We start from the raw sequence: 55115 nt of genomic DNA, 5'->3' as shown, positions 1-55115 counted from the left end.
GCGCGACCTGTCCGACGCGCTCAAGAAACTGCGCTCGCCGGGACTGGTGCTGGTCGTGGTCGAGCACGACATGGACCTGATCATGGAGGTGTGCGACAGCATCCACGTGCTCAACGTCGGCACCTTGCTGGCCTCGGGCACGCCGGCGCAGATCCGCGGCAATGCCGACGTGGTGCGGGTCTACCTGGGGGACGAGGATGAGTGAACTGCTGCATGTCGAGGCCCTGAGCGTGAGCTACGGCGCGGGACCGGTGGTGCACGGCGTCTCGCTCGCCATGGGTGCGGGCAGCGTCGCGGCACTGCTGGGTGCGAATGGCGCGGGCAAGTCGAGCACGCTGCGGGCGATCGCCGGGCTCGAGCCTGCGCAGGGCCGCATCGTCTTCGACGGGCAGGACATCACGCGCCTCGATGCGGCGCAGCGCTTCCGCGCGGGCATCGTCTACGTGCCAGAGGGCCGCGCGATCGTGACCGACCTGAGCGTGGCGGAGAACCTCACGCTCGGTTCCTACTTCGTCGACAGCCGCACCCGCGCGCAGCGCCAGCAGATGGTGCTCGACTTCTTCCCCGAGATCGCCAACCGCCTGAAGGCGCCTGCGGGGCTGCTCAGCGGCGGCGAGCAGCAGATGCTGGCCATCGGCCGCGGGCTCATGTCGGCGCCGCGCCTGCTCCTGCTCGACGAGCCGTCGCTGGGCCTGGCGCCCTTGCTCGTGGCGCGCGTCTACGAGCGGCTCGCGCGCATCCAGCGCGAACAGAGGCTCAGCGCGCTGCTGGTCGAGCAGAGCTTTCACGCGGCGGCCAAGCTGGCTTCGCGGGCCTGGGTGATGCGCCATGGGCACATCGTGGGTGAACTGGATTCGGCCGCACTGGGCAGCCGCGAAGGTCGCCAGCGCGCGATCGACGCCTACCTGGGTGCGCGCGCAGAAGCGGCGCAGGCCGCACATGCATGAGCGGAGACAACAAGCCATGAAGCAATTCAAGCTGCAGGGTCGCGTGATGGCCGAAGGCCTGCGCTTTCCCGAAGGACCGATCGCCATGCCCGACGGCAGCGTGCTGGTGGTGGAGATCGAAGGCGCGCGCCTGATGCGCGTGCAGACCGACGGACAGTTGCAGGTCGTGGCGACGCTCGGCGGCGGCCCCAACGGCGCGGCGATCGGGCCCGATGGGCACTGCTACGTCTGCAACAACGGGGGCTTCAGCTGGCGCACCGATGCCGGCTTCACGCGGCCCACCGGCCCCGCCGTGGACTACGAGGGCGGCGCGATCCAGCGCGTGGACCTGAAGACGGGCGCGGTGGAGATGCTCTACACGCACTGCGACGGCATTGCGCTGCACGGGCCCAACGACATCGTCTTCGACGGCGAGGGCGGCTTCTGGTTCACCGACTTCGGCAAGACCTTCGAGGACCGCATGCTGCGCGGCGCGGTGTACTACGCGCGCACCGACCGGCGCTTCATCCGCCGTGCGGCGCATCCGGTGCTCACGCCGAACGGCGTGGGGCTGTCGCCCGATGGACGCACGCTCTACGTGTCCGAGACGGAAACGAGCCGCCTGTGGTCCTACCCTGTGAAGGGGCCCGGCGAACTGGGCCTTGCGCCCTGGCCGTCACCCAATGGCGGCACGCTCGTGCATGGCCTCGCGGGCTACCAGCGCTTCGATTCGCTGGCGGTGGAGGAGAGCGGCAACATCTGCGTGGCCACGCTGGTGCACGGCGGCATCAGCGTGTTCTCGCCGGGGGGCGAGCTGCTCGAGTTCCACGAGGCGCCGGAAGGCTACTGCACCAACATCTGCTTCGGCGGGCCTGATCGGCGCACCGCCTTCATCACCCTGTCGGGCTATGGGCAGCTGCTTGCGGCCCCGTGGCCCCGGCCCGGCCTGGCGCTGGCGGCCTGACCGCGATGGAGAACCGCATGAATGCCATGAAGGCCCTCCTGCAACCGATCCGCCGCAGCGTGCTGCGCATCAGCTTGGCCGCGGCGCTGGCCGTCTTGCCGCAATTCTCGATGGCGCAGTCGGGCTGGCCCGAGCGGCCGGTGCGCATCATCGTGCCCTATGCCGCCGGGCAGGGCGCGGACGTGCTCACGCGCCTGCTCACGCAGGAGCTCCAGAAGACGCTCGGCCAGAGCTTCGTGATCGACAACCGCGCAGGGGCCGGCGGCAACATCGGCGCGGCGGCCGCGGCCAAGGCGGCGCCGGACGGGTACACCTTCCTGCTCGGCACCAACGCCACGAACGCGGCCAACGAGTTCCTGTTCGCGAGCCCCGGCTTCAGCCCGGCCACCGACCTGGAAGCCGTCGGCATGATCGGCCTGCTGCCGATGGTGTTCTGCACCTCGTCGCCGGACTTTCCCACCAACGGCATCGCCGAGCTCATCGCCGGCGCACGCGCCAAACCCAGCACCCTCAACGTCGGCCTGCCCAGCACGACCGCGCAAGTGGTGTTCGCGCAGTTCGTCAAGGAAGCGCAGGCGCCGCTCTTCGCGGTCAATTACAAGTCGTCGGGCCAGTCGATGACCGACGTGCTCGGCGGTCAGATCCCGCTGGTCATCGACACGATCACGGCAGCGCGCACGCACATCGCCAGCGGCAGGCTGCGCGCGCTCGGCATCACTTCGCTGCATGCCAGCGAGATGCTGCCGGGCGTCAAGCCGGTCTCGGAGCAAGGCGTCCCGGGATTCGACGTGGTCGCCTGGGATGCCCTGTTCGCGCCCCGCGGAACGCCGCCCGACATCGTCCGCAAGCTGAGCGAACACATGCAGGGCGCGCTGCAGCAGCCCGAGACGCGCCGCCGAATGATGGAGATCGGCGTCGAGCCCAAGTCCATGTCCGCCCCCGAGCTCGACGCCTTCGTGAAGGCCGAGCGCAAGAAATGGGGCGCAGTCATCCAGGCCGCCGGCATCCGCAGCGAGTGAACCCCACGCGCGCACAAGTACAGAGACACAGAGACACCGCTTCCCCCAACCGAATGCATTTCGCATCTGACTTCAACCTGCCCCAAGGAGCATCAACGTGAGCACTGCCATTGCAACCCCCCCTCAATCCGACGTCGGCAATCGACCCGCCGAGGGCCTCATCACCGACGAGGCCATCGCCGCGGCGAAGGCGATGATCGGCCTGCACCTGCGCCCCGAGGGCCCGTATCTGCAGGACGCGACCGCGGACACCCTGCGCAACTGGTGCAACGGCATCGGCGACCTGAACCCGCTCTACCGCGAAGCTGGCTACGGCCCCGCGACGCGCTACGGCTCGATGGTCGCGCACCCGATGTTCCCGATGACCTTCGGCTGGCTCGGCCGCACCCGCTGGGGCCTGCCGGGCGTGCACGGCTTCTATGCCGGCAACGACTGGGAGCTGTTCCGCCACGTTCGCCCGGGCGATCGCATCTCGGCGATCGAGCGCGTGGTCGGCGTCGAGGAAAAGGAAAGCAAGTTCTCCGGTCGCCTGGTGCTGCAGTACGTCGAGGCCTGCTACTACAACCAGCGCAGCGAACTGGTGGCCCGCGCGCTCGGCACCTGCACGCGCCATGAACGCAAGGCCGCGCGCGACACCGGCAAGTACAAGGACATCGAGCAGCACGAGTACTCGGAGGAAGAGCGCGACCGCATCGACGAGATCGTGCTCGACGAAGTCAAGCGGATCCGCGGCGCCAACGTCCGCTATTGGGAAGAGGTGCGCGAAGGAGAAGAGCTGCCGACCATCGCGCGCGGTCCGCTCTCGCTGATGGACACGATGGGCTTCCTCGTCGGCTGCGGCCGCGGCCACACCCACGGCGTGGTGCTGCAGGCGGCGGTGAAGCACCCGGGCCACTTCTTCCGCAACCCGGAAGCCGGCGGCGGTGTCGAGTACACGGGCATCGGCCACCACCGCGAATCGGTGGCCAAGGAAGTCGGCGTGCCCGGCACCTACGACTACGGTCCGCAGCGTTCGGCATGGATGTGCTCGCTCGTGACCAACTGGATGGGCGATGCCGGCGTGCTCAAGCGCGTCCGCACCGAGATGCGCCGCTTCAACATCGTCGGCGACACCACGTTCTGCAAGGGCAAGGTCCTGCGCAAGTACGTCAAGGACAAGATCGGCCTCGTGGACATCGAGATCGCTGCCGTCAACCAGCGCGGCGAAGTCACGACGCCGGGGCTTGCCACCGTGGCCCTGCCTTCGCGCGACGTGAAGCTGCCGGCCTTCATCGACGGTTCGGCCGTGGACCTCGAACTGCCCGTGGTCCGCTGAAGCCACCGGCCATCCGTACGCAAGGGGGAGTGCGCATGCAATCGAAGGACGATTCGCCACAGGCCGATCAACCCCTGGCCGGGTGCCGCGTGGTCGAGCGCTCGCGCTCGGTGGCGGCGGCCTACGCCGGGCGGCTGCTGGCGGCCATGGGTGCGGAGGTCGTGATGCTGGAGCCCGCGCAGGGGTCGCCCCTGCGCAACGCCCCGCCGCTGCTTGCGGGCAGCGGCGACAGCGCACTCTTCGCGTATCTGTCGGTGGGCAAGCGCAGCCTCGTGTGCAACCCGCACACGGCCGCCGGGCAGGCGCTGCTGCAGCGGGAGCTCGCGCAGGCGGACATCCTCATCGACGACACGCCGCTGGAGGAGCGATCGGCCGTGAACCTCGATCCTCACGCAGTCGCCGAGCGGCATCCGCAGCTGGTGCATGTGAGCGTGCTGCCCTTCGGCGCCAGCGGGCCCAAGGCGCGCTGGTGCGCCGAGGAGGTCAACCTGCTGCATGCCGGCGGCGAGGGCTACCTGCTGCCCAACGGGCTGTCGAACGAGCTCTTTCCGGATCGTCCGCCGCTGAAGATCTACGGACACTTCGCGGGCTACCAGGGCGGCAGCACCGCCGCGATGTGCGCACTGGCCGCATGGTGGGCCGTGCCCCTGCAGGGTGGGCAGTACGTGGATGTGTCGGTGCAGGACGCGACGCTGTCCGTGGGCGCGTTCGCGCTGCAGCGCCTGGGCGACGGCTCGCTGGAGCACCGGACCACGCGGCGCTTTCGCTACGGGGGCGTGTTCGAGACGCTCAATGGCTACCTGGAGCTGCTGACGCTGGAGGACCGCCAATGGAGCGGCCTCGTCGAACTCATGGGGCGGCCCGCATGGGCGCTCGACGAGGCGCTGCACGACCCGCTCGAGCGCAGTCGCCGCGGCGACGAGCTCAACCGGCACATCCGCGAGTGGATGGCCCGGCATCGGGTGGAGGACATCGTCCGGCGCGCGCAGGAACTCGGCGTGCCCGCGGCGAAGTACCGCACGCCGGCGGAGGTGGTTGGCGGCGAGCACGAAGCCGCGCGCGGGCTGTTCGGCCCGGCCACGCTGGAAGACGGCGAGGAAGTCGACGTGCTGGTGGCGCCGTTCCAGTTCCGCTGCACGCCGCTCCAGCGGGGCGGCGCGGTGCCCGCTTTGGGTGAGATGAACGAGGAGGCGATCGAGGTATGAAGCAGCTCCGAGCTCCACTGGCCGGTGTGCGCATCGCCGACTTCACGATCCACGCCGCCGGCCCTTTCTGCACGCACCTGCTGTCGCAACTGGGCGCCGAGTGCATCAAGATCGAAAGCCGCACGCGGCCCGATGCCTTCCGCAAGCCGCATGCGGTCTACGGGCGCATGCAGGCGGCGACCTTCGATCAGGTCTCGGCCAACAAGCTGTCGGTGCGGCTCAATCTCAAGCAGCCCGAGGCCGTGGCGCTGGCCAAACGCATCGTGACCCTGTCCGACGTGGCGGCGGAGAGTTTCCGGCCCGGCGTGATGAAGCGGCTGGGGCTCGACTTCGAATCGCTGCGCGAGGCGAAGCCGGACATCGTGCTGCTCTCGCTCTCGTCCTGCGGGCAGAGCGGGCCCGATTCCCACTTCGCAGGCTATGCGCCGCTCTTCGGCGCGTGGGGCGGGCTGGGCTGGATGACCGGCTACGCCGACGGACCGCCGGTGGAGATGCGGCATGTGATGGACCACTCGGCCGGCGTCCACGCGGCGCTGGCGACGATCGCGGCCCTGCATCAGCGCCGCCGCACCGGGCGTGCGCAGCACGTCGACCTCGCCGCGCGCGAAGTCGCCTCGGCCATGATCGGCGACGCACTCGTGCAGGCCAGCGCGGGTCACGAGCCGGTCCGTACGGGCAACGCCGATGGATCCATGGCGCCGCACGGCATCTACGCCACCGCGGAGCCCGATCGCTGGCTGACCCTGGCGGTACGGAACGACGGCGACTGGAACGCACTGCAGCGCGTGCTGGGCCAGGCGGCCGACGATCCGCGCTTCGACACCCCCGAGGGGCGCCGGCACCACCGGCAGGACCTCGACGCGCTGGTCGCCCGCTGGCTGTCGCGCTGCGATGCGGACGAGACGGCCTCGCGCCTGCAGCAGGCCGGCGTCTGCGCGCACGTGTCGTGGAACATGCAGGACATCGCCGAGGACGCGCACCTGCGAAGCCGGGGTGCGCTGACCGAGGTGAGCGCACCGGACATCCCGGCGCGGCTGGCAGTGGGCGCGCCGGCGCGTTTCAGCCGCTCCGGCGATGTCGGCATCCGCCGGCTCACGCCGGCCCTCGGACAGGACGAAGATTACGTCTACGGCGAACTGCTGGGCCTGTCCCGTGCACAGCGCGCCGAACTCGAAGGGCGCGAGGTCATCCTCTGACCGGCAGCCGCTTCGCATGACTAGAAGGAGTTTCAATGAAAGATTCGATCTACCTCGTCCTCGACATGGAGAACGACCTCGTCCATGCCGACGGCCCGAACGGCAAGGCCGCCTACGGTGAACAGGTGAACGGGCGCCGCATCATCGAGAACACGCGCGAGGCGCTGCGCAAGGCGCGTGCGGCGGGCCTGCACATCGGCTTCGTGCGCGTGGGCTTTTCGCCCGACTACCGTGAATGTCCGCCCGAGTCGCCGATCTTCTCGGGCGCGCGCAAGAACGGCATCTTCAAGCTCGGCACCTGGGGCACCGAGGTCCACCCCGACCTGGGCATGCAGCCGGGCGACTTCGACATCGTCAAGCACCGCGTGAGCCCGTTCTACAGCACCAGCCTCGAAGCCATCCTGCGCGCCAAGGGCATCCGCCGGATCTATTGCTCGGGCATGTCCACCAACGCGGTGGTGCAGGCCACGGTGCGCGACGGACATGATCGCGACTACGAGATGGTCGTGCTGGAGGACTGCTGCTGCGCGCTGTCGGCCGAGGAGCACGAGCAGTCCATCGCCGGGCTCAAGCGCTTCTGCCGGCTGACCAGCTCGCAGGACGTGGTCTTCGAGTGACGGGCGCAGCGACCATGCCGCGTGCCGCCCGCAGCCTCCTGTTCGTGCCGGGACACCGGCCAGACCGCTTCGACAAGGCCGCGGCCTGCGGCGCGCACCAGGTGGTGCTGGACCTCGAGGACGCGGTGGCGCCCGAAGCCAAGGCCGAGGCGCGCGAAGCGGTCGCCGGTTGGCTCAAGCGCGGCGGTCGCGCGCTGGTGCGCATCAACGCAGCGGACACCGCGTGGCACGAGGCGGATCTCGACATGCTGAAGCCCTTTTCGCATGCCGGCGCGATGCTGGCCAAGGCCGACCGGCCATCGCTCGCGCACACCGTGGCCGCACTGCCCGGGCGGCCCGTGGTTGCGCTGGTGGAGACCGTCGCCGGCTACCTCGACCTGCCGGCGCTGTGCGCCGTGCGCGGGTTATCGCGCATCGCCTTCGGCAGCGTGGACTTCGGGATCGACAGCGGCATCGCGGACGAGGGCGAGGCGATGACGCCGGTGCGCGTGCAGATCGTCCTGCAGTCGCGCCTCGCGGGCCTCGCGGCGCCAGTGGACGGCGTCAGCGTGAATTTCAGCGATGCCGGCCGCATGCGCGCGGACGCGCTTCGATCGCGGCAGCTCGGTTTCGGCGGCAAGCTGTGCATTCACCCCGCGCAGGTTCCGGCGGTGAACCAGGCATTCGAGCCGACGGAAGAAGAGCGCGCCTGGGCCGGGCGCGTGCTGGCCGCCTTCGAAGCCAGCGCAGGCGCCGCGACAGCGCTTGACGGCAAGATGATCGACCGGCCCGTCGTCGAGCGCGCACGCAGGATCGCGGCCGAACTTGCGCTCCGGACGGCCGCTTAGAATCGTGCGCACAAGGGCGTGCGACTCGAGATGGAATACAGAACCAAAGAAGAACAGGTCGCGGACTACCTCCGGGAAAGGATCATTTCCGGGGTCTACCAGCGCGGCTCGCGCCTCAAGCAGGCCGAGATCGCCGAGCAGCTCAACCTGAGCATCACGCCCGTGCGCGAGGCGCTCAAGCTGCTGGAGGCCGAGGGCTACGTCAGCGGCGATTCGTATCGCGGCGCGCGGGTGGTGCCTTTCGACGCGTCGGCGTCCGGCGAAATCCTGAGCCTGCGCCTGATGCTCGAAGCGCAACTGGTCCGCGGTGCGGCCGAGCGCGCCACCTCCGAGGACCTCGCCGAGCTGCGCACGCTGGCGGATGAGTTCGCCAAGGCCTTCGAGACCGGCAACCGTGCCATCGCCCGCGGTGTCAACTACCGCTTCCACCGCCGCATGTACGACATCGCGGCCATGCCGCAGACGCTGCATTTCGTGCAGATCCTGTGGGCGCGCTATCCCTTCGACCTGATCAATGCCGCCGAGGGGCGCGGGGCTGACGCGGCGAAGGAGCACGACGAGATCCTCGATGCGCTCGCCAGCGGCGACGCGTCGGCGGCCGTGCTGTCGATGCGCAAGCACATCGAGTCCGGCTGGACGGTGCTCAAGGAAACGCAGTAGGAGCCGGGCTTCACGCAGGCGTCATCGCGCGCGGCGACCATCGGCGCCCATGGATCAAGACATCGCGCGCTGCCGCACACGCTGAATGCCGCGGGGCTTCTACTTGCTGATCGCCGGCCAGGCGATTTCTTCGCTGGCGGACAACGCGCTGCTGATCGTCGCCATCGCACTGCTGCAGGAGCGCGCCTCGCCGTTGTGGTGGGCGCCGCTGCTCAAGTTTGCGTTCACGCTGTCCTATGTGGTGCTCGCGCCCATGATCGGGCCGCTGGCCGACGCGATGCCCAAGGCCCGGTTGATGACCGCGATGAACGGGGTCAAGCTGGCCGGTGTCATCTTGCTCATCGCCGGCGTCAATCCCCTCGTGGCCTTCGCGGTGGTGGGCTTCGGCGCCGCCGCGTACGCGCCGGCCAAGTACGGGCTGGTCACCGAGATGGTGGGCCCGCGCCGCCTGGTCGCGGCCAATGGATGGATCGAGGTCTCTGTGGTCTGCGCAGCGCTGCTGGGCACGGTGCTGGGCGGCCTGCTGGTGGCCGATGTGCTGCGGGGCTCGTCGGCCAGCCTCGCGATGCGTGACTGGCTCGGGTCGTGGGCCGACAGCAGCCTGCAACTGTCGATGGCCGTGCTGCTGGCCGCGTACGGGGTCGCCGCACTGATGAATGCGGGCGTGCCCGACAGCGGTGCGCGCTATGCCCCGCCGACACGCCTGCACCTGCTGGTGCTGATACGCGAATTCCGCGTCGCGAACCGCACGCTGTGGGGTGATCGCGATGGCGGGCTCTCGCTCGCCGTGACCAGCATCTTCTGGGGCGTGGGGGCCACGTTGCAGTTCGCGGTTCTCAAATGGGCCACCGAAGTCCTCGGCCTCACGCTGGAGCGCGCCGCCTACCTGCAGGTGGCGGTGGCTGTCGGCGTGATCGCGGGCGCCGGGCTGGCGGGGCGCCATGTGGCGCTGGGCCGCGCCAAGCGGGTGCTGCCTGCCGGCGTGCTGCTCGGCCTGTGCATGCCGCTGGTGGCTTCCACCGACGCGCTGTGGCTGGCGGTGCTGCTGCTGGTGGTCGTTGGCGCGGTGGGCGGCATCCTGGTGGTGCCGCTCAACGCGCTGCTCCAGCACCGCGGCTACAACCTGCTGAGCGCCGGGCGCTCGATCGCGGTGCAGGGCTTCAACGAGAACCTCAACGTCCTGATGATGCTGGCCGGCTATGCGGCCCTGATCGCGATCGATGTGCCGATCGTGCCGCTGATGTGGCTCCTCGGGTTGCTGGTGGCCGCGGTGATCGCGCTGCTGATCTGGCGCGAGCATGGCACCGAACGCCGGATCGGCCCGAGCGCCGACAGCCAGTTCACGTCCTTGCGCTGACCGCGTCCCGCCCTTGTTGCTTCAGGCGGCGCCGGCAATGGTGCGGCCGCGCGCATCGGCCACGTGCGGCGTCTCGCCTGCGGCGATGGTGGCGTACAGCACTTCCTCCACCTGCGCGACGATGCGGTCCCAGCCGGCTTCGCCTGCGCTCTGGCGCGCACGCAGGCCCATCTGCCGCGCGGCATCGCGCCCGCCGGCCACCAGCTCGCGCGCCAGCCGGACGAAGGTCTGCTCGTCGCCGAGCGGCGCGAGCAGGCCGTTGGTGCCGCTTCGGATCATCTGGCCCGCGCTCGCATGGTCGTAGGCCAGCACCGCGAGGCCGCTGGCCATGGCCTCGAGCGTCACGTTGCCGAAGGTCTCCGTCATGCTCGGGAAGACGAACAGGTCGCTGGAGGCGTAGTGCGCGCCGAGGTCCTCGCCACGGCGCGTGCCCGCGAAGATCGCATCCGGCACCGCGGCGGCGAGTTGCGGCGCGGCAGGGCCTTCGCCGACCACCACGAGGCGCGTGGCTGCGTCCTGCGCCTGCATGGCGCGGAAGGCGTTGGCCAGCGCGTCGAGGTTCTTTTCGGTGGCCAGGCGTCCCACGTACAGCGTCACCGGCGTGTCGGGGGCGACGCCCCATTGCGCGCGCAGCGCCTCGCTGCGCCGCGCGGGCGTGAACTGCCCGGTGTCGACCCCGCGCGTGACCAGCATCAGGCGCTCGAAACCGTGGCCGCGCAACTGCTGGCGCAGGCTTTCGCTGGGCACCATGGTGAAGGCGGTGCGGTTATGGAACTTGCGCAGGTAGCTCATGATCGGCCGATAGAGCCACCCGATGCCGTAGTGCCTGCTGTAGACGTGGAAGTTGGTGCGGAAGTCCGAGCACACCGGCAGCTTGAGCTTGCGCGCGATCTGCAGCGCCGACCAGCCCAGTGGCCCTTCGGTCGCGATGTAGACCAGGTCCGGCCGCTGGCGGCTCCAGAGCTGCACCAGCGCCTTGTTGGCGGGCATGCCCATCTTCATTTCGGGATAGCGCGGGATCGGCACGCCGCGCACGAGCACCTCGTCGAGCCGGTCCAGGCGCCGGGCGAGATCGCCGTCCGTCTGGCGCGGGCGGACGAGCTGGATGTCGTGCTGCAGCGCGCGCAGCCCCTCCACCACCCGCTGCAGCGTGAGGGCCACGCCGTTGACTTCGGGCGGGTAGGTCTCGGTGACCACCGCGATGCGCATCGAGCGCCGGGCGGGCGGCATGTGCTCGACGACGATCGGACCCAGCGATGAACTCATGTCGCGGATGCTGGCGGCCGTTGGCGACAGGGCGATGACGGTCGGCACGTCGTCACCAAGAATTCACGCACGCCCGTCACGATGCCGTCACGCGCTGCGCAGTTGCGGCGCCGTTCCAATCCACCACCAGGAGAGCCCGTGAACGACTTCTTGCGCAACCTTCAGATCCAGCGCTGGGACGATCATCGCTACTACCACCACAGCCGCATCAACCAGTCGCTGCATCTTGTCAGCGCGATCAGCTTCGTGATCGCCTACGTGCTGCTGTTCATCGACCCGGTGATCGCCGCGCTGCTCGGCTGGGGCGTGTCGATGACCAGCCGCCAGGCGGGCCACTTCTTCTTCGAGCCCAAGGGCTACGATGAGGTGAACCGCGCCACGCACGACTACAAGGAAGAGATCAAGGTCGGCTACAACCTGCGTCGCAAGGTGGTGCTGATGGCGCTATGGGCCGCGGTGCCCGTCGTGCTGTGGTGGGACCGCACGCTGTTCGGCCTCATGGACCCGACCACCGGCCTCGAAGGCTACGTGCGCCAGGTCGGCCTCGCGTGGCTGGTGCTGGGCGTGGGCGGCCTGCTGTTCCGCACCGTGCACCTCTTCCTGCTGAAGGACGTGAAGACCGGGCTGGTGTGGATGACGAAGATCCTCACCGACCCGTTCCATGACATCAAGCTCTACCACCGCGCGCCCCTCTACCTGCTGCGCGGCGAGCTGATCGACCCCGCGCACGGGGCCGAGCACCGCGCCTGAGTGCGATCAGATTCCGAATCGCTGCGCGAGCATCTCGCGCAGGATGCCGCGCTTGATCGCCTTGTTGGTCAGCGCGGCATCGTGCCACCACCAGCCGTCCTCCTGCATCTGCCGGGCTGCCGCCACGAAGCGGACGGCCACCTGCTCGAAATCTGCGTCGGTGTAGTTGAGGCTGAAGATCAGCCGGCCGCTGCCCACCCAGCTCAGCGCCAGCCGCTGTGCGCGCAGGTAGTACTGCAGCAGCCAGTTGTAGCGGCCGGGCGAGGTATAGAGCACGGTCCAGATCGACGACAGGTTGGCCACGCGCACCGGCAGGCCGGCCTGCGCGAGCCTTTCGTTGAGATCACGTGCTCGGCGATTCCATCGCTCGTCGAGGTCGTCGTAGAGCGCTTTCACCTCCGGTGCCTCGATGCGCTTCAGGAAGGCATTCATCGCGCCCATCACGTAGGGGTGGGCGTTGAAGGTGCCGCGCGCAAAGCAGATGTCGGCCGGGCGCTCCTCGCGGTAGCGCTTCATCAGGTCGGCGCGGCCGCACACCACGCCGATCGGCAGTCCGCCGCCGAGCGTCTTGCCGTAGGTGACCATGTCGGCCTTCACCCCGAAGTATTCCTGTGCCCCGCCGGGCGCGAGGCGGAAGCCGACGAAGATCTCGTCGAGGATCAGCACGATGCCACGCTCGGTGCAGACCTTGCGAAGCGCCTGCAGCCATTCGGTGTACGCGACGCGATCGAAGCCCGCGCGCCGGCTGCTGTCCACCAGCGAGGAATCGCCCGGCGCGCCACTGTTGGGATGCAGCGCCTGCAGCGGATTGACCAGCACGCAGGCGATGTCCCGGCGCTTGCGCAGCACGCGCAAGGTGCGCTTGTCCATCTCGCGCAGGGTGTAGGTCTCGTGCGGCTGCAGCGGGTTGCCGACGCCCGGCTGCACATCCTCCCACCAGCCGTGGTAAGCGCCGCAAAAGCGCACGAGATGCGTGCGCCGCGTGTGGTAGCGCGCCAGCCGCACCGCCTGCATCACGGCCTCGGTGCCGGACATGTGGAACGACACCTCGTCCTGCCCGGAGATCTCGCGCAGCCGGTGCACGTTCTCCAGCACGCAGGGGTGGTAGGCGCCGAGCACCGGCCCGAGCGGCTCGGCGATCCGGCTGCCCTCGGCGATGCATTCCTTGTAGACGTCCACGCCCAGCAGGTTGACGCCGTACGAGCCGGTGAGGTCGTAGAAATCCTGGCCGTCGAGGTCCTGCACCATGACGCCGCTCGCGGCCTGCATGAAGGCGCCCACCGGCAGGTGCTCGCGCACATGCGGGCTGTACTGGAAGGGCACGCGGTAGCTGCTGGTGAACTGCAGGTCGGACACCGAAGCGCGTGCCGCGCGCGTGGCCGCGATCGACTGCGCATGGCGCGTCTTCAGGAGCCGCGACAGCGCTTCGAAGCCGGCCCGGCGCCGCGCCACCACGTCGACCGGCGCGCCGTCGGAATCGTAGAAGCGCTGGTCGTCGTAGGCGTAGCCCGGAAGCTGCGCCGCGACCCGCTTGGCCATGCGCGAATGGCCGGTCAGCGAAGGATGCTTGGCGCGCGACAACTCGAGGCGGCGCCAGGCCGGAACCGCGGAAACGGCGAGCGCGGCAAGCGCGACGGAAGAGAGGAGGAAGGTCTGGCTCATGAACTCTTTATTGCAATGAACGGCGAACACCCACGGTCTATCTCAGCTTCTTGACGCGCTCATGAAAACACTTCGACAAACACGTGATGCCCTGTTGCAGCAGGAAGACGTCAACTTCCTTCTCACCAACCGGGTGCCCCGCATCGCGCTGACCCGCTTCATGGGCTGGTTCAGCAAGATCCGCAACCCGCTGGTGCGCGATCTCTCGATCGGCGTGTGGCGCCTGTTCACCGAGCTCGACCTCGGCGAGGCGAAGAAGACGCGATTCGACAGCATGCACGACTGCTTCACGCGCGAACTGAAGGAGGGCGCGCGCGTCGTCGATGCGCGCGACGATGTGCTCGCGAGTCCCTGCGATGCCATCGTCGGCGCCTGCGGCCCGGTGAACGGGATCGAGGTCTTCCAGGCCAAGGGCTTTCCGTACTCGATCGTCGACCTGTTCGGCGATGGGTGCTCGGCCGAACCGTTTCGCGACGGCAGCTTTGTCACGCTGCGGCTGACGTCGAGCATGTACCACCGCTTCCATGCGCCCCACGACTGCACGGTGGAGCGGGTGAACTACATGTCGGGCGACACCTGGAACGTGAACCCGATCGCGCTCAAGCGCGTGGAGCGCCTGTTCTGCCGCAACGTGCGCGCTGTGCTGCATGCGCGCCTGCACGCAGGCGGGCACCGCATCGCGCTGGTGCCGGTGGCCGCGATCCTGGTCGCGAGCCTGCGCCTGCATTGCCTCGATGCGTTGCTGAACCTGGGCTGGCGCGGCCCGACGCGCGTGGAGTGCGACGCGCCCTACCGCAAGGGCCAGGAGATGGGCTGGTTCGAGCACGGCTCGACCATCATCGTCTTCGCGCCCCTGGGCTTCGCGCTGGCCGAGGGCATCGAGTCCGGCGTGCGCATCCGCATGGGGCAGGCGTTGATGCGGCTGCCCCGCGCGATGCAGGGGCCGGTCAGTCCAGCGTCGCGCCCGACTGCTTCACCAGCTTCTGGTGCTTGATCAATTCCGTCTGGAAGAAGGCGGGCGCCGCATCCGGCCCCACGTTCAGCACCGCGAGGCCCTGCCCGGCGATCGCAGTCCGCGCCTCGGTCGATGCCATCGCCTGCCGGACCGCATCGGCGTAGTTGTCGACCAGCGGCTTCGGCAAGCCGGCGGGACCGATCAGCGCAATCCAGGCGTCGAAGCTGTATCTGGGCACGCCCGATTCGGCGAGCGTCGGCACATCGGGCAGGACCTCCGATCGCTTCAGCGTGCTCACCGCCAGCGCACGCAGGCTGCCGGCCTTCACCTGCTGCGCGACCTGCGAGATCGACACGAAGCCGAGTTGCACCTGGCCGCCGATCAGGTCGGTGATCAGCGGGCCGGTGCCGCGATAGGGCACATGCTTCATGTCGATGCCGGTCTCGCTCACCAGCAGCTCGCCGGCCAGGTGCAGCGTGCTCCCGTTGCCCGCGGAGCCGTAGTTGAGCTGGCCCGGCCTGGCCTTCGCGTACGCGAGCAGTTCCGCCACGTTCTTCACCGGCAGCGCGGGGTTCACCACCAGTACCAGCGGCACCGTGGCCAGCACCGCGATCGGCGTGACGTCCTTGAGGCTGTCATACGGCACGGACTTGTAGATGCCCGGATTGATCACGTGGTTCGACGAGATCATGCCGAGCACCGAGCCGTCCTTCGGCGCCTTCACCACCTGCGAGGTACCGGGGATGCCGCCGGCGCCCACCACGTTCTCCACGACGATCGGATGTCCGGTGACGCGGCCGAAGCCGGGCGCGATCGCGCGCGCGACCGCATCGACCGTCGATCCCGCCGCGAGCGGCACGACCATGCGGATCGGCTTGTCCGAAGGCGGCGCGGCCTGTGCGAATGTGGCCAGCGGCAACATCGCGAGAAAAGCCGTGCCGGTGAGGCGCACGAGCGTCCTGCGCCCTGCGGAAATCGTCTTCATCGTGTTTGTCTCCTGCTGTTCTTCAGTCATGAAAGGGTTCGCCGTCCGTGCCGCGCCTGGAGCGCCTCGAACGACATCAGCTCGCCCGCGATCGCGCTCGCGGCCACGGTCGGCGGGCTGGCGAGCCACACGCTGCCCGGACCGCCTCGCCCCGGAAAGTTGCGGTTGATCGCGCTCACCGTGACCTGCCGCGCGTCGCTCGACCCACCCGGCCCGCAGTTGCCGCACGCGCCGCACGAGGGCTGCAGGATGCGTGCGCCCACGCGCTCGAAGGCATCGAGATAGCCGGCCGCCACGCAGTGGTCGCGCACGGCGGTGGTGCCGAACTGCAGGAAGAGCTGCACGCCGGGCGCGACGCGCAACCCGCGGTCGGCGGCCCATCGCAGCACCGCGTGGTAGTGGTCGAAGTCCTCGCGCTTGCCCGCGGTGCACGAGCCGCCGTAGGCGATGTCGATGCGCACCGGCTGTGCGACGCCGGTGATCGGCAGGCCGTTGCCGGGATCGCCGGGCGCGGCCACCATGGGTTCGACGGCGGAGCAGTCGATGCGCAGTTCGTGCGCATAGGCAGCGCCCTCGTCGCTGCGCATCCACGGCTCAAGCTCGAAGTCGATGCCGCGCCGCTCTCGCAGGAAGCGCACCGTTTCCGCGTCGGGCGCGACGATGCCGGTGAAGCCGCCGAGCTCGGCGGTCATGTTGGTCAGCGTCGCGCGCTCGTCGGTCGAGAGCAGCGCAATGCCCTCGCCGGTGAACTCGAACACCTTGCCGACCCCACCGCCGCCGCGAATGAACGGCAGCGCGAGCATGTGCAGCACCAGGTCCTTCGCAGTGACACCGGGCCCGAGCCGTCGGTCGAGCCGCACGTGGATCGACGGCGGTACGGTGAGCCGCACGGCGCCGGTGACGAAGGCGTTGGCCATGTCGGTCGTGCCGACGCCGAAGGCCACGCAGCCCAGCGCGCCGCTGTGCGGCGTGTGCGAATCGGTGCCCACCACCAGTTGGCCCGGCAATGCATAGCGCTCGGCGACCATCGCGTGCGAGATGCCCGCCACGTTGCTGCCGTCGTCCTGCGCGGCCTCTTCCTCGGTCAGCGTGCGGTGCGAACGAAGTCGATAGGCCGCGACGAATTCGCGCTGGGCATCGACCATGCGCCACACGTTCGGCACCAGGCCGCCGCGCAGATGCGCGGGGCTTTCCTCGACGTAGGACGTGTGGTCCTCGAACACCACGATCGAATCCGGCGCGTGCAGCGGCAGCGGCCGGCCGAAGGTCGCGTGCAGCATGTGCGCGGCCATCCCCGTGTAGTACTCGTGGATGAAGCGCCAGTCGGCACGCACGAAGGCGCCGTCGCCCGGCGACGGGCGCGCGGAGGTGAGCGGGGTGCGCAGGGCATGTCGCGCCACGATCTTCTCGAACAGCGTGCGCGGCCGCGCGTCCGGCACGGTGTCGGCCGGCGCGATGTCCTGCATGAACTCGCGGCCGAAGCGGAGCAGCCCGCCGGTCTTCAGGATCGTGGCGGCCAGCGCATCGCGGCCGGCGACGAGCTCATCGACCGGGATCGGCTCGCCCGCGGCGATCCGCGCGACCAGGCCGAAATCCGTCGAGGTGAAGAGCCCGATGTTGTCGGCGTTCTGCCGGTAGATGCGCTCGAAGCTCTCGGCGATGACGAGTCGCACGCCCGCGAGCTTCTCCGCCGCCGGGCTGTGCTCGCGCGACGAGCCCTTGCCGTAGCGCCTGCCGGCCACGACCACCTCGATGCCCGAGGCGGCGATGGCACCGGCACCGATCGGCATGCGGTCGCCGGACTTGAAGCCGGTGTAGGGAAAGCGGCCGAGCTTCTCGTCGTAGTGGGTGAGGATCGCGATCGGCGTGATCTCGTCGGTCGAGATGTCGTCCCGCAGCGGCGTTGCGTCCGTCAGCGAAATCTGCCGTCCGCCCAGCACGGCTTCGACCTGCTCGGGCGACTGGCAGAGGAAAAGGATGCGCGGCGCAAAGCGCAGCGGCGCGGCTTGAGGGGGGTGACTGACTCTCGACGTTTCGGCCATGCTGCATGGTCACGGGCCGCCGGCTCGCGGGAAAGCGCCGATCCGGCGCAGGGGCTCTCGCGAAATGCGAGATGGGTGCTTACCCGCGCAGGCTGTCGAGCAGCGCCTGCACCGCGAGCGGCTGCGGGTTGCGATGCAGCGCATAGAGGTGCAGGTTGCGCGCGGCCCATGGCGCGTCGAGTGCGCGCCGCGCAAAGCGCTGCGTTCCTGCGTAGGCCGCCGCTGCGCTCTGCGGAACGATCGCAATGCCCAGGCCGGCCTCGACCATGCGGCAGACCGCATCGAAGCTGCTGACCGTGACCTTCGGCGCGAACGTGCGACCGAGGGCCTCTGCACGCTCGTGCAGCGACCGGTCGAGCGCGCCGCCGTGATGGATGCCGATCAGGGGATGCGCGAGCGCCTGCGAGAAAGTCACTTCGTGCAGCGCGGCGAGTTCGTGGCTCGCAGGCATGACCACCTGCAGCGGATCGCTGGCGAAGTGCCATGCGTCGAGCCCGGCAGGCACCGGCATTTCGACGCCGATGCCGACATCCGCCCGGTCGTCCAGGCAGGCGCGGATCACGTCGGGCGTGTCCTCCTCGTGCAGCGAGACGGTGACGCCCGCATGCGCCGCCATGAAGCGCTGCAGGCGCTCAGGCAGGAAGCCGATCACCGCCGACATGTTGGCGTACAGCCGCACCGTGCCGCGCGCCTCGGCGCCTTCGGCCTGCACCTCGCGCACCAGGGCCTGGAGGTCTTCGTCGATCTTCAGGCCGCGTTCGAACACGAGGCGCCCCGCGTCGGTCAAGGCGATGCCGCGCGGCGAGCGCACCAGCAGCGCGGTGCCGAAGGAATGCTCCAGGTCTGCCAGGCGCCGGCTCAGCGCCGATGCGGCAATGTGCTCCTGCTCCGCGGCACGCACGATCGAGCCGGCCTGTGCGGCGGCGACGAAGAGGCGGACGCTGTAGGGATCGATGCGGCGAGCCAAGGCGTGGGGCGACGACGGGACGACGGGACGACGGGACGGATTGTCGCCGGGGTCAGGGGGCCTCGGTGCGCGGGTTGTAGTATTCGCGCCAACATCATGTTCGAGGCCTTCGTCATCGTCGCTCGCGAAGCGGGCGAGCTGCTCCTGATCCTTCTTGCCCTGTCGCATGCTGCGCGCCGCGGAGGTCGGCCCGGACTGATGCGGTGGGCCTTCGCCGGCGCAGCCGCCGGATTCGCAGCCGGCTGGGCGCTCGTCGCCGCGCTTCCACCCTCGGGGATGAACGAATGGCTCGACATCGGCCTGACCTTCGGTTTCGGGCTCTTGCTGGCGCTGGTGTCGAGCGGGACGATGGCTTCGCTGGCTGGCGTCGATGCGCAGGCGGGCGACTGGCTCGACGACTGGGTATCGCATCGCGCGGCCAGCCTGGCCGTGTTCCTGTTCGCCACCTTCAGCGCCTTGCGGGAGACGCTCGAGGCACTGGTGCTGATCCGCTTCATTTCCGCGCAGGAGCCCGCGTCGGACGTGGCCCTGGGCATCGTGCTCGGGCTCGTCGCGATCGTGCTGCTGGCCATCGCCTGGCGCGCGATCGCTTTGCGCCGCGGCACGCGCTGGTCGTTCAGGCTGTCGGCGGTGATCCTCTTCGTGCTGGGCGCGCAGATGATGGTCGAGGCGGTGGCCGAGACACTGATGCGCGGCGCCGGCGGTGCGATGTTCAGCCGCGTGGGCTACGCGCTGCTGCCCTACCTGGAGAACGGCGATCGCTACTGGATGCTTTGCGTGGCGCTTGCGCTCATACCGCTGACGCTATGGACACGGGACTGGCTGCGCAAGGTGGGCCGTTGAGCTGATGCGGCGTCGGTGCCGCCGACGGTGCGTCAGCCGTGCAGCGGAACGCCGCAGAACCGGCACACGCCGGCATCGTGATCGTGCCCGGACTGGCGCGCCCGTCCGGCCACGCCATACACGCTGCGCGGACGCCCTTCATGCGGCGCCCAGTGACGCTCGATGGCGCGGGCCTCCTCGAGCACCTTGAGCGCACGGTACAGCTTGGACATGACCATCGGATGGCCGTTGGCCAACAGCGCCTTGTAGATCGCGTTGACGTCCGCGAAATCCTCTTCCATGTCGATGAGCGTGTGCAGCAGCGTGGCGTGGGTCAGGCCGACGCGTCGCGCGCTCGTCGGTCCGAGTTGGTCGCGGATTTCCTGGATCAGCTCGCTCGTCGACGCAGCACCTGCGGCGGCAAAGGATCGCGCCGATGCGGCGCCGGTGTGGTCCATGGTGTCAGGCATGCATTCCGTTCCGGCCCACGCGGTCCAGCGGGCCCAATCGACTGTCGATAGTAGGACGACAGCGTACTACTTTTACTTCAGTCGTCCAGAGCGATAGCCTGTTGCATTTTGTCGTCACCTCCCTTGAAAGTGGGTGTGGGGACTGCTACTCGAGTTTTTCAAAATGTATACTGCGCCCCGATTCATTTCGGCGAGCCAGTTCATTCATTGAATAGCCAGCCTTCCACCTACGCGCGGCGTCCGTCGCGCTTTCATGGAGGCCAAATTGGCTCGTATCTCTCGCCGTCGGAAGGCGGCTCCACGTCCTTCGTCCGCAACGACACCATCGGCGCCCGCATTGCGGTCGCCGCTGTCCGTTGAAGCCTCGGCTTTCCCGCTCGGCGCATTGATGCTGGCCGCGTCGGTCAGCAGCTGGGCGCAGTCGAACGCCAGCAGCGACACGCCGACGCTCGGCACCGTGACGGTGACCGACCAGGCCGAGATCCAGGGTCGCGACCAGCTCCAGACCACCCGCACCAACATCGGTCGCGGCACGCAGGACATCCGCGACATTCCGCAGTCGCTGAACGTCATCACCGAAAAGCTGATGAACGACGCGAAGCTGGACACGCTGAAGGAAGCCCTGCACTACTCCGCCGGCATCACCTTCGCGGCGACCGAGAACGGTACCGACCAGGACATCCGCCTGCGTGGTTTCCCCGTCGCAACGGTGGGCGACCTGCTCATCGACGGCATGCGCGACCCGTCGCAGTACGACCGCGACACCTTCAACCTCGACCGCATCGAGGTGCTGCGCGGCTCGGCCTCGATGATCTTCGGCCGTGGTTCCACCGGCGGCGTGATCAACCAGGTCAGCAAGAAGCCGCTGCTCGCGGACCAGACCGACATCGTCGGCACCATCGGCTCGCGCGACTTCTATCGCACGACGATCGACATGAACAAGCGCGTCGGCGAAGACGCCGCCTTCCGCATCAACGGCATGTGGAACAACGCCGACAACGGCGGCGCGAAGATCGACAAGTACGGCATCGCGCCGACCTACAGCTGGGGCATCGGCACGCGCGACGAATTCAGTGTCGGGCTGTTCTACCTGGACGTGGACAACGTGCCCCTGGCCGGCACGCGCTATCTCTCCAACGGCACCTTCGCCAACGGCGTGGCGCAAAGCACCATCCCGAACCTCCAGCCGGGCGCCTTCTACGGCGCGGCGAGCGACTACCTGCGCGGCAAGGCGCAGTACGGCAACGGCTCGTGGACCCACACCTTCGATGACGGCGGCCAGGTGCGCACGCAGATTCGCAGCGGCACCTTCGAGCGCTCGCAGTGGGGCACGACCGCGAGCTTCTGCAACTCGGCGCCGATCGTGAGCGGCAACACCGTCACCTGCCGCACCGCGACCAACGCGGCCAATCTCACGCCGCTGACCTACGTGTACCGCAACGGGCTCGCGCCGCGCAGCGACGAGTACAAGGGCACCTACCTGCAGAGCGACTACAGCAACACCTTCAACTGGGGAGGCCTGAAGCATGAAGTGCTGACCGGCGTGGATTGGGCGGACGAATCGGCCGACCGTTTCAGCGCCTTCGGCACCGTCGGCACCAACTACTTCAAGGGCATCACGCGCGTGGGGCTGCCCAACGACGGCTACTACGCCTCGCTCTCGCCGACCTACCGCAAGACCACCGACTACTCGGCGAACAACTACGGCATCTACTTCCAGGACCTGGTGCAGATCGCCCCGGACTGGAAGCTGCTCGGCGGCATCCGCTGGGACGACTTCAGCGGCGACTTCAACCAGATCAGCTACGCCAACACCAACGCCATCGTGCCGAACGCCGTCGCGAAGACGAGCATGTCGGACTCGGTGTGGAGCTACCGCGCCGGCGTGCTGTACCAGCCGTCGCCGACGCAGTCGTACCACCTGTCGTACAGCACGTCGTTCAACACCGCGGCCGACACGTACCAGTACGTGACCCCGCAGAACGCGAACACGCCGCCGGAAGAAAGCCGCAACATCGAACTCGGCGCCAAGCTCGACTGGCTGGATGGCAAGCTCTCCACGCGCGCCGCGCTCTTCCGCACCGAGAAGTTCAACGAGCGCACCACCGACTCGGACTTCGCCGGCACGAGCTACCTGCTGTCGGGCAAGCGCCACTCGCAAGGCCTGGAGCTCGAAGTCGTCGGCCGCCTCACGCCGCAGTGGGAGGTCTACGCCTCGTACGCCTACATCCCCGATGCCAAGATCGACCGCGCCGGCAGCACGCAGGCGAACATCGTCGGCTCGCGCGTCGGCCTCACGCCGAAGAACAGCGGCGCGGTGTGGGTCAGCTACCAGGCGACGCAGAAGTTCCGCGCGGCCGCCGGCATCCGTGGCGCGTCGGAGAACCGTCCGCTGCAGGGTACGACCGGCGCGGCCTCGACGACGGCCTACGTTCCCGGCTACGTGGTGGGCGATCTCATGTTTGAATACAAGTTCACCCCGGACGTCTACGCCCAGCTCAACGTGACCAACGTCACCAACAAGCTGTATGGCGACCAGCTCTATCCGGGCTTCGTCATCGCCGGCGCCCAGCGGACTTACCAGGCGACCTTCGGCGTGCGTTTCTGAGAGGATCGACACCATGCTGCTGCACGTCCGTGAAGTGCTCACCCGCGACGAGGTCGCGCAAGCCCGCAAGATCCTGGCGGGGGCACCCTGGGAGGACGGACGGCTGACGGCCGGCGAGCAGTCCGCGCGCGCCAAGAACAACGAGCAGTTGCGCGAGGACTGCGACGAGACCCGCGCGGTGCAGCAACTGCTGCTGCGCGGGCTCGAGCGCCACCAGATCTTCTTCTCGGCGGCGCTGCCCAAGCAGATCTCGCCGCCGCTCTTCAACCGCTACGGCGGCGAGGCCAACAGCTTCGGCAACCACGTCGACAGCGCGGTGCGCTTCCTGCGCAATGGCGCGGGCCGCGTGCGCACCGATGTCTCGTGCACTGTCTTCCTCTGCGATCCCGACGAGTACGACGGCGGCGAACTCGTCGTCGAGGACACCTTCGGCGAGCAGCGCGTGAAGCTGCCCGCGGGCGACATGGTGCTCTACCCGGGCACCAGCGTTCACCGCGTGCTGCCGGTCTCGCGCGGCCATCGCGTGGCGAGCTACTTCTGGATCCAGAGCATGATCCGCAGCGACGAGCAGCGCAGGCTGCTCTTCGACATGGACAACCATTTGCGGCACCTGCGCAGCACCGTGGGCGAGACCGATCCCGGCGTGATCGGCCTCACGAGCACCTATCACAACCTGCTGCGCATGTGGCTCGACGTTTGAGCGGCGGCGCGCGGCTTTCTTCTTTTCGAGTTCTTCGAGGTCATTCCCATGCAAGCATCCCTCATCACCAAGACCGGCCTTGCCGCGCTGGCCCTTTGCCTCGCGGGCGGCGCCGCAGCGCAGTACGTCAATCACGACAGCGTGAAGTGCGAGGCCATTCCCAAGGAAGAGATGAAGCCCCAGATGGAGCTTCAGCGCAAGCTGACCGGCGAAGGCTGGAAGGTGCGTCAGGTGAAGAACTTCAACGGCTGCTACGAGGTGTACGGCTTCGACGCCAGCGGCAAGCGCGTCGAAGCCTTCTTCAACCCCAAGACCTTCGACAAGGTCGGCGAAGTCAAGCAACCCGATTGAGCGCGCGCTGATGCCGAACCCGCGGGACACGGTCCGTGTGTGGGACCCTGCGCAGCGGATCCTCCACTGGGTTCTCGTGATCTCGGTCGCGCTGGCCTGGTGGGCCGGCGAAGGCCGGCTCGCGCTGCACGTCCGCGTGGGCTATGTGGCGCTTGCGATCGTCGTCGTCCGCATCGTGTGGGGCCTGTTCGGGAGCCGGCACGCGCGCTTCTCGGACTTCGTCTTCGGCCCGCGCGCGGTGCTCGGATACGTGAAGCGCATCGCGGCCGGCCGGGAAGAGCGGCACCTCGGACACAACCCCCTCGGCGGATGGATGGTGCTGCTGCTGCTCGCGTGCCTCGCGGTCGTCTGCGTGTCCGGGTTTCTCTACACGACCGATGCGTTCTGGGGCGTCGAATGGGTCGAAGAGACGCATCGCGTGTCGGCATGGACGCTCGTGGGCCTGATCGCGGCGCATGTCGCGGGCGTGATCTTCACCAGCATTCGCCACCGCGAGAACCTCGTGGCGGCGATGTTCAGCGGACGCAAGCGGAGCGCATTCGATGGCCATGACTGACGACCAGATCATGAAGGTGGTGGACCGGGCGGTCGACTGCTTTCAGGGCGACCTGAATGATCTCGAGAGCGCCATCGGCATGCTGCTCATCGGACGGCACTATGGTTGGCGCGTGGTGTTCCTGATCCACAGCCCGGCCACCATCCGCAAGTACACCAGGCTGCTCGGCCTCAAGAACCTGAGGGACGTGCTCCCCGAAGTCGGTGTGCTGGCGCACCGCTCCAACGCATGGCGGCTGCTGGACGACGGCAAGAACTTCTGGAAGGTCGTGCGCGGGCAGATCGCCGGCATCCGCAGTTCGAAGGCGGAGCGTTAGACCAGCCCGCGCCGCACGCGGGCGCTCGCCGCATCCACCGCAACCACCAGCACGAACATCGCCCCGATCACGGTCGCGGCCTGCGCCTGCTGGAACAGCGAGAGGTGGAAGTACAGCATCTGCCCGAGCCCGCCGGCACCGACGAAGCCCAGCACGGCTGCGGCGCGAATGTTCATCTCCCAGCGGTACAGGCCGTAGGCCAGCCACTGGTGCCAGGCCATCGGAAGACTGCCGTACAGGAAGGCCGCGACCGCGCCGCTGCCGCTGTCGATCAGGGCGCGTTCCGGTGCCCTGGGCAGGTTCTCCAGCGTTTCGCCGAACAGGCGCCCGAAGACGCCCGTGGTGTGCAGCGCCAGCGCGAGCACCCCGGCGAAGGGGCCGAGTCCGGCGGCCAGCACCATCAGCGTGGCCCAGACCAGCTCGGGCACGCTGCGCAGCACGTTCAGCACGAAGCGCGCGGCCTGCCGCAGCGTCGTGCCGTAGCGGCCCGATGCCGGCAGCGCGAGCACCGCGCCGCCCAGCATGGCGAGCAGCGTGCCGAGCGCAGAAACCGCCAGCGTCTGCAACGCACCCCAGCCGACCTTGGCGAGGAAGGGGCCGGAAAGATCGGGCGGGAAGAACTCGGCGACGAAACGGCCCATCGAGGCGAGCGACTCGCGCCCGAGCAGTGCGCGGAAGTCGATGCCGAGATACACGAAGCTCGCCACCACCGCCACCGCGATGGCGGCTGTCCAGAGCAGGCACGTGAGGCAGGGCCCCGCGGCGCGTGGGCTCATCCCAGCCACCTCCGCAGCTGCACGCTCAGCGCATCCGCGAGCAGCACCAGCAGCAGGAACACGATCAGGATGCTGCTTGCCTCGCCGCCATTGAGCATCTTCATCGACTGGTCCATCAACTGCCCCAGTCCGCCCGCGCCGACGAAGCCCATCACCACCGAGGCCCGCACCGCGCATTCCCAGCGGTAGACGGTATAGGAGGCGAGTTCCTGCGCGGCCGAAGGCAGCAGGCCATAGCAGAGCGCGGCTACGCGGCCGCTACCCGCTTCGAGCAGTGCGCGGGCGGGCCGCGTGTCGCCGGATTCGAGGATCTCCGCGTACACCTTGCCCAGCATGCCGCCGTAGGTGATCGCCAGCGCCAGCACGCCGGCCGCGGGGCCGAGGCCCAGTGCGCGCACGAACACCAGCGCCCAGACCAGTTCGGGAATGGCGCGCAGGGCCGCCATCACGGCGCGCACCACCACGCGCAGCGCCTGCCCGCGTGCGCGGCCGGGACCCGGGCCGATGCGGGAGATCGACAGCGCCTCTGTGGCGAGGAACGAGAGCGGCACGGCGAGCGCGAAGGCGAGGGCGATGCCGGCAGTCGCCATCGCGAGCGTCTCCAGCGTCGCGCGCGCCAGCATGCCGAGGAAGCCGGCATCGAGCGCGGGCGGCACGAAGCCGGCGAGGAAGCCGCCCATCACCCGCAGCGTGGCCGGCGCGAACAGCGCCTGCGGGTGGAACTCGGCGATCACGAGCATCGGCCACAGCACCACCAATGCAGCCAGCAGGTAGCCGAGCCGGCGGCGGGCCAGCGGATCGCGTGGGAGCGTGGCCGACGTGTTCATCGGCATGCGCTCGGGCGCGGGGCGGTGCGGTTCGCGTCCCCCGCGCCTTCGATGTCATGACTGGGCGCCTGCGTCGGCAGCAGGCTGCCTTCGTTCGCGTAGAGCTCCTGCAGCATCGCACGGCTGACCTCGGCGGCCGGCGCATCGAAGACCACGACGCCGCCGCGCAGGCCGACGATCCGGTCGAACCATTTCAGGGCAAGGTCCACCGCATGCAGCGACGCCAGCAGCGCCGCGCCGGTGTTCCGGCTCTGCGCCACCAGCTCGCCCACCGCCATGTCGGCCAGCGTGGGGTCGAGCGCAGAGACAGGCTCGTCGGCGAGGATCAGTTCCGGCGCCTGGTAGAGCACGCGTGCCATGCCCACGCGCTGCAACTGGCCGCCCGAGAGGCGGTCGCAGCGGTCGAAGAGGCGGTCGGCCATATCCAGCCGCGCGAGCGCCGCCTCGGCGCCGGCGATGTCGGACGGCACCAGCAGCGAGCCCAGCGCACGCCAGGGCGACCAGCGGCCGAGCCGCCCGGCCAGCACCGCGGTGACCACCCGCAACCGGGGCGGGATCGGCGGGGCCTGGTGGATCAGCCCGACGCGCGCGCGCAGCGTACGCAGCGCGCCGCCGGACAACTGCCAAGGATGCTCGCCGAGCAGCTCGATGCGGCCCTCGCTTGCGCGCAGGGCGGTGGCGGCCACGCGCAGCAGGCTCGTCTTGCCAGCACCCGAGGGGCCGACCACCGCAACGCGCGCGCCTCGCGGCACCGCAAGCGCGATGCCCTGCAGCGCGCGCTGCCCGTTGGGGTGGACGAGGCCGACATCGTGGAGCGCCAGCGCGGCATCGGCGTTCAACGGTGCGGCCTCCGTCTACTTGATGAGCCCGGCCGAGCGCGCTGCCGCCTCGATGCCGTCGTAGTTCGAGGACTGGGTCGGGATGAACTTCGAGGCCCGCTGCAGCGCGAGGATTTCCTTGTGCGCCGGGTTGGCCGGATCGAGCTGCAGGAATGCGTCCTTGATCTTCTTCTGCACCGCCGGATCCAGGCCGGGCCGCACGGTCCAGTTGTAGTCGTAGTACGGCGCGGTGGTCGCGAGCACGCGCACCTTCGCGACGTTGGGGTTCTTGGCCTCGACCAGCTTGTCCCACACCGAGGCGTTGAGCGCGCCGGCCTCGGCGCGGCCGGCGGCGACGAAAGCCACGGTGGCATCGTGCGCGCCCGAGTAGGCGACGGTCTTGAAGTCCTTGTCCGGATCGATGCCGGCCTGCAGCAGGAAGTGGCGCGGCATCAGGCTGCCCGAGGTCGACGACGGCGCGCCGAACGCGAAGGTGACGCCGCGCAGGTCCTGCAGCGTCTTCGCCTTGCTGTCGATGGGCACGATGAACTTGCTGGTGAAGGCCTCGTCCTCGGCGCGCTGCACCAGCGGCACGGCGCCGCCCTGGGTGCGCAGCCTGGCTTGCACGTAAGTGAAGCCGCCGAGCCAGGCGAGGTCGATCTTGCCGGTGGCCAGACCCTCGACCACGGCCGCGTAGTCGGTCACCGGCGTGAACTGCACGTCCATGCCGGTCTGCTGCTTCAGGTAGTCGCCGAGCGGCTTGAACTTGCGCTGCAGCTCGGTCGGCGCCTCGTCCGGAATGGCCGAGACGCGCAGGGTGCCGGTTTGCGCATGGAGCTGGAGGCTGGCGCCCAGCCCGAACAGGCAGAGCAGGGCGGTCTGGAAGAGGCGTCTTTTCATGATGCTCCGGAGTTTAAGGAAGGGCGGCCGTGCGGAAGCCCGCGAAGACATCGTGCCGGCCGGGCTGGAAGAAGTTGCGATAGCGCGCATCGTGCAACCGCGCTTGCGTCGCGAAGGCACCGCCGCGCAGCTCGCGGTGGTCGCCGAACCAGGGCGCAGAGTAGTCCCGGTACGGCCCGGGCTCGAAGCCGGGATAGGGCGCGAAGGCGTCGGCGGTCCATTCCCACACGCTGCCGCCCCAGGCGAAGCCGCGCTGCGACTGCGCGGCGTGCTCCCACTCGGCCGCGGTGGGCAGGCGCCGGCCGGCCCACCGCGCATAGGCCTCGGCTTCCCATGCGCTCAGGTGGATCGCGGGCTGTTGCGGGTCGAGCGGGCGCCACTGGTCGAACCAGCGTGTTTCCCATCCGTCGTCGGCTCGTCGCCAGCGGGCGGGATGGCGGCGCGGCTGCGCGGCGCGCCATGTGCCTGCCTCGCCGGGCCACAGGGCGGGATCGTCGTAGCCGCCTGCTTCGACGAAGCGAACGTAGCTTCCGGCGCTGACCGGCGTGGCGTCGATCTCGTAAGCGGCCAGATCGACCGCATGTGCGGCGCACTCGTTGTCGAAGGCGAACCCTGGCCTTTCGCCGGGCCAACCGATGTCCACCCGCGTCGCTTGCACCGCGATCGGCGGCGCTTCGACCATTCGCGGCAGCGCCACGCCGGAAGGCGCGGGATAGCCGAGCGTCGCGCGCAGCCATGCGAAAGCCTCGCAATGCATGTCTTCGTGGAACAGCGCCAGCCGATGGAAGTACAGCGAAGCGTCGCTGCCATCCGCTTGCGCCAATGCCCAGAGACAGGCCCTGAGCTGCGCATCGAGCCGTTCGTCGAGCTCGGCGCGCGTGGGCAACGGCGCCGACCAGCGCGCGATGTGCGACAGGCGCGCGGAATCGAACAGCGCATCGGGCCCCGCGATGGCCGCAGGCTGCTGCGCCTGCACATGGCCTTGCCCGTCGACCGTGTGCGGCCCGCGCAGCACCCAGAACTCACCGAACCATGCGAGGTGCGCCAGCTCCCACGCCGGGAGATTCACGCCCGCCTGCCGCGGCACCTGCCATTGCGCGTCGCTCAGGTCGAAAGTCCAGGCGCGCGTGCGGGCGCGGGCTTCGCGCAGGGCGGCTGTCAGGGCCTCGCCGGTGAGGGTGCGCGGATCAGGAGCCATGGCGTTGCGCGCCGGAGCGGCCTGTCAGAATGACGCGATGGGCAAGCCCCGCGTCCTCATCGTTTCGCCAGCGCTGGCCGATGCCAACAACGGCAACTGGCGAACCGCAGCGCGTTGGGGTCGGTTCCTTGCGGGCGTGGCCGAAGTGCGCATCGCGCGAAGCTGGGACGGCGATGTGTGCGACGCCATGATTGCGCTGCACGCACGCCGCTCCGCCGATGCGATCGCGCGGCTGCGCGAGGCGCGGGCGGACTGTCCGATCGCGCTGGTCCTGACCGGCACCGATGTGTACCGGGATATCGCCGAGGACAGATCTGCGAAGCATTCGTTGCAGTGTGCCAGCCAACTGGTCGTGCTGCAGCCCGATGCGCTGGATCGGCTCGGTGCAGTTGAGCGCGCCAAGGCGCGAGTCATCGTTCAGTCAGCCAGCGCGTGGCGCCACCGGCCTGGGACGCGTGGCATCCAACTCGTGGCGGTCGGTCACCTGCGCGAAGAGAAAGACCCGCTCACGCTCATGGCTGCCGCGAAGCGACTGCCTGCCGGCACGCCCATCCGCATCGTCCACATCGGCGAGGCGCTCACGCCCGCGCTGGGCGAAGCGGCGCGCCGGACCATGGCCGAGTGCCCGCACTACCACTGGCTCGGCGGCCTGCCACGCGACACCGCGCGCCGCTGGATTGCCCGCGCCCATGCCCTTGTGCACATGAGCCGCATGGAGGGCGGCGCGCAGGTGGTGATCGAGGCCGTGCGTTCCGGTGTGCCGGTGCTGGCCAGCCGCATCGGCGGCAACCTCGGCCTGCTCGGCGAGGACTACGCGGGATGCTTTCCCGTCGGCGACGATGCAGCGCTCGCGGCCCTGATGCAGCGCTTCGCGGCCGAGCCCGAGTTCGCGGCCCGGCTGTCGGCGCAGTGCGCGCTGCGCGAGCCGGGCTTTCGCCCTGAACACGAATGCAGGCTTGTGCGCGAGCTCCTGCGCGATCTGCTGGGGCCACCATAATTCCTCGCCAACGCCAGATAGAAGGTCCCGCCATGAACGATCAAAGCCCCATCCCCTCGCCCGAAGCGCCCGCGCTGCGACTCACCAGCTTTTCCCACGGTGGCGGCTGCGGCTGCAAGATCGCGCCCGGCGTGCTCTCGGAGATCCTGCAAAAGAGCGGCAGCGGCCTGATCCCGCCCGAGTTGCTGGTCGGCATCGAGACCGCCGACGACGCGGCGGTCTACAAGCTCAACGACGAGCAGGCGCTGATCGCCACCACCGACTTCTTCATGCCCATCGTCGATGACCCCTTCGACTTCGGCCGCATCGCCGCGACGAATGCGATCAGCGATGTCTACGCGATGGGCGGCACGCCGATCATGGCGCTCGCGCTGGTCGCGATGCCGGTCAACCAGTTGCCGCTGGAAGTGATCGGCGAGGTCGTTCGCGGTGGCCAGGCGGTCTGCCGCGAGGCGGGTATTCCGATCGCGGGCGGCCACACCATCGACTCGGTCGAGCCTATCTACGGGCTCGTGGTGATGGGGCTGGTGCATCCGAAGCGCCTCAAGCGCAATGCCGATGCGAAGGCGGGTGACGTGCTCATCCTCGGCAAGCCGCTTGGCGTGGGCGTGCTGTCGGCCGCGCTCAAGAAGCAGAAGCTCGATGCCGAGGGCTATGCCCAGCTCATCGCCAACACCACGCGCCTGAACAAGCCGGGCACCGCGCTGGCAGCACTCGATGGCGTGCATGCGTTGACCGACGTGACCGGCTTCGGCCTGGCCGGCCATGCGCTGGAGATGGCGCGTGGCGCCGGCTTGTGCGCCGTGATCGACTGGGCGAAGGTGCCGCTGCTGCCCGACGTCGCCGCCATGGCTGCCGATGGATTCGTGACGGGTGCTTCGGGCCGCAACTGGGCCGGCTACGGCAGCGAGGTGCAGCTCGATGCCGCGCTGCCGGTTGTCGCGCGCGACTTGCTGACCGATCCCCAGACCTCCGGCGGTCTGCTGGTGAGTTGTGCGCCGGAGAGTGCGCAGGAGGTGCTGGCGTTGTTCCACGCACAAGGCTTCGAAGCCGCGTGCGTGATCGGGCGCATGGAAGAAGGCCAGGGCCTGCGCGTCGACGCCTAAGGACGAGCCGCTTCGCGGGCGCTCACGAGCGCGATCCCGGCGAGCACCAGCACGCTGCCGGCGACGAACGGCACTTCGATCGCTTCGCCGAGCAGTCCGACGCCGAGCAGGACGCCGAACAGTGGCGTGAGGAACGAAAACACGCCGAGCCGCGAAGCGAGATAGCGGCGCAGCAGCCAGAACCAGGTCAGGAAGCTCGCGAAGGACACGACGAGGCTCTGGAAGCCCAGGTGTGCCCAGACGATCGCGGACCGCTCGAAATGCCACTGTCCGGTCAGCCACGCGAGCGGCAGCAGCAGGACGAAGGCGCCGAGCAACTGGTAGAGCAGCGTCTCGGTCGCCGGGGCCGACGCCAATGTCGAGCACCGGATCGTGACCGTTGTCGCACCCCAGGCCAGGCCAGCCAGCAGCGCGAGACCATCGCCGAGCAGCGCACGATGGTCCACATGTCCCCATGAAGCGGCGTCGACGCCCAGAAACGCCAGCGTGATGCCCGCGAACGCGACCGCGATGCCGGTCATCTGCCGTGCCCTGAGCCGCTCGGCCGGCAGGCGCAGGTGCAGGCCGATGGCGGCGAAGATCGGTGCGGTGTAGAGGAAGACGACCACATGCGAGGCCGCGGTCAGGCGCAGCGCCTCGGCCACCAGCAGGTACTCGATGCCGAAGAGCGCGCCGACCGCCAGCCCCGGCTTCCATCGACCGGCGCCCGGTATTTCGCCGCGCCGGTGCATGAGCAGCGCGAGCAGCACCAGCGCGATGGCGGAGCGGATCGCCACCATCAGCATGGGGCTGGCCTGGTCGGCGATGGCCTTCAGCGAAATCTGCTGCAGGCTCCAGGTCAGGCACAGCAGCGTCATCACGCCGGTCGCGCGCGCATCGAGCTGGCCGGGCGCGACGGGCCGCTGGACGGCTGCGGATGTGGCGAAAGGGGAAGAAGCGGAACTCATGATGACTGCACTGTGCCGTGCACAGCTTGAAGCGAAAAGCGCATAATTTTTCTGTGACCCATTCGCTTATCGAATACATGTACCCATGCAGGACTTGCAGATCGACTGGTTGAAAAGCTTCGTCGCGGCCGTCGACGCGGGCTCGCTGTCGAGTGCTGCGCCCGAGGTCCACCGTTCGCAGTCGGCGGTGAGCATGCAGATCAAGAAACTCGAATCGGCCACCGGATACCGGCTGCTGGTGCGTGGCGCGCGGCAGCTCCAGCTCACGCATGAAGGGCAGACGCTGCTCGGCTATGCCCGTCGCATGCTCGATCTGCACGCGGAGGCACAGGCGGCGCTGCAGGGCGACTCCCTCTCCGGCGTCGTGAAGCTCGGTGTGCCGGACGACTATGCGAGCCGCTATCTCACGCCCGTGCTCAAGCGCTTCGCGCCGCGCCACGGCGGCGTCGAGATCCAGCTCGATTGCGAGCAGTCGACCGCGCTGATTCCGCGCGTGGCCCGTGGCGAGCTCGACCTCGCACTGGTGTCGCGCGACCATCCGCGGCGCGGCACGCTGCTGTTCCACGAGCCCATGGTGTGGGTGGGCTCCGCGCAGTTCGACATCTGGCGCCGCGACCCGCTGCCCATCGCGGTCTATGAAGCGGCGAGTCTCGGGCGGCGCAGCGCGATCAATTCACTCGCGCTGCAGGGGCGTCCTTACAAAGTGGTCTACAACAGCTCCAACCTCGCGGGCCAGATCGCGGCCGTCGAAAGCGGCCTGGCCGTCGCGGCGCTCACGCAATGCAGCGCGCCGCCGCATCTGCGGGTGCTCGGGCCTGATGAAGGTCTCGGTCCGCTGGAGCCGATGGAAGTGGCCCTCTATCGCAGCCAGGCCTCGCGCGGCTCGAAGGCCGTGGACAGCCTTCATCGCATGCTGCTGCAGACGCTGCGCTCGCCGCTGAACGGGTAGCGGTTTCCGCCTCGCCTCCTAAAGGAACGACGAAGTTGGCCGATAGAGAGACGAGGTAGAAAAAATGGCGCCGAGGCGCCGCCAGGAGACCATCGCGTTGCAATTCAACATCTTCCGGCGTCGCGGGCACGCGCTCGAGACCGCCATCACTCAGCCGCTCGCCGAGGACCAGGCCAAGGCGGACGCGGCCGAACCGAACGCTTCGGCGCCCGCGGACGGGTTTCTGACCTACGCGCTTCAACTGGATGCACAGCGACAAATCAAGGGCTACAAGTTCGATTGGCGCGCAGTGTCGGATACCGCCAGCGATTGCTACCGCTTCAGGGCGGTTCTCTCCACGGTGGTGTCGAACCTCAAGAGCGCCAAGGGGGGCTGGCGGCTGGGCAAGCTGGTGGTCTACCTTGACGCAACCGCCGAGGGCTTGGCCTTCAAGGAGCTCCAGGCGCTCCCGCCGGAAAGCGTGGTCCTTTGTCTGCGCCTCGCCGAGCTGGCGGACAAGAAACTGCGTCCCAGGCTCGAAGCCCTGCGGGCGCAAGGCTTCGGCATCATGTTGTGCAACGTGGAAGCCTTGCCGGCAGCGCCCGAGCCCCGGTCACCCGAGGTTGCCGAAGGGGCTGACGCATCCGAGGAAGCCGGGGCGACGGATCCGTTTGGAGGCCTGTCGCTTGTCACGCACCTCGACGTGCTCGACGGACGCAAGGAACTGGTCGACATTGCACGGCACCTTCGGCCTCCGGGAACGCCGGCCATTCATCCGATTGCGACCCGCGTCGCCGGCTGGACAGAGTTCGACGCATACGCCGGACGCCGTCTCGATGCCTTTGTGCGCGGCAGGGAAGCCATCGCCGCGGAGACGGGGGCGGGGGGCGCCATGCATCCGGAGTCCGTGCTGATCATTCGCGTCATGCAGATGATCCAGCGGAACGAGGGCGTGCGGGCCATCGAGGCCGCGCTTGCGCATGACGAAGCGCTCACGGCCCGCTTGCTGCAACACATCAACATACTCGCTGTCGGCCACAACGTGGAGGTGCATTCGCTGCACCACGCGGTCGGACTGCTCGGCTATGCGGCACTGTTCCGGTGGTTGTCCCTGCTGCTGGCGACCAGCACGAAGGCGAGCGGCCTCGCCTACATGACCAAGAAGGCCATCATGCGCGGGCGCTTTGTTGAGCTGATGGGCCAGGGCATGCTGGCGGCGGAGGCGTCCGACGAGCTGTTCCTCGCAGGCATGTTCTCGCTGATTGACCGTGTGCTGGGTGTGCCGATGCAAGAGGTGCTCGCGAAGGTGCATCTGCCCGAGCCGGTGCAGGAAGCGATCAGGACTCGAGGCGGCGTGTACGGCCCGCTCGTTGCCCTTGCCGAATCCTGTGAAACCGACGCCAGCGAAGCGCCAGCACTGGCGGCATCGATTGGTCTCAGCGCGGAGAAGGTCAATGCTTCACACCTGTCCGCGATAGCCTGGGCGCTGGACGTGAACCCGGCAAAGGCGAGGTAGTCGCCAGAAGCGGCGGCATGGCGGTTAGCGCTCGCGTAGGCCGCGTGCAGCGCGTCGCTGAAGGCCCAGAAGCCCGGATCGGCCAGGAGGGCAAATCGGCGGCGTTGCATGAGGCGCGAGTGTGGCATCTCCGGCCGTGGCTCATGTCGCGAAGCGGCGCCGGTATTCCGCGAGACTGACGCCGAGTCGCCGGCCGAACGCGCGCCGGAAGCCATCCACGTTCGCATAACCGACCGCGTCGGCCAGCCGCTTCGCCGGAAGGTCGGACTCCTCGGCCAGGCGGCGGGCGGCATCGATCCTTGCGTTCTCGACGAACTCCGCGGGCGTCGTGCCGGTTTCGCTGCGGAAGATGCGCGCAAAGGTCCTCTCGCTCATGCGGGCGCGCGAGGCGAGGGCGGGTACGGAGAGGTCGTCCTTCAGGTGGGCCAGCACATGGTCCTGGATCTCGCGCACGCTGGAGCGCTCGGACGTCTGCGCTGCCAGATGCGCGCTGAACTGGCTCTGCCCGCCGGGGCGCTTGAGGAACATCACCAGTTCGCGGGCCACGCGAAGCGCGAGTTCACGACCGTGGTCTTCCTCCACCATCGCCAGCGCGAGGTCCATGCCGGCGGTCACGCCGGCAGAGGTGAAGAGCTTGCCGTCCTTCACGTAGATTGCGTCCGCTTCGACGCAGGCCCGGGGGTACGCCGCCGCGAGGCGAGCGGTGGAGTTCCAGTGCGTCGCGACCCGCTTGCCGTCGAGCAAGCCGGCGGCTGCCAGCACGAACGCGCCGCTGCAGACAGAGCCGTAGCGCCTCACCGAGCGGGACTGCCGACGCAACCAGCCATGCAGCCGCTCGTCCGCCGCCATGTCGTCGATGTCGGGACTGCCAGCGACCAGCAGGGTGTCGATGGGGCCGCGATGCGTCGCGACGGTCGAGTCGACCGCGATGCGCAGACCGCTGCTGCTCTTGAGCGTGCCCGCCTGGCTGCCGATCACCTGCACCTGATAGGCCCGCGGCTTGCCAAGTTGACGCGCGGCTTCCGCAAAGACGTCCGCGGGCCCGGCGACATCGAGCAACTGAACGCGCGGAAAGGCAAGGATGGCGACGCGCATGGCTGACAAGGCTCACTGATTGGCAGAAAACGCCGTCAGGCGACGCGGACGGCGATCACAGTTTGGCAGAAACTAACTGCACCTGCAAATTCAGCCAAAGGAGTGAAGACCATGCAAGCCCCATCGATGAACCCGGCCTTCCCGGCGACTTCCGCCACCGGCGGGGCCTCGATCCGCAATTTGCCCGTGAACCTGTTCGGCTCGGTGATGGGCCTGTCGGGGCTCGCGCTCGCCTGGCGGCTCGCGCATCACAGCCTCGGTGCGCCTGCGCTGGTGGGCGAGGCGATCGGCGCCTTTGCGTTCGGCGTCTTCGTGCTGATCTCGCTCGGCTACGTTGCAAAGCTCGCGAAGCATCCGGGAGCGGTGCATGCGGAGTTCCATCACCCGGTGGCCGGCAACTTCTTTGGCACCATCGTGATCTCGCTGCTGCTGCTCTCGGCGGTGGCCGCGCCGTACAGCGAAGCCATCGGGCGCGTGATCTGGACGACGGGTGTGCTGGCGACCTTCGCGCTCAGCTATGTGGTCGTTTCCAGGCTGCTCAAGGGGCAGGTCGACGCGTCGCATGCGGTGCCCGCGTGGCTGATTCCGGGCGTGGCCACGCTCGACATCGCGGTGACCGGTGGACACATGCCGATGGCCTGGGCGCCGGAACTCAACCTGCTGGCCGTGGCCGTCGGCGGGGTGCTGGCGCTGGTGCTCTTCGCGCTGATCGTCAACCGGCTGGTGCACCAGTCGCCGCTCGCGCCGCTCATGACGCCGTCGCTGATGATCCTCGTCGCGCCGTTTGCGGTCGGCTTCCTCGCGTACGCCAACATCGCTGGCGGTGTCGACCGCTTCGCCGGGCTGCTCTTCTACTTCGCGCTGTTCATGTTCACGGTGATCGCGCCCAAGGTGTTCCGGCCCAGCGTCACCTTTTCCTCGGCCTGGTGGGCGATCAGTTTCCCGATGGCGGCGCTGGTCAACGCGGCGCTGAAGTACGCGGAGTTCCGCGACGCCGTGCCGCTCAACATCCTCGCCATGGTGCTGCTCGGCGTGTTGAGCCTGGTCCTGGTGGTACTGACCGCGCGCACCGTGCGGATCGTGTTCAACGGCAGGCTGTTCACTTGAGGCGCGCGCTTCTCGGCCCGAAGTCGACCGGCAGGTTGCCCTCGGACTTCACTTCCCTGAGCACGATCGCCGAGCGCACATGCGTGACGCCGGCCTGCTCGAACAGCGTGGTGTGCAGGAATTTCTCGTAGTGCTTGATGTCCGGCACATGCACCGTGAGGATGTAGTCGGCCGGGCCCGTGGCCGACACGCAGCGCACGATCGCCGGGCTGGCCTCGACGGCCCTCTCGAAGTCGCGCACCTTCGATTCGTTGTGCCGGTCCAGATTCACTTCGGTCACCGCCGCGAGGTTGAGGCCGACCTTCTCGCGGTCGATGACCACGGTGTAGCCGCGGATCACGCCCGCGGCTTCCATCTCCTTGATGCGGCGCCAGCAGGGGGTGGACGACAGGCCGATCTTGTCCGCGATCTGTTGCACCGTCTGCCGCGCGTCGCGCTGCAGCTCGAGCAGGATCTGCATCGAATAGTGATCGAGAGGAATGGAATCGTCATTCATGGCGTAATTCGAGAATGAAATTCTCGTATCGAGGGTCTATTCGGGCGCAATTGAGAGAATATTACTCGGCGTCGAGAAGAACAATCCCCGGATGAGCTCGACCCCCAATCCCCCCACGATCCGGCGCCCCGACTACCAGCTTTCCGACAGCCTCTGGGCACGTTCGGGCGCGATCTTCCTGACCGGCACGCAGGCGCTTGTGCGCATCCTTTTGATGCAGCGCCAGCGCGATGCGGCGCGGGGCCTCAACACGCAAGGTTTCGTCAGCGGCTACCGCGGATCGCCGCTCGGCATGGTCGACCAGGCGATCTGGAAGGCCGGCCCGGCCTTCAAGGAAGCCGGCATCCGCTTCGTGCCCGCGATCAACGAAGAGCTAGGCGCCACCCAGGTGCTCGGCACCCAGCGCGTCGAATCCGACCCCGAGCGCACCGTCGACGGCGTGTTCGCGATGTGGTACGGCAAGGGCCCCGGCGTGGACCGCGCGGGCGATGCGCTCAAGCACGGCAACGCCTATGGCTCGTCGCCCCACGGCGGTGTGCTGGTGGTGGCGGGCGACGATCACGGCTGCGTGTCGTCGTCGATGCCGCACCAGAGCGACCATGCCTTGGCCGCATGGAGCATGCCGGTCATGCAGCCGGCCAACGTCGCCGAGTACCTGGAGTTCGGCCTGTACGGCTACGAGCTCTCGCGCTATTCCGGCGCATGGGTGGGCATGGCCGCGCTGTCCGAAGTGGTCGAGAGCGCGGGCACCGTGGACCTCGACCTGATCGATTCGCGCATCGCCACCTGGGCCGACGCCGACACGGTGCGCGCTGCCACCGGCCATCGCGCGCCGGCCGATGGCCTGCACTACCGCTGGCCCGACCTGCCGTCGCTGCGCATCGAATCGCGCCTCGCGGACAAACTGGAAGCCGTCGCGGCCTTCTCGCGCGTCAACAGCATCGACCGCCACGTGATCGAGAGCCCGCAGGCCAAGGTCGGCATCGTCACCTGCGGCAAGGCGCACTACGACCTGATGGAAGTGCTGCGCCGCCTCGAAGTCACGCCCGAGAGCCTCGCGCGCGTGGGCGTGCGGCTCTACAAGGTGGGCCTGAGCTTCCCGGTCGAGCAGACCCGCATGAAGGCCTTTGCCGAGGGACTCGACGAGATCCTCATCGTGGAAGAGAAGGGCGCGATCGTCGAGACGCAGCTGCGCGACATGTTCTACAACGCGCCGCCGAATGCGCGCCCCGCGCTGGTCGGCAAGCACGGCCGGGACGGCAAGCCGCTGGTGTCCGCGCTCGGCGAGCTTCGGCCGTCGCGCCTCATCGAGCTCGTGGCGCACTGGCTGTCGGAGCACTTCCCCGGCAACGCCGAGCTCGGCGACCACTTCCGGCATGTGCGCGACTTCACCGTGCCCGAGCTGCTGAGCAACGACGGCGACAGCGTCAAGCGACTGCCGTACTTCTGCGCGGGCTGCCCGCACAACACCAGCACCAAGGTGCCCGAAGGCTCGACCGCGCGCGCCGGCATCGGCTGCCACTTCATGGCCAACTGGATGGACCGCAGCACCGCCGGCCTGATCCAGATGGGCGGCGAGGGCGTGGACTGGGTGTCGCACTCGATGTTCACGCGCACGCCGCACGTCTTCCAGAACCTCGGCGACGGCACCTACTACCACTCGGGTTATCTCGCGATCCGTCAGGCGGTCGCGGCCAAGGCGACGATCACCTACAAGATCCTCTTCAACGACGCGGTCGCGATGACCGGCGGGCAGCCGGTGGACGGCGTCATCAGCGTCGATGCGATCGCGCGGCAGGTCGAGTCCGAAGGCGTGAAGCAGGTGGTGGTGGTGAGCGATGAGATCGGCAAGTACGACGCGATCAAGAGCCGCTTTCCCGCGGGCACCGAGTTCCACGATCGCGCTGAGCTCGATGCGGTGCAGCGCCGCCTGCGCGAGATTCCTGGCGTGACCGTGCTCATCTACGAGCAGACCTGCGCGGCCGAGAAGCGCCGCCGCCGCAAGAAGGGCGAGATGGTCGATCCGGCCAAGCGCCTGTTCATCAACGAAGCAGTCTGCGAAGGCTGCGGCGACTGCAGCGTGCAGAGCAACTGCGTCGCGGTGCTGCCGCACGAAACCGATCTGGGCCGCAAGCGCAAGATCGACCAGACCAGCTGCAACAAGGACTATTCGTGCGCCAAGGGCTTCTGCCCGAGCTTCGTCGGCGTAACCGGCGGCGCGCTGCGCAAGAAGAGCGGCGCGCTGGCTGCTGGCCGCGATGCCTTCCTCGCGCACGTCGCCGCGCTGCCGCGCCCGGCTTCGCACACCTGGGATGCGCCCTATGACCTGCTCGTGACCGGCGTCGGCGGCACCGGCGTGGTGACCGTGGGCGCGGTGATCGCGATGGCTGCGCACCTCGAAGGCAAGTCGGCCAGCGTCCTCGACTTCATGGGCTTCGCGCAGAAGGGCGGCGCGGTGCTGAGCTTCGTGCGTCTCGCCGACACGCCCGCGCGGCTCAACCAGGTGCGCATCGACACGCAGCAGGCCGACGCGATCCTGGCTTGCGATTTCGTTGTCGGCGCATCGGCCGATGCGCTGCAGACGGTGCGCCATGGCCGCACGCGCATCCTCGCGAACACCCACGAGATCCCGGTGGCCGAATCGCTGCGCAATCCGGATGCGGACCTCAAGGTCGAGCTGCTGCTGGAGAAGATGCGCTTCGTCGCCGGCCGCGACCAGGTCGAGACCTTCGATGCGCAGACGATGGCGGAGGAATTCCTCGGCGACACGCTGGCCTCGAACATCCTCGCAACCGGCTACGCATGGCAGCGCGGGCTGATCCCGCTGAGCCTGGAGGCGCTGACGCGCGCGATCGAGCTCAATGGCGTCGCGGTCAAGGCCAACCTCATGGCCTTCTCGCTCGGCCGGCTTGCCGCCGGTGCGCCGCAGGCGGTCGAAGGGCTGCGCGGCTCGGGCGCGAACGACACCGTGGATGAATCGCTGGATGCGCTGATCGCACGTGCGCGTGCGCATCTCACCGGCTACCAGAACGCATCGTGGGCACAGCGCTTCGAGTCGCGCATCCGCAGCATCCAGCAGCGCGAAGCCGCGATCGCCGGCGGCGATCGCACCTTGCCGGTCACGCGCAATGCTGCGCGCAGCCTGCTCAAGCTGATGAGCTACAAGGACGAGTATGAAGTCGCGCGCCTCTACAGCGACGGCAGCTTCCGCGAGAAGCTCGCGGAGCAATTCGAAGGCGACGTGAAGCTGGAGTTCTACATGGCCCCGCCGCTGCTCTCGCGGCCGAAGAACGGACAGGCGCCCGCCAAGATCCGCCTCGGCGCATGGATGCTGCCGGCGATGAAGTGGCTGGCGCACGGCAAGCGCCTGCGCGGCACGACGTTCGATGTGTTCGGCCACACCGGGGAACGGCGGCTCGAGCGGACCCTCATCGGTCAGTTCGAAGCGCGCCTCGACGAGCTGATGGCCGAACTGTCGGCCGGCAACCAGAAGCTCGCGGCGCAGATCGCGGCGGTCCCGATGACGATCCGCGGCTACGGCCATGTGAAGCTCGCCAACCTCGCGCTGGCGCGCGGCCGCGAGGCCGAGCTGATGCATCGCTTCCTGCCCGAGCGCTATCCGCGACCGGCGACGGATGCGAAGGCCGGGCAGATCCGCGGCATCGCGGTGGTCGCGGCCTCCTAGTCGATCCGGTCGGCTGGGGCCGACCCATCGCCGGCGGTCGCCGCTTCGCAGCGACCTGCGTTTCAGCTCCGAATGGGCCGCGGCTCGGGCCTACGGCCAGAGTCTGGCTCCCGGAAGGCCGCTGCATCAGAATTCGTACCCGGTTCATCGTCCTGGGAAAGGAGCCCCGATGTTCGCTGGTCACATCGGTGTCGGCTTGGCATTGGGCCGGGCCGAGCGACGGGTGAATGTGGGCGTGTTCATTGCAGCCGCCCTGTTTCTCGACCTGGTGTTGTGGCTCTTCGTGCTGCTTGGCTGGGAGTCCGTCACGCTGCCCGCGGACTTCGCCAGCACACACCAGGCGGAATTCGTTTTTCCCTACTCGCATGGATTGCTGGCCGCCGTGGGTTGGTCCGCCGTGGCGGGATCGGCGGCGTTCGTTTCGTATGGGCGCCCCGGGTCCTCGAGGTTGCGCGTCGCTGGACTGCTTGCCACGGCTGTCTTCTCGCATTGGCTCCTGGACGCCCTGGTTCACAGACCCGAGCTGCCGCTGGCCGGTGCGGATTCGCCCCAGGTGGGCCTCGGCTTGTGGCACGACATGCCAGCAGCGTTGCTCGTCGAGGCCATCATCGTGGTGCTCGGCCTGTGTCTGTTCATTCCGGGATGCCGCCTGTCTCGCGGCAGGCGGGCCGCACTCACCGTGCTGTCGCTGGTCGTTCTCGTCTTCACGGTCGTCGGCATGACGATCGCGCCACCTCCGCCGTCCCCGCGGGCCATGGCGGCCAGTTCATGCGCGGTTCTCGTGCTGGTCGTGGCGCTGGCATGCGGGTTGGCGGGGCCGTCCCGTGGAGCACCTGCGTGAGTGGATGATGGCCATCCTGGCAACGTCGCTGTACGCTTGGCCCGCGAGAGTTGTGAGACTTCCCGCTACGCTGTCAGAACGACTGCGACGAACCACCGCATCAGAAGGAAGGAAATGGATCGTGCATGAGCTGACCTTCCGTACACTCCTCTACCGCTACTTTTTTTTCGAGTGGCTCTTCCTGGACGTGACCCAGGGCAGCCTCATCGAGCGGTCGGCGGCCCGGCGGCACAACCAATCGCAGGCCCGGTGGCTCGTCACTTACATGCGGCGCTGGTTGTGGTGCGCGGTGCTGTTGTACGGCCTGGGCGGGATCGTCGAGATCCATATGGGTGCGCCGGCAGTATCGGCGCTGTTCTATGTGCCCAGCGTCCTGAGCGTGTCGGTGAATGCGGTGATCGTGGCCGCCTGGCTGGGGCTCAGGACTTTGTCGGAGCCTCTCTGAGAAACGTGGCCTTGGAAAGAAGCCCCATGCGAATAGAGCACATCGCCCTTTGGACGGATGACCTGGAACGCTGCAAGCAGTTCTACGTCGCGTATTTCGGCGCCGTTGCCGGCAGCCGCTATGTCAATCCGGCCAAGGGCTTCGAGTCCTGCTTTCTGAGTTTCACGGACGGAGCGCGAATCGAAGTCATGAGGACCACCTCCCTGAGCCCCGTTGCCATCGAGGCCGGTGCCCAGCGCATGGGCTTGACGCACTTTGCAGTGTCGCTGGGCTCCGAGACGCTCGTTGATGAACTCACTCGGCGCCTGAGACAGGATGGGTATCCAATCCTTGACGGTCCTCGAAGGACAGGTGACGGCTACTACGAGAGCGTGGTGCTCGATCCGGACGGCAATCGGGTCGAAATCACCGCATGACGAGTCGGTTCAGGCCGCGCTGGCCGGCTGCGTGATCGCGTCGAGCCTGGCCCTGACGCGGCGGATCGCCCGCTCGTGCCGCGCGGTGCGCGCACCCCTGCCGTACATGCCGGCCTTGAGCACCAGCCGCAACTGCTCCCGCTGCAGGCGCGTCTTGAGTCGGCGCGCCCGCCGGCCGTAGGCCAGGCCGATGTCGCGCCGCACGCGCCAGCGGTCCAGCGGCGACCCCAGGCGCAGCCATTCGTCGTCGCGCAGCAGGTCGCGCTCGGGCACGAGCGAGGCGGCCAGCGCATGCAGGTAGGCGCCCGTCTCGCGGGTCGCCGCGTGCCAGATCAGCGTCACTGCGAAAAGAACCGGCAGGCCCTTGGCCAGCAGAAGCAGCGCGAGGCCCACGAAGTCGTCGCTGAACCAGTCTTCCATCCAGGGCGAGTTCCAGACGAAGTGCATCGCCCATGCGAGCGCAAAGCACAGCACCGCCATGCCGACGCGCGCGGCGCGCGTGCGCTCGGGCCGCAACAGGAACAGGGCCAACCCGTAGGAGGCCACCGCGGTATAGGCCGCATGCGTCCACAGGCCACTGAGCACGCCGCGCGTGACCAGGTCCCACAGGACCGGCTGGACCTGGCTGTCCGACGGGAAGTTCATGGCCGAGCGCACGGTGTAGTTCAGGTTCTCCACCACCTGGAAGCCCAGCCCCGCCATGGCGCCGACGATGAGCACGGACAGATCGGTACGGAACTGGTTGCGCGCCGTCAGGATGATCAGGATCACGCCGGCCAGCTTCAGGAATTCCTCGGTGATGGGGCCGGCCAGCGCCGGGCCCCAGACGGCTGCGAATTCCGGCGAGACGAGCTTGGCGGCCAGGCTCTGGATCGCATTGTTGGCGGGCGCCGAGAGATGCGCGGCGCCCAGTCCGCCCCAGGCAAAGGCCAGGACGTAGGCCGCGGGCGGATGCTGGTCGAGGAGGTCCATCGCACGGAACAGCACCACGAAGCCCAGCGTGTAGAGCGCCCATGCCAGCAGGCCCAGCAGGGCCGCCACGGGGACCACCCGGAAGCCCGAGGCAAACAGCTGCCCGATGGAGAGCAGGCCGTTGAGCAGCAGCACCACCAGCAGCCAGAAAGACGCGCGCGTCGGCTGGAAGAACGGTTCGATGCCCGTGATGTCGATGTCGGTCGCCGTGCGGGCGACCAGCGGCATCGGGGTCGAGGCGGCAGGCGGGTTCACGATGCTTCGAGGTCCATGGAGGCGACCATGCGCCGGGCTTCCTCTAGCGCCTGCGCGGCACTGGCCGCGTTGTCGTTCGGGCCGTAGAAGTCCACCTGCACCACGCTGGCGCGGCCCGGATCGACCATCAGCCAGAAACGCCCGCTGAGCTTGGAGCCGTAGTAGGCGAAGGTGGTGCCCTGGAGCCCCCAGTCGGTGAGGACGTTCGAGACGTCACCCTGCACATGCAGGCGCTGCCCGCGCTCGATCAGGCGCTGCTGGCGCTCCAGCGGGCCCTCCGGGCCGCCCAGCCAGCGCGACGTGCGCACCGCGAAGGTGTGCCCGTTCTTGAAGAGCACCATCGTCTGGCCTGGCCGCGAGCGCGCGACGTTCATCTGCCATCCTTCGGCGGGAACGAAGCGGGCCTGTCCGACGACCACCGGCTCGCCCACCGGGAGCGTCCTGGTGCTGGGGATGCGACGGTCCCACAGTTGCAGGCCGCCCACGTAGACCGTGATGGCGAGGAGGATGGCAAGCGTCGCGGGCCACGTGCGATAAGCGGCGCGGGCAGCGCGGCCGGCGGGGCGGGGGGCCGCGCGAGCGGCGGACAGGGGCATGCGGCTATCCGGCGAGCCACCGGGTCCCGGAGGGAAGCGAACCCGGCTTGAGGCTGGGCTCTTGCTGGTCGTTGTCGTCCCCGCCGTCGTCCTTCCCGCAGGCATTCACCAGCGGCCCGGGACACTCGGTGCGGAACTGCAGATAGCCCAGCGTGCTGCCAATCACCGTCAGTCCGATGAACAGGAGCCAGGCCGCGGCCGAGGCCCATCTGCGCGCACGCCACCGCCGGCCGAATTGCCTGGCCCCCCGGTCGCCATCGCCCTGGACCTGGACTTCCAGTTCCTTGAGCGATCGCCCGAGGGCCGAGATGTGCCTGCCGACGGCCAGCGCCTTCAGGCTTCCGAGCACCGCGATGGCCACCGGGACGGCCCACACCAGCCCGGAAAAGCCCACGAGCGACTGTGAATTGGTCGCCACCCAGGCGAAGACGATGGCTGCGCTGACGATGCACCCGCGCTCGAGCGAAGCCAGCTCGGCCATGCAGGCCGTGGCTTCGTCGTGGAGCGCTGCGTACTCGTCCTTCGGCAGCGTGGGCTCGGTCATGGGTTCCTCCTGGTGTGCGAAATGATGTGCGAGGCTGAATTGTCATCGAGCAGCCTGCCTGCGACCGGCATTACCATCGCGCCCATGCTGAACCTGCGCACTGCGATCGCCCTGTGCATCTGCCTCGTTCTCGCCGCCTGTGCCAGCGCGCCGAAATCCACGATGCGCAGCGTCCGGCCGCCGATTCTTTCCGCCGACCAATCGCGCGATGCGGCAATCCATGCGATGGGCCTGGTCGGCACGCCCTACCGCTACGGCGGCAACACGGTCGATGGTGGCTTCGACTGCAGCGGGCTCATCGCCTACGTGTACCGCGAAAGCGCAGGGCTTGCGACGCCGCGCACCGTGTCGCAGCTCGCGGGCTTCGGCGATGCGATCCCGCGCGATGACCTGCGCACCGGCGATCTCGTCGTCTTCGGCGGCGGCCGGCCCACGCACGCCGGCATCTACGTGGGCGAGAACCGCTTCGTGCATGCGCCGTCGACCGGCGGCGAGGTGCGCCTCGACCGCCTCGACGGAGCGTACTGGTCGCGGCAGAAGCTGGATGTGCGGCGGCCCTGAAGCCGCCGGACGAACTCAGTCCACCTTTGCGCCAGAGGCCTTGACGACCACCCCCATCGCATCCCAGTCGGCGCGCAGCAGCTTCTGGAATTCCTCGGGGCTCTGGTGGCGCGGCTCCACGCCCAGGCGCTTGAAGCGCTCCTGGATGGCCGGGTCGGCCAGCACCTTGTTGGTCGCCGCGTTCAGCTTTTCGACTTCGGCTTTCGGCGTGCCGGCCGGCGCGAGCAGGCCGATCCACGAATCGAAGGAATAGCCGGGCAGACCGCTCTCGGCGACGGTCGGCAGCTGGGGCAGGAAGGGGCTGCGCTGCTCGCCGGTGGATGCCAGCAGCTTCATGCGCGGGTCGTTCTGGAAGCCGATCACGCCGACGCTCGACGAGATCACCGCCTGCACCCGGCCGGCGAGCAATTCGTTGACGGCTTCGCCCGTGGACTTGGTCGGGATGTGCGTCATCTGCAGCCCGGCCTTCGAGAGGAAGGAGGCCATCGCGAGATGCGTCGCGCTGCCGTTGCCGGCCGAGGCGTAGTTGTACTTGCCCGGATTGGCCTTAACCTCCTTGATGAAGTCCGCGGTGCTGGCGGGGTTGAGTCCGCCGCCCACCGCCAGCGCGTAGCCCGCATTGCCGATGTTGGCGATGCCGACGAAATCCTTGAGCGGGTCGTAGGCCAGCTTGCTGTAGAGGAAGCCCGCGATGTGATGGCTGGCTGCGGCCAGCACCAGCGTGTTGCCGTCGGCCGGTGCCTTCGCGACGACCGCTGCGCCGACCGTGCCGCCCGCACCCGCACGGTTCTCGACCACGACCGCCGCGTTGAGCGCCGCGCCGAGCTCGTTGCTGAAGGCGCGTGCCACCGTGTCCTGCACCGCGCCCGTGCCGAAGGGCACGATGACGTGGATCACGCGCTGCTGCGCGAAGGCGGAGGGCGCGGCGCCGGTGGCCAGCATGGCGCCTGCGGCGGCAAGAACGGAACGGCGTGAGTAGTGATGCGTCATCGTTGAAGGCACGTTGGGGTGGGTGGAGGAAGCGTCGAGGGGTTTCACGCGGCAGTACCGACCGGGAGCCAGCGCTCCACCAGCTTCACGAAGTAGCTCGCGCCGATCGGGATGATCTCGTCGTTGAAGTCGAACGAGGTGTTGTGGATGATGCAAGGCCCGGGCCCGTGGCCATCCAGCCGGTGGTCGCCGTCGCCGTTGCCGAGGAAGGCGTAGCAGCCCGGACGCACCTGCAGCATGTGGGCGAAGTCCTCCGCGCCCATCACGGCGGGGAAGTTGTCGGTGACCATGCCGTCGCCGACCACCTCGCGCATCACGCTCGCGGCGAAGCGCGCCTCGGCCGGGTGGTTGACGACCGGCGGCGATGCACGGTTGAAGCTGATCTCTGCGGTGCATTCGTGCGCGGCGGCCACGCCTTCCGCCACGGTGCGCAGGCGTGCCTCGATCTTGTCGGTCGCCTCCACCGAGAAGGTGCGCACGGTGCCGCCCACCGAGGCCCAATCGGGAATCACGTTGGGCGCATCCGAGCCCTGCAGTTGCGTGACCGCGAGCAGTGCGCGCTCGGTGCTCGCGATGGTGCGCGGCACGATGGTCTGCAGCTGCTGCGCAAGGTTGATGACTGCCGCGACCGGATCGATGCCGGTGTGCGGCATGGAAGCGTGCGTGCCGCGTCCGCGCAAGGTGATCTTGTAGGTGTTGCTCGACGCCATGAGCGCGCCTTCGTTGACCGCGAAGCGGCCCACGTCGCCCACCGGGAAGTTGTGCAGCGCGAACACCGCGTCGCACGGGAAGCGCTCGAAGAGCCCGTCCTGGATCATCTTCTTCGCGCCGGCCTTGCCCATCTCCTCGGCGGGCTGGAAGATGAAATGGACCGTGCCGTCGAACTGGCTGCCCTTCTGCGCCAGATGCCACGCGGCGGCCAGCAGCATGGTGGTGTGGCCGTCGTGCCCGCAGGCGTGCATGCGGCCGGCATGCGTGGACTTGTGCGGGAACTCGTTGGCCTCGTGCAGCGGCAGCGCGTCCATGTCGGCGCGCAGGCCGATGGTGCGCCCGCCGGTGCCGCGCCGCAGCACGCCGACGAGGCCGGTGCCGGCGATGCCGCGATGGACTTCGATGCCCCAGTCTTCGAGCAGCTTCGCGACGATCTCGGAAGTGCGATGCTCCTCGAAGCCCAGTTCGGGATGTGCATGGATGTCGCGGCGGATCGCGACGAAGCGGGTGACGTCCGCAAAGGAATCGGCAATGTTCATCCGCCCAATTCTGGCGCAGGGCATGGGCTTTTCTACATGGCAAGATCCCCAGTCCATGACATCACGCGAACCCGCACTTACCTTCCGGCCCGCCGCGCCGCCGGACACCTCGCGCTGCTATCAGATCGAGATCTCGTCCTATGAAGGCGACGAGGCCGCGACGCGGGAGAAGATCGCCACGCGCATCGCGCAGTACCCCGAAGGCTTCCTCGTCATGGAGCTGGCGGGCGAGATCATCGGCTTCATCAACAGCGGATGCGCGCATGAGGTGGTGCTGGCGGACGAATCGTTCAAGGAACTGGTCGGCCACGACCCGCTGGCGCCCAACGTGGTGATCATGTCGGTCGTCATCGACCGGGCGCACCAGGGCAGGGGCTACGCGAGCTCGATGATGCGGACCTTCGTCGAACGCATGCGCCGGATGGGCAAGAAGTCCATCCACCTGATGTGCAAGGACCGGCATGTCGCGCTGTACGAGCGGCTCGGCTACCGCTATGTCAAGCCGTCCGCCTCCGACCATGGCGGCATGGCGTGGCACGAGATGGTGATGGATCTCTGACTCACCCCCAGCCTCGCCCACTTCGTGTGGCTCTGCACCCCCTTCCAGGGGGCAACCCCGGCGGCCCGGCGAAGCCGGCTCCGCGGGATTTCTGGCCTCGGCTGTGTCGGTTTCATGCGGGGGGCCGCAGCGCGATGGAAATCTGATTGCGCTTTAGCGGCGAGCGCCGGCAAAGAGATCCGCGAGATCGACCTCCTGCTCGGTGCCTGCGCCGGCGATCACGCGCTGCTCCAGCTCGTCGAGATGCTCCATCGCGATGTCGAGCGCACGCGTGAGTGACGGGCCCATCAGCGCCTCGATGATCTCTTCGTGCTCCTTCGGCGCGCAGCTCGCCGCCTCCACGCTGTCGAACAGCGCCTTGTAGAGCTCGGTGTTCGACACCAGCCGCTGGATGTAGGACTGCAGCTCCTCGCTGCCCGCCATCTGCGCGAGCAGCAGGTGGAACTCGCCAGCGAGGCGGAACGCGTCCTCGCGCCGACCTTCCTTGAATGCCTTCTGCTCGGCTTGCACGTGCTTGCGCAGTTGGGCGACCTGCTCGCGCGTGAGCCGGCCGAACAGCGTGGTGACCAGCCCGGCCTCGACGATGCGGCGCGCCCGGTAGGTGTTGCGCATGTCCTCCACCGAGGGGTTCGGCACGAAGGCGCCGCGGTTGTATTCGAGCACCAGCCGCTTTTCCGCGCCGAGCCGGGCGAGCACCTTGCGGATCGCGCCGCGCGTGCATCCCAGCGCCTCGGCCAGCGTGCGCTCGCGCAGCGGCGTGCCGGGGCGCAGCTTGCCGCTCAGCAGTGCCTTGGAAACCGCCTCGTAGACGCGCTCGTCGACATCGACGTCGGCGTCCTGCGTGGTGGCCGCGCCTTTGGCTCGGCGAGGCTTCGCGGAAGTGGGGGCGGGGCTGGCGTGCGCGGTGGTCGGCATGGAAATCGGAAAGCAAGAAGCGCCGCACATGTTAGTGGCAGTGCCGGATTCGCCTGACGAGCCGGCGGCGCCGGCCCGCGGGAGTGCGGGTAATCACGGGTGGAGGTCTTTGTCGGCCCTTCCCTACAATCTGGTTTGGTTAACCAAATGGATATTGTTTAGTTGACCATAAATCGTAACCAAACACAGATCGCGAGGCTCCGAGTGAAATCCGTCAAGTGGCTGGCAGCATTGCCGGTGATCGCCTTTTTCAGCGGCGGATGGCTTTCCGCCCATGCGCCGACCTTCGTGCTCGGCATGCCCTTCCTCATGGTGTGGAACGTGAGCTGGCTGGTGCTGACCTCGCTGGTCATGCTAGCGATCGACCGCGCCGAGGGCGACCTCGACGCCCGCGATGCCTCGGGAGAAGCACGATGAGCGCCGCGCTGGTGGTGATCGCGCTCTTCATGGTCGGCGCGCTGGCACTCGCGGTGCTCGCACGGCGCGGCCGCAAGATGAGCCTGGAGCAATGGGCGCTCGGCGGCCGCGGGCTCGGTGCGCTGATGGTCTTCCTGCTGATGGCGGGCGAGGCGTTCTCGACCTTCACCTTCCTCGGCGCGAGCGGCTGGTCGTACGGCAAGGGCGTGCCGGCCTTCTACATCCTGGCCTACGGCGGCCTCGCGCACCTGATGGCCTTCTGGATGCTGCCGGCCATCTGGCGCTATGCGTCCGCGCACAAGCTGGTGTCGTTCTCGGACTTCTTCGCGAGCAAGTACGACAGCCGCGGGCTCGGCGTGCTGGTGTCGATCGTCGCGCTGATGGGCATGGTGGCGCTGCTCACCATCCAGCTGCGCGGGCTCGGCATCATCGTCTCCGAGGCGTCGTACGGCGCCATCGCGCCGCAGGTGTCGATCTGGATCGGCGTGATCGTGATGGTCAGCTACATCCTCGTGTCGGGCCTGCATGGCTCGGCCAGCATCGCGATCGTCAAGGACATCCTGATCCTCGCGATCGCGATCTTCCTCGGGGTGTACCTGCCCTGGCACTACTACGGCGGCGTGACGCCGATGTTCGAGGCGATCCACGCCGCGAAGCCGAACTTCTTCGAGTTCCCCAAGGAAGGCCTGAACCTCAGCTGGTACAACTCGACCATCCTGCTGACCGCGCTGGGCTACTACCTGTACCCGTTCAACCTCACCTCGGTCTATGCGGCCAAGAGCGCGGGCGCTGTTCGCCGCAACACGATGATGATGCCGCTCTACCAGATCGTGATCGCGTTCCTCTTCCTGGTGGGCTTCGCGGCCATCCTCAAGGTGCCGGGGCTTCAGGGTTCGGAAGTGGATCTCGCGCTCTTCGGTCTCGTGAAGGCGACCTTCGATCCGTGGTTCGTCGGCGTGATCGGCGGCACCGGCGTGCTCACCGCGCTCGTGCCCGGCGCGATGATCCTGCTCACCGCATCGACCGTGATCGGCAAGAACATCTACAAGGGCGGTTTCGCGCCGAAGGCCACGGACCGGCAGGTCGCGCTGGTTGCACGCTGTGCGCTGCCGCTCTTCGCGCTGATCGCGGTGTTCTTCGTGCTGCGCGGCGGCACCACCATCGTGGCGATCGCGATCTTTGCCTCCAGCCTGCTGACGCAATTGTTGCCGTCGCTGATCTTCAGCCTGCTGCCGCGCCCCTTCGGCTCCAAGCAGGCGGCGTTCGCCGGCATCCTGGCGGGCGGTGCGGTGCTGGCCTTCACCACGCTGTCGGGCATGGGGCTGGCGCAGCTCCTGCCGAATGCGCCGGTGGTGATCAAGTCGATCAATATCGGGCTGGTGGCGCTCGCGACCAACGCGCTGGTGTTCACCGCGGTCGCGCTGCTCGGCCGCCGCGCCTCGGCGCGCGGTGTGGTGGGCGTGCCGGCCTGAGTTCGCAACTGTTTTCCGAGAGTTCTTCATGACCCAGCCTTCTTCGCTTCTCATCCGCAATGTCCGTCCGCTCGGGGGAGCGCCTGTCGACGTCCTCGTGCAGGGCGACCGCATCGCCGCGATCCGCGCGGGTATCGATGCGCCGGCCGGCTGTGCGGTCGAAGAGGGCGGCGGCGCGCTGCTGCTGCCGGGACTGGTCGAGGGCCACACCCACCTCGACAAGACGATGTGGGGCATGGACTGGTATCGCAACGAGGTCGGCACGCGGCTCGTCGACAAGATCGACAACGAGCGCGCCTTCCGTCAGGTGAGCGGCCACGATGCCGCGGTGCAGTCGCTGGTGCTTGCGAAGGCCTTCCTCGCCGCCGGCACCACGCGGCTGCGCACCCATGTGGACGTCGACACGCAGGCCGGCCTGCGCCACCTGCAAGGCGTGATGCGCACGCGCGAGACGCTGCAGGCGCTGCAGCAGATCCAGATCGTCGCCTTCCCGCAATCGGGGCTGCTGAAGCGACCCGGCACCGCAGAGCTGCTCGACGAGGCGATGGCCGCGGGCGCGGACGTGCTCGGCGGACTCGATCCGTGCGCGATCGACGGCGATCCGGTGCGTTCGCTCGATGTCCTCTTCGGCATTGCGGAGCGCCACGATCGTGGGCTGGACATCCACCTGCACGAGCCCGGCGCGATGGGTGCGTTCTCGCTCGAGCTGATCCTCGACCGCACCGCGGCGCACGGCCTGCAGGGCCGCGTCGCGATCAGCCACGGCTTCTGCCTCGGCGACGTCACGGAGAGCGAGCGCGTTGCGCTGCTCGACCGCATGTCGAAGCTCGGCGTGTCGCTGGTGACCAGCGCGCCGCCGTCGCGCACCGTGCCGCCGCTCATGGCCTGCCGCCAGGCGGGCGTGACGATGCTCGGCGGCAACGACGGCATCCGCGACACCTGGTCGCCCTACGGCAATCCCGACATGCTGGAGCGCGCGATGCTCATCGGCATGCGCTACAACCTGCGCCGCGACGACGAGATCGAGATCGCGCTCGACACCGTCACGCATTCCGGGGCGCGTGGCTGCGGCTTCGCCGACTACGGGCTGGTACCGGGCAACCGCGCGGACCTGGTCCTCGTCCACGCGCAGACGGTGGCGCAGGCCGTGGTGTCGCGGCCCGTGCGCCGGCTGGTGGTCGCGGGTGGGCGCATCGTCGCGCGCGCCGGTGCGCTGCTGCCGGACGCGGTGCCGGCGTGACGGCGGCCACTGCGGGCAGGCCGCCCGCGAAGATGCAAGGCCTCGGCTTTGCGCTGCTGGTGGTGCTGATCGCGATCAACCTGCGCGCCTTTCTCACATCCACGAGTCCGCTGCTCGACGAGATCCGTGCGGAGACCGGGCTCGGCTTCCGTGGCGCGTCGATGCTGACCATGCTGCCGATGCTCGCGATGGGCGTGATGTCGCTGATTGGCGTCTCGCTCGGCGGTCGCATCGGCGCGCGCGCGGGCGTGCTGTGCGGCCTCGCCGCCATCGCGGTCGCGTGCGGCGGGCGCCTGTTCGCCGAGGACGCCGCATGGCTGCTCGCCAGCGCCGCGCTGGCCGGCGTAGGTGTCGGATTGGTCCAGGCATTGATGCCGGGCGTGGTCAAGCGCGGCTACCCGGCGCATACCGGCATGGCGATGGGACTTTATTCGGCCGCGCTCATGGGCGGTGGCGGGCTCGGCGCAATCGGCGCGCCGTGGCTCGCGCATGCGAGCGGCGACTGGCATGCGGGGCTGGCGATCTGGGCACTGCCGGCGCTGTTCGCGGCGGTGATCTGGGCGTGCTCGCGACCCGACGCGGCAGCGACCGTTTCCAGCACGGATTCCCGAGCCCGGAGCGACTGGCGGCGATGCCTGCGCAACCCGCGCGCATGGATGCTCGCCTGCTACTTCGGCCTGATCAACGGCGGCTACACGAGCCTCGTCGCATGGCTGCCGCAGTTCTATGCCGCGAAAGGCTGGGACGCGGCTCACACCGGCTCGATGCTCACCTGGATGACCGGCGCCCAGCTGGTCTCCGCGCTCGTCGTGCCGGTGCTGGCCCGGCGCCACCGCGACGTGCGGCCATGGCTGATCGCCATGCTGGTCCTCCAGATCGCGGGCTTCGCGGCGTTGGCGCTCGATGCGCCCATGGCGGTCACCGTGGTTGGCGTACTGGGTCTCGGCCTTGGCGGCGCGTTCGCGCTGTGCATGGCGCTGGCGCTCGACCATCTGCCGCATCCCGAGCAGGCCGGCGCGCTGGCGGCCTTCATGCAGGGCGTCGGCTTCATGGTCGCCGCGCTGTCGCCGCTGGTGACTGGATGGATGCGCGAGCACGCCGGCGGTTTCGAGGCGGCGTGGGCCTATCTCGGCGTGGTCGCAGCGCTTCTGCTGCCGCTCACATGGCGATTCGACCCGCGTTCCTACGTGCGTGCAGTCGGCGGCCTTTTCGCGAACGCGCACAGGCGGACGGCCCGCAAAAATAGAATGTCGCTCGACCTATGAAACACACGAAGGGCATGACCCTTTCGCATGCCCTGACGTGAAGCCCCCCGCCCGGCGCACTCCCGCGAGCGGCGGCGGCCTGTCGGCGCTGCTGCTGCTCGTCACGGCCCTCTGGGGCCTCAACATGACCGCGATGAAGACCATCGCGACCTACTTCGATCCGGCCGTGATGGCGACGTGGCGGGCCGCGATCGCCGCGACCCTGATGGGTGTGCTGCTCTGGCGGCAGCGCGCGACCCGGCCGCGCGCACGCATGAACCGGCGCCAGTTCGCCACCGCGGTGGGCTGCGCGGTGCTGATGGTCTATCTCAACCAGATCCTCGTTGCTGCAGGGCTGTCGAGGACCACGGCGACCAACGGCTCGGTGGCGATCGCCCTGAGCCCGCTGGTCTCTTCGCTCATGGCCGCGGCCATCCTGCGCGAGCGCATCGGGCTCATGCGGATCGTCGGCGTGCTGCTCGGCCTCGGCGGTGTGCTGATCGTGGTGCTGAAGTCCCCCGGCGCCCATGTCGCCGGGGCAGGTTGGGGCGATGCCATGGTGGTCGCTTCGGTCGTGACGTTCTCGATCGGCGGCGTGTTCATCCAGCGGCTCGCGCGCGAGACCGATGCGCTCCATGCCAGCGCCATGATCTACGCGTGCGGCACGTTCATGCTCGCGCTGCATGCGATCGCCGTCGGCGCGTCGCACAGTGTCGCCGCGTGGCTGCCGGGCTTCTGGCCGGTGATGCTGGTGATGTTCTCGGCGCTGATCGCCACGGCCTTCGGCAACCTGGCGTGGAACCATGCGATCGTGAAGATCGGCGTGGCGCGGGTGTCGTTGTGGTTCTACTGGGTGCCGGTGTTCGGCGTGGGTTTTGCGGCGCTGCTGCTCGGCGAGACACTGTCGCTCTGGCATGTGGTGGGCCTGGTCGCCGTCGCGGCCGGGACGGCGCTGGGTACCTACAGCCGGGCTTGATGCGCGCGAGCGTGGCGCACCGCTAATGTAGTGCGCCACGTAGATATGTACTTATCTTGTGCTTCTTGCCAGCGCCGCCTTGGCTCGCGTGACCTTGGCCAGGATGTCGGTGGCGCTCTTGGTCCAGATGAACGGCTTGGGGTTGGCATTGTGGTGTTCGACATAGAGATCGCTGGATCAGGCGCAGGAATTGCAGCCACTCCGCGTGCCGGTGTTGCGGCTGGCACATCGAGATCACGGTGCTGTCCAGGGTGTTCAAGGCGGCGAACAGCGCTCGCTCACTGGATCCCTGTCAATATTCCACGGCATCCCGGATGATCGGACAGGTCATGCAATGGCCGCCGCCGCGGCCGCGTCCGAGCTCGGCGCCCACGATGGTGATCACCTCGATGCCCTGCTTGCGCAGCAGCGTGTTCGTGTACGTGTTGCGGTCATACGCATAAACCACGCCCGGCGACGCGCACACCAGGTTCGCGCCGCTGTCCCACTG

Annotated in this window: 56 protein-coding genes and 1 pseudogene (1 of these 57 running past the window's edge); 35 read left to right on the top strand and 22 right to left on the bottom strand. The window is 68.5% G+C overall.

Annotated features, from left to right (window positions below):
* From BLW05_RS27070 to lplT, 11 genes are all read left to right on the top strand, one after another.
* Positions 1-205 carry the 3' end of an ABC transporter ATP-binding protein gene (locus tag BLW05_RS27070; RefSeq protein ID WP_093166670.1) on the top strand. Its footprint begins 590 nt before the window's first position, so only the last 205 of its 795 coding nucleotides appear in the window; the start codon falls outside the window, past its left edge; its stop codon occupies positions 203-205.
* Entirely contained in the window at positions 198-947 is a 750-nt protein-coding gene (locus BLW05_RS27065; protein WP_093166669.1) for an ABC transporter ATP-binding protein, read from the top strand. The genes BLW05_RS27070 and BLW05_RS27065 overlap by 8 nt, the downstream gene beginning before the upstream one ends.
* A 16-nt stretch (positions 948-963) precedes the next feature.
* Positions 964-1890, top strand: coding sequence for an SMP-30/gluconolactonase/LRE family protein (locus tag BLW05_RS27060; protein ID WP_093166668.1), 927 nt, complete (start codon positions 964-966; stop codon positions 1888-1890).
* Positions 1891-1907: 17 nt separating this feature from the next.
* Positions 1908-2909, top strand: a complete 1002-nt coding sequence (locus BLW05_RS27055; RefSeq protein WP_218135230.1) for a Bug family tripartite tricarboxylate transporter substrate binding protein — start codon at positions 1908-1910, stop codon at positions 2907-2909.
* A gap of 97 nt (positions 2910-3006) precedes the next feature.
* On the top strand, positions 3007-4224 hold the full coding sequence (locus BLW05_RS27050) for an FAS1-like dehydratase domain-containing protein (RefSeq protein ID WP_256330518.1): 1218 nt from the start codon (positions 3007-3009) through the stop codon (positions 4222-4224).
* 35 nt (positions 4225-4259) lie between these two features.
* Positions 4260-5429, top strand: coding sequence for a CoA transferase (locus BLW05_RS27045; RefSeq protein WP_093166667.1), 1170 nt, complete (start codon positions 4260-4262; stop codon positions 5427-5429).
* Complete coding sequence (locus tag BLW05_RS27040) at positions 5426-6625, top strand: CaiB/BaiF CoA transferase family protein (protein WP_093166666.1); 1200 nt, start codon at positions 5426-5428, stop codon at positions 6623-6625. The genes BLW05_RS27045 and BLW05_RS27040 overlap by 4 nt, the downstream gene beginning before the upstream one ends.
* A gap of 35 nt (positions 6626-6660) precedes the next feature.
* Entirely contained in the window at positions 6661-7242 is a 582-nt protein-coding gene (locus BLW05_RS27035) for a cysteine hydrolase family protein (RefSeq protein WP_093166665.1), read from the top strand.
* Between the two features lie 14 nt (positions 7243-7256).
* A complete protein-coding gene (locus tag BLW05_RS27030; protein ID WP_093166664.1) occupies positions 7257-8069 on the top strand; it encodes an HpcH/HpaI aldolase/citrate lyase family protein in 813 nt (270 codons plus the stop codon).
* Between the two features lie 30 nt (positions 8070-8099).
* Positions 8100-8729: a GntR family transcriptional regulator gene (locus BLW05_RS27025; RefSeq protein ID WP_093166663.1), complete on the top strand. Its 630-nt coding sequence runs from the start codon at positions 8100-8102 to the stop codon at positions 8727-8729.
* An 85-nt stretch (positions 8730-8814) separates the two neighbouring features.
* Positions 8815-10086 carry a lysophospholipid transporter LplT gene (lplT, locus tag BLW05_RS27020; RefSeq protein WP_093166662.1) on the top strand — a complete coding sequence of 424 codons (1272 nt, stop codon included), beginning with the start codon at positions 8815-8817 and terminating at the stop codon, positions 10084-10086.
* A gap of 21 nt (positions 10087-10107) precedes the next feature.
* On the opposite strand, the gene BLW05_RS27015 is transcribed toward lplT, so the two are convergent.
* Entirely contained in the window at positions 10108-11400 is a 1293-nt protein-coding gene (locus tag BLW05_RS27015; RefSeq protein ID WP_256330517.1) for a glycosyltransferase family 4 protein, read from the bottom strand.
* Between the two features lie 90 nt (positions 11401-11490).
* Here BLW05_RS27015 and BLW05_RS27010 point away from each other — a divergent pair, with 90 nt between their 5' ends.
* Positions 11491-12102, top strand: a complete 612-nt coding sequence (locus BLW05_RS27010) for a hypothetical protein (RefSeq protein WP_093166661.1) — start codon at positions 11491-11493, stop codon at positions 12100-12102.
* 6 nt (positions 12103-12108) lie between these two features.
* On the opposite strand, the gene BLW05_RS27005 is transcribed toward BLW05_RS27010, so the two are convergent.
* On the bottom strand, positions 12109-13764 hold the full coding sequence (locus BLW05_RS27005; RefSeq protein ID WP_093166660.1) for an aminotransferase class III-fold pyridoxal phosphate-dependent enzyme: 1656 nt from the start codon (positions 13762-13764) through the stop codon (positions 12109-12111).
* A 61-nt stretch (positions 13765-13825) separates the two neighbouring features.
* Between BLW05_RS27005 and asd the strand changes: the two genes are divergently transcribed.
* A complete protein-coding gene (gene asd, locus BLW05_RS27000; RefSeq protein WP_093166659.1) occupies positions 13826-14758 on the top strand; it encodes an archaetidylserine decarboxylase in 933 nt (310 codons plus the stop codon).
* On the opposite strand, the gene BLW05_RS26995 is transcribed toward asd, so the two are convergent.
* The 3 genes from BLW05_RS26995 to BLW05_RS26985 form a co-directional block, all read right to left on the bottom strand.
* A complete protein-coding gene (locus BLW05_RS26995; protein ID WP_256330528.1) occupies positions 14712-15641 on the bottom strand; it encodes a Bug family tripartite tricarboxylate transporter substrate binding protein in 930 nt (309 codons plus the stop codon). The genes asd and BLW05_RS26995 overlap by 47 nt on opposite strands.
* Before the next feature lie 89 nt (positions 15642-15730).
* Positions 15731-17746: an aconitase family protein gene (locus tag BLW05_RS26990; RefSeq protein ID WP_093166657.1), complete on the bottom strand. Its 2016-nt coding sequence runs from the start codon at positions 17744-17746 to the stop codon at positions 15731-15733.
* A gap of 79 nt (positions 17747-17825) precedes the next feature.
* Positions 17826-18713 (bottom strand): LysR family transcriptional regulator, encoded by an 888-nt coding sequence (locus BLW05_RS26985; RefSeq protein ID WP_256330516.1) that lies wholly within the window; start codon positions 18711-18713, stop codon positions 17826-17828.
* Positions 18714-18809: 96 nt separating this feature from the next.
* Between BLW05_RS26985 and BLW05_RS26980 the strand changes: the two genes are divergently transcribed.
* On the top strand, positions 18810-19556 hold the full coding sequence (locus tag BLW05_RS26980) for a hypothetical protein (protein ID WP_177142826.1): 747 nt from the start codon (positions 18810-18812) through the stop codon (positions 19554-19556).
* A gap of 32 nt (positions 19557-19588) precedes the next feature.
* On the opposite strand, the gene BLW05_RS26975 is transcribed toward BLW05_RS26980, so the two are convergent.
* Positions 19589-20005 (bottom strand): transcriptional repressor, encoded by a 417-nt coding sequence (locus BLW05_RS26975; protein ID WP_093166654.1) that lies wholly within the window; start codon positions 20003-20005, stop codon positions 19589-19591.
* A 388-nt stretch (positions 20006-20393) separates the two neighbouring features.
* Here BLW05_RS26975 and BLW05_RS26970 point away from each other — a divergent pair, with 388 nt between their 5' ends.
* The 5 genes from BLW05_RS26970 to BLW05_RS26950 are packed head-to-tail and all read left to right on the top strand — an operon-like array spanning position 20394 to position 24536.
* A complete protein-coding gene (locus tag BLW05_RS26970; RefSeq protein ID WP_256330515.1) occupies positions 20394-22613 on the top strand; it encodes a TonB-dependent receptor in 2220 nt (739 codons plus the stop codon).
* A 13-nt stretch (positions 22614-22626) separates the two neighbouring features.
* A complete protein-coding gene (locus tag BLW05_RS26965; RefSeq protein ID WP_093166652.1) occupies positions 22627-23313 on the top strand; it encodes a Fe2+-dependent dioxygenase in 687 nt (228 codons plus the stop codon).
* 48 nt (positions 23314-23361) lie between these two features.
* Positions 23362-23664 carry a PepSY domain-containing protein gene (locus tag BLW05_RS26960; protein ID WP_093166651.1) on the top strand — a complete coding sequence of 101 codons (303 nt, stop codon included), beginning with the start codon at positions 23362-23364 and terminating at the stop codon, positions 23662-23664.
* 10 nt (positions 23665-23674) lie between these two features.
* Entirely contained in the window at positions 23675-24220 is a 546-nt protein-coding gene (locus tag BLW05_RS26955; RefSeq protein ID WP_093166650.1) for a cytochrome b/b6 domain-containing protein, read from the top strand.
* Positions 24207-24536, top strand: a complete 330-nt coding sequence (locus tag BLW05_RS26950; protein WP_256330514.1) for a hypothetical protein — start codon at positions 24207-24209, stop codon at positions 24534-24536. The genes BLW05_RS26955 and BLW05_RS26950 overlap by 14 nt, the downstream gene beginning before the upstream one ends.
* Here BLW05_RS26950 and phnE read toward each other — a convergent pair.
* From phnE to senA, 5 genes are read right to left on the bottom strand one after another with little or no spacing between them, the layout of a single operon-like run.
* The gene (phnE, locus tag BLW05_RS26945; protein ID WP_093166649.1) at positions 24533-25312 is read right to left on the bottom strand and encodes a phosphonate ABC transporter, permease protein PhnE; all 780 of its coding nucleotides are present in this window, start codon (positions 25310-25312) and stop codon (positions 24533-24535) included. The two genes, BLW05_RS26950 and phnE, sit on opposite strands and share 4 nt — an antisense overlap.
* The gene (locus BLW05_RS26940) at positions 25309-26139 is read right to left on the bottom strand and encodes a PhnE/PtxC family ABC transporter permease (RefSeq protein ID WP_093166648.1); all 831 of its coding nucleotides are present in this window, start codon (positions 26137-26139) and stop codon (positions 25309-25311) included. The genes phnE and BLW05_RS26940 overlap by 4 nt, the downstream gene beginning before the upstream one ends.
* On the bottom strand, positions 26136-26978 hold the full coding sequence (locus tag BLW05_RS26935; RefSeq protein WP_093166647.1) for a phosphonate ABC transporter ATP-binding protein: 843 nt from the start codon (positions 26976-26978) through the stop codon (positions 26136-26138). The genes BLW05_RS26940 and BLW05_RS26935 overlap by 4 nt, the downstream gene beginning before the upstream one ends.
* Positions 26979-26993: 15 nt before the next feature.
* Positions 26994-27857, bottom strand: a complete 864-nt coding sequence (locus BLW05_RS26930; RefSeq protein ID WP_093166646.1) for a putative selenate ABC transporter substrate-binding protein — start codon at positions 27855-27857, stop codon at positions 26994-26996.
* Positions 27858-27870: 13 nt separating this feature from the next.
* Positions 27871-29055, bottom strand: a complete 1185-nt coding sequence (gene senA / locus BLW05_RS26925; protein WP_093166645.1) for a selenoneine synthase SenA — start codon at positions 29053-29055, stop codon at positions 27871-27873.
* A gap of 37 nt (positions 29056-29092) precedes the next feature.
* Between senA and senB the strand changes: the two genes are divergently transcribed.
* Positions 29093-30052 (top strand): selenoneine biosynthesis selenosugar synthase SenB, encoded by a 960-nt coding sequence (gene senB / locus BLW05_RS26920; protein WP_093166770.1) that lies wholly within the window; start codon positions 29093-29095, stop codon positions 30050-30052.
* 32 nt (positions 30053-30084) lie between these two features.
* Positions 30085-31158, top strand: coding sequence for a selenide, water dikinase SelD (selD, locus tag BLW05_RS26915; RefSeq protein ID WP_093166644.1), 1074 nt, complete (start codon positions 30085-30087; stop codon positions 31156-31158).
* On the opposite strand, the gene BLW05_RS26910 is transcribed toward selD, so the two are convergent.
* Positions 31155-32105 (bottom strand): DMT family transporter, encoded by a 951-nt coding sequence (locus BLW05_RS26910; protein ID WP_093166643.1) that lies wholly within the window; start codon positions 32103-32105, stop codon positions 31155-31157. The genes selD and BLW05_RS26910 overlap by 4 nt on opposite strands.
* Before the next feature lie 85 nt (positions 32106-32190).
* Here BLW05_RS26910 and BLW05_RS26905 point away from each other — a divergent pair, with 85 nt between their 5' ends.
* Entirely contained in the window at positions 32191-33054 is an 864-nt protein-coding gene (locus BLW05_RS26905; RefSeq protein ID WP_093166642.1) for a LysR family transcriptional regulator, read from the top strand.
* Positions 33055-33151: 97 nt separating this feature from the next.
* Positions 33152-34549, top strand: coding sequence for an EAL and HDOD domain-containing protein (locus BLW05_RS26900; RefSeq protein WP_256330513.1), 1398 nt, complete (start codon positions 33152-33154; stop codon positions 34547-34549).
* A 141-nt stretch (positions 34550-34690) separates the two neighbouring features.
* On the opposite strand, the gene BLW05_RS26895 is transcribed toward BLW05_RS26900, so the two are convergent.
* Positions 34691-35644 carry a GlxA family transcriptional regulator gene (locus tag BLW05_RS26895; RefSeq protein WP_093166640.1) on the bottom strand — a complete coding sequence of 318 codons (954 nt, stop codon included), beginning with the start codon at positions 35642-35644 and terminating at the stop codon, positions 34691-34693.
* 111 nt (positions 35645-35755) lie between these two features.
* Here BLW05_RS26895 and BLW05_RS26890 point away from each other — a divergent pair, with 111 nt between their 5' ends.
* The gene (locus tag BLW05_RS26890; RefSeq protein WP_093166639.1) at positions 35756-36751 is read left to right on the top strand and encodes an SLAC1 anion channel family protein; all 996 of its coding nucleotides are present in this window, start codon (positions 35756-35758) and stop codon (positions 36749-36751) included.
* Here BLW05_RS26890 and BLW05_RS26885 read toward each other — a convergent pair.
* The gene (locus BLW05_RS26885; protein ID WP_093166638.1) at positions 36744-37247 is read right to left on the bottom strand and encodes an Lrp/AsnC family transcriptional regulator; all 504 of its coding nucleotides are present in this window, start codon (positions 37245-37247) and stop codon (positions 36744-36746) included. The genes BLW05_RS26890 and BLW05_RS26885 overlap by 8 nt on opposite strands.
* Before the next feature lie 91 nt (positions 37248-37338).
* On the opposite strand from BLW05_RS26885, the gene BLW05_RS26880 reads away from it, so the two are divergent.
* The 4 genes from BLW05_RS26880 (at position 37339) to BLW05_RS26865 (ending at position 42634) form a co-directional block, all read left to right on the top strand.
* Positions 37339-40932 carry an indolepyruvate ferredoxin oxidoreductase family protein gene (locus tag BLW05_RS26880; protein ID WP_093166637.1) on the top strand — a complete coding sequence of 1198 codons (3594 nt, stop codon included), beginning with the start codon at positions 37339-37341 and terminating at the stop codon, positions 40930-40932.
* A 169-nt stretch (positions 40933-41101) separates the two neighbouring features.
* Positions 41102-41773: a hypothetical protein gene (locus tag BLW05_RS26875; RefSeq protein ID WP_093166636.1), complete on the top strand. Its 672-nt coding sequence runs from the start codon at positions 41102-41104 to the stop codon at positions 41771-41773.
* 121 nt (positions 41774-41894) lie between these two features.
* Complete coding sequence (locus tag BLW05_RS26870; protein WP_093166635.1) at positions 41895-42218, top strand: hypothetical protein; 324 nt, start codon at positions 41895-41897, stop codon at positions 42216-42218.
* Between the two features lie 26 nt (positions 42219-42244).
* Positions 42245-42634: a VOC family protein gene (locus tag BLW05_RS26865; RefSeq protein ID WP_093166634.1), complete on the top strand. Its 390-nt coding sequence runs from the start codon at positions 42245-42247 to the stop codon at positions 42632-42634.
* Positions 42635-42643: 9 nt separating this feature from the next.
* Here BLW05_RS26865 and BLW05_RS26860 read toward each other — a convergent pair whose 3' ends face one another.
* The 3 genes from BLW05_RS26860 to BLW05_RS26850 are packed head-to-tail and all read right to left on the bottom strand — an operon-like array spanning position 42644 to position 45001.
* Positions 42644-43861, bottom strand: coding sequence for a PrsW family intramembrane metalloprotease (locus tag BLW05_RS26860; RefSeq protein WP_256330512.1), 1218 nt, complete (start codon positions 43859-43861; stop codon positions 42644-42646).
* Positions 43858-44457, bottom strand: a complete 600-nt coding sequence (locus BLW05_RS26855) for a hypothetical protein (protein WP_093166632.1) — start codon at positions 44455-44457, stop codon at positions 43858-43860. The genes BLW05_RS26860 and BLW05_RS26855 overlap by 4 nt, the downstream gene beginning before the upstream one ends.
* Positions 44458-44461: 4 nt before the next feature.
* Positions 44462-45001: a hypothetical protein gene (locus BLW05_RS26850; RefSeq protein WP_093166631.1), complete on the bottom strand. Its 540-nt coding sequence runs from the start codon at positions 44999-45001 to the stop codon at positions 44462-44464.
* 84 nt (positions 45002-45085) lie between these two features.
* Here BLW05_RS26850 and BLW05_RS26845 point away from each other — a divergent pair, with 84 nt between their 5' ends.
* Positions 45086-45562 carry a C40 family peptidase gene (locus BLW05_RS26845; RefSeq protein ID WP_093166769.1) on the top strand — a complete coding sequence of 159 codons (477 nt, stop codon included), beginning with the start codon at positions 45086-45088 and terminating at the stop codon, positions 45560-45562.
* Positions 45563-45577: 15 nt separating this feature from the next.
* Here BLW05_RS26845 and BLW05_RS26840 read toward each other — a convergent pair whose 3' ends face one another.
* Positions 45578-46552 carry a Bug family tripartite tricarboxylate transporter substrate binding protein gene (locus BLW05_RS26840; protein WP_093166630.1) on the bottom strand — a complete coding sequence of 325 codons (975 nt, stop codon included), beginning with the start codon at positions 46550-46552 and terminating at the stop codon, positions 45578-45580.
* Positions 46553-46596: 44 nt separating this feature from the next.
* A complete protein-coding gene (locus tag BLW05_RS26835) occupies positions 46597-47802 on the bottom strand; it encodes a M20 aminoacylase family protein (protein WP_093166629.1) in 1206 nt (401 codons plus the stop codon).
* 55 nt (positions 47803-47857) lie between these two features.
* On the opposite strand from BLW05_RS26835, the gene BLW05_RS26830 reads away from it, so the two are divergent.
* Positions 47858-48361 carry a GNAT family N-acetyltransferase gene (locus BLW05_RS26830; RefSeq protein ID WP_093166768.1) on the top strand — a complete coding sequence of 168 codons (504 nt, stop codon included), beginning with the start codon at positions 47858-47860 and terminating at the stop codon, positions 48359-48361.
* Positions 48362-48514: 153 nt separating this feature from the next.
* On the opposite strand, the gene BLW05_RS26825 is transcribed toward BLW05_RS26830, so the two are convergent.
* Positions 48515-49276: a GntR family transcriptional regulator gene (locus BLW05_RS26825; protein WP_093166767.1), complete on the bottom strand. Its 762-nt coding sequence runs from the start codon at positions 49274-49276 to the stop codon at positions 48515-48517.
* A 204-nt stretch (positions 49277-49480) separates the two neighbouring features.
* Between BLW05_RS26825 and BLW05_RS26820 the strand changes: the two genes are divergently transcribed.
* The 5 genes from BLW05_RS26820 to BLW05_RS26800 are packed head-to-tail and all read left to right on the top strand — an operon-like array spanning position 49481 to position 54625.
* Positions 49481-49693, top strand: a complete 213-nt coding sequence (locus BLW05_RS26820) for a DUF3311 domain-containing protein (RefSeq protein WP_093166628.1) — start codon at positions 49481-49483, stop codon at positions 49691-49693.
* The gene (locus BLW05_RS26815; RefSeq protein WP_093166627.1) at positions 49690-51165 is read left to right on the top strand and encodes a sodium:solute symporter family protein; all 1476 of its coding nucleotides are present in this window, start codon (positions 49690-49692) and stop codon (positions 51163-51165) included. The genes BLW05_RS26820 and BLW05_RS26815 overlap by 4 nt, the downstream gene beginning before the upstream one ends.
* 28 nt (positions 51166-51193) lie before the next feature.
* A complete protein-coding gene (locus tag BLW05_RS26810; RefSeq protein ID WP_093166626.1) occupies positions 51194-52405 on the top strand; it encodes an amidohydrolase family protein in 1212 nt (403 codons plus the stop codon).
* Entirely contained in the window at positions 52402-53670 is a 1269-nt protein-coding gene (locus BLW05_RS26805) for a cyanate transporter (RefSeq protein WP_256330511.1), read from the top strand. Before BLW05_RS26810 ends, BLW05_RS26805 begins: the two co-directional genes overlap by 4 nt.
* Positions 53671-53707: 37 nt before the next feature.
* Positions 53708-54625, top strand: a complete 918-nt coding sequence (locus BLW05_RS26800) for a DMT family transporter (RefSeq protein ID WP_256330510.1) — start codon at positions 53708-53710, stop codon at positions 54623-54625.
* Positions 54626-54676: 51 nt separating this feature from the next.
* Here the strand turns inward: BLW05_RS26800 and BLW05_RS36565 are convergent.
* Together BLW05_RS36565 and BLW05_RS26795 are read right to left on the bottom strand one after the other, a co-directional pair.
* Positions 54677-54896, bottom strand: a pseudogene (locus tag BLW05_RS36565) (hypothetical protein); the annotation flags it as partial.
* Between the two features lie 21 nt (positions 54897-54917).
* A partial coding sequence (locus BLW05_RS26795) for an arginine deiminase family protein (protein ID WP_256330509.1) occupies positions 54918-55115 on the bottom strand: 198 nt, incomplete at its 5' end.

Source organism: Variovorax sp. YR216 (assembly GCF_900107745.1).
In the GTDB taxonomy this organism is placed as follows: domain Bacteria; phylum Pseudomonadota; class Gammaproteobacteria; order Burkholderiales; family Burkholderiaceae_C; genus Variovorax.
The sequence above is the reverse complement of the archived record's forward strand: the minus strand, read 5'-3'. Positions and strand labels throughout refer to the sequence as shown.

Bases quoted from the DNA above. Each gene is read 5' to 3' on its own strand.
- BLW05_RS27065 (WP_093166669.1), top strand. From the start codon at position 198: ATGAGTGAACTGCTGCATGTCGAGGCCCTGAGCGTGAGCTACGGCGCG.
- BLW05_RS27060 (WP_093166668.1), top strand. From the start codon at position 964: ATGAAGCAATTCAAGCTGCAGGGTCGCGTGATGGCCGAAGGCCTGCGC.
- BLW05_RS27055 (WP_218135230.1), top strand. From the start codon at position 1,908: ATGAATGCCATGAAGGCCCTCCTGCAACCGATCCGCCGCAGCGTGCTG.
- BLW05_RS27045 (WP_093166667.1), top strand. From the start codon at position 4,260: ATGCAATCGAAGGACGATTCGCCACAGGCCGATCAACCCCTGGCCGGG.
- BLW05_RS27040 (WP_093166666.1), top strand. From the start codon at position 5,426: ATGAAGCAGCTCCGAGCTCCACTGGCCGGTGTGCGCATCGCCGACTTC.
- BLW05_RS27035 (WP_093166665.1), top strand. From the start codon at position 6,661: ATGAAAGATTCGATCTACCTCGTCCTCGACATGGAGAACGACCTCGTC.
- BLW05_RS27030 (WP_093166664.1), top strand. From the start codon at position 7,257: ATGCCGCGTGCCGCCCGCAGCCTCCTGTTCGTGCCGGGACACCGGCCA.
- BLW05_RS27025 (WP_093166663.1), top strand. From the start codon at position 8,100: ATGGAATACAGAACCAAAGAAGAACAGGTCGCGGACTACCTCCGGGAA.
- lplT (WP_093166662.1), top strand. From the start codon at position 8,815: ATGCCGCGGGGCTTCTACTTGCTGATCGCCGGCCAGGCGATTTCTTCG.
- BLW05_RS27005 (WP_093166660.1), bottom strand. From the start codon at position 13,764: ATGAGCCAGACCTTCCTCCTCTCTTCCGTCGCGCTTGCCGCGCTCGCC.
- asd (WP_093166659.1), top strand. From the start codon at position 13,826: ATGAAAACACTTCGACAAACACGTGATGCCCTGTTGCAGCAGGAAGAC.
- BLW05_RS26995 (WP_256330528.1), bottom strand. From the start codon at position 15,641: ATGTTGCCGCTGGCCACATTCGCACAGGCCGCGCCGCCTTCGGACAAG.
- BLW05_RS26990 (WP_093166657.1), bottom strand. From the start codon at position 17,746: ATGGCCGAAACGTCGAGAGTCAGTCACCCCCCTCAAGCCGCGCCGCTG.
- BLW05_RS26980 (WP_177142826.1), top strand. From the start codon at position 18,810: ATGTTCGAGGCCTTCGTCATCGTCGCTCGCGAAGCGGGCGAGCTGCTC.
- BLW05_RS26975 (WP_093166654.1), bottom strand. From the start codon at position 20,005: ATGCCTGACACCATGGACCACACCGGCGCCGCATCGGCGCGATCCTTT.
- BLW05_RS26970 (WP_256330515.1), top strand. From the start codon at position 20,394: ATGCTGGCCGCGTCGGTCAGCAGCTGGGCGCAGTCGAACGCCAGCAGC.
- BLW05_RS26965 (WP_093166652.1), top strand. From the start codon at position 22,627: ATGCTGCTGCACGTCCGTGAAGTGCTCACCCGCGACGAGGTCGCGCAA.
- BLW05_RS26960 (WP_093166651.1), top strand. From the start codon at position 23,362: ATGCAAGCATCCCTCATCACCAAGACCGGCCTTGCCGCGCTGGCCCTT.
- BLW05_RS26955 (WP_093166650.1), top strand. From the start codon at position 23,675: ATGCCGAACCCGCGGGACACGGTCCGTGTGTGGGACCCTGCGCAGCGG.
- BLW05_RS26950 (WP_256330514.1), top strand. From the start codon at position 24,207: ATGGCCATGACTGACGACCAGATCATGAAGGTGGTGGACCGGGCGGTC.
- phnE (WP_093166649.1), bottom strand. From the start codon at position 25,312: ATGAGCCCACGCGCCGCGGGGCCCTGCCTCACGTGCCTGCTCTGGACA.
- BLW05_RS26940 (WP_093166648.1), bottom strand. From the start codon at position 26,139: ATGAACACGTCGGCCACGCTCCCACGCGATCCGCTGGCCCGCCGCCGG.
- BLW05_RS26930 (WP_093166646.1), bottom strand. From the start codon at position 27,857: ATGAAAAGACGCCTCTTCCAGACCGCCCTGCTCTGCCTGTTCGGGCTG.
- senA (WP_093166645.1), bottom strand. From the start codon at position 29,055: ATGGCTCCTGATCCGCGCACCCTCACCGGCGAGGCCCTGACAGCCGCC.
- senB (WP_093166770.1), top strand. From the start codon at position 29,093: ATGGGCAAGCCCCGCGTCCTCATCGTTTCGCCAGCGCTGGCCGATGCC.
- selD (WP_093166644.1), top strand. From the start codon at position 30,085: ATGAACGATCAAAGCCCCATCCCCTCGCCCGAAGCGCCCGCGCTGCGA.
- BLW05_RS26910 (WP_093166643.1), bottom strand. From the start codon at position 32,105: ATGAGTTCCGCTTCTTCCCCTTTCGCCACATCCGCAGCCGTCCAGCGG.
- BLW05_RS26905 (WP_093166642.1), top strand. From the start codon at position 32,191: ATGCAGGACTTGCAGATCGACTGGTTGAAAAGCTTCGTCGCGGCCGTC.
- BLW05_RS26895 (WP_093166640.1), bottom strand. From the start codon at position 35,644: ATGCGCGTCGCCATCCTTGCCTTTCCGCGCGTTCAGTTGCTCGATGTC.
- BLW05_RS26890 (WP_093166639.1), top strand. From the start codon at position 35,756: ATGCAAGCCCCATCGATGAACCCGGCCTTCCCGGCGACTTCCGCCACC.
- BLW05_RS26885 (WP_093166638.1), bottom strand. From the start codon at position 37,247: ATGAATGACGATTCCATTCCTCTCGATCACTATTCGATGCAGATCCTG.
- BLW05_RS26880 (WP_093166637.1), top strand. From the start codon at position 37,339: ATGAGCTCGACCCCCAATCCCCCCACGATCCGGCGCCCCGACTACCAG.
- BLW05_RS26875 (WP_093166636.1), top strand. From the start codon at position 41,102: ATGTTCGCTGGTCACATCGGTGTCGGCTTGGCATTGGGCCGGGCCGAG.
- BLW05_RS26865 (WP_093166634.1), top strand. From the start codon at position 42,245: ATGCGAATAGAGCACATCGCCCTTTGGACGGATGACCTGGAACGCTGC.
- BLW05_RS26855 (WP_093166632.1), bottom strand. From the start codon at position 44,457: ATGCCCCTGTCCGCCGCTCGCGCGGCCCCCCGCCCCGCCGGCCGCGCT.
- BLW05_RS26850 (WP_093166631.1), bottom strand. From the start codon at position 45,001: ATGACCGAGCCCACGCTGCCGAAGGACGAGTACGCAGCGCTCCACGAC.
- BLW05_RS26845 (WP_093166769.1), top strand. From the start codon at position 45,086: ATGCTGAACCTGCGCACTGCGATCGCCCTGTGCATCTGCCTCGTTCTC.
- BLW05_RS26840 (WP_093166630.1), bottom strand. From the start codon at position 46,552: ATGACGCATCACTACTCACGCCGTTCCGTTCTTGCCGCCGCAGGCGCC.
- BLW05_RS26835 (WP_093166629.1), bottom strand. From the start codon at position 47,802: ATGAACATTGCCGATTCCTTTGCGGACGTCACCCGCTTCGTCGCGATC.
- BLW05_RS26830 (WP_093166768.1), top strand. From the start codon at position 47,858: ATGACATCACGCGAACCCGCACTTACCTTCCGGCCCGCCGCGCCGCCG.
- BLW05_RS26825 (WP_093166767.1), bottom strand. From the start codon at position 49,276: ATGCCGACCACCGCGCACGCCAGCCCCGCCCCCACTTCCGCGAAGCCT.
- BLW05_RS26815 (WP_093166627.1), top strand. From the start codon at position 49,690: ATGAGCGCCGCGCTGGTGGTGATCGCGCTCTTCATGGTCGGCGCGCTG.
- BLW05_RS26810 (WP_093166626.1), top strand. From the start codon at position 51,194: ATGACCCAGCCTTCTTCGCTTCTCATCCGCAATGTCCGTCCGCTCGGG.